Raw genomic sequence first — 56,474 nt, forward strand, 5'->3', positions numbered from 1 at the left:
TGACCGGAACGAGGGTGTCGCGCAGCTCGTCGTCGGGGGCGTGCAGGGAGACCGCGAGCCGGCACTTGAAGCCCTCGTCGGCGAAGCGCAGCATCGCGGGCACCAGACCGACCGTGGAGACGGTGATCCCGCGCTGCGAGATGCCCAGGCCGTCCGGCTCGGGGTCGGTGAGCCGCCGGATCGCGCCGACGACGCGCTTGTAGTTGGCGAGAGGCTCGCCCATGCCCATGAAGACGATGTTGGACAGCCGGGCGGGGCCACCGGGGACCTCGCCGTCGCGCAGGGCGCGCATCCCGTCGACGATCTGGTGGACGATCTCCGCGGTGGACAGATTACGGTCCAGGCCTGCCTGTCCGGTCGCGCAGAAGGGACAGTTCATCCCGCAGCCCGCCTGCGACGAGATGCACATGGTGACCCGGTCGGGGTAGCGCATCAGTACGGACTCGACGAGCGTGCCGTCGTGCAGTCGCCAGAGCGTCTTACGGGTCGTGTCGTCGTCGCACGAGATGTGCCGCACCACCGACATCAGGTCGGGCAGCAGCTCCGTCGCGAGTTTCTGCCGTGCGGCGGCCGGGATATCCGTCCACTGCTCGGGGTCGTGCGCGTACCGCGCGAAGTAGTGCTGCGACAGTTGCTTGGCGCGGAACGCCTTCTCCCCGATGGCGGCGACGGCCTCGCGGCGCTCGGCGGGGGTGAGGTCGGCGAGATGCCGCGGGGGCTTCTTGGCTCCGCGGGGCGCGACGAAAGTGAGTTCTCCGGGTGCAGGCATGGTTCATCCAGTGTCGCAGACGGCGCCACGTGGCCAGCGCCCCGCACGCCGCCCGGAGAGACTACTAAGAGAGACCGCTCCGGGAGACCGCGCCGAGAAGAGGCCACGAGGGGGCTACGCGCCGCGCCGTGGGCGGCGCGTAGCCCCCTCAGGACCCGGTCAGGCCCCCACGAAGAGCACCAGGAGCAGCCAGACCACCGGCGCCGTGGGCAGCAGCGAGTCGAGCCGGTCCATGATCCCGCCGTGCCCCGGCAGCAGCGTGCCCATGTCCTTGATCCCGAGGTCACGCTTGATCATGGACTCGCCGAGATCGCCGAGCGTGGCGCTGGCCGCGACGGCCAGACCGATCAGCAGCCCCTGCCACCAGGCGCCGCCGTCGATCAGGAACTCCATCAGGAGCGCGCCGGCCACCATCGCGAAGGTGACGGCGCCGCCGAGCCCCTCCCAGGTCTTGCCGGGGCTGATACGGGGCGCGAGCTTGTGCGTACCGATGCGCCAGCCGACCGCGTACGCGCCGGTGTCACTGACGACGGTGAGCACAAGGAACATCAGCACACGCTGCGAACCGTCCCCCGCTGTGAGCATCATCGCGACAAAGGTCGCCAGGAAGGGCACGTAGAACGCGGCGAAGACCCCCGCGGTGACGTCCTTGAGGTAGCCCTCAGGCGGCTCCGTCATCCGCCAGATCAGCACGGCGAGAGCGGTGAGGGCCATCGCGACCCAGGCACCCTCTGCACCGCGCGCGTACCCGGCGACGACCATCGCGGCGCCGCCCACGGCCAGCGGTACGAGCGGTGCCTTGATGCCCTTCTTCTCGTCTAGCCGTGAGGTCAGCTCCCACAGCCCCACGACCACGGCGATCGCTATGACACCGATGAACACGGCCTTGACGATGAAGAGCGACGCCGCGACCACGGCGCCGAGCCCGACACCGACTCCTATGGCCGCGCGAAGATCACGACCGGCCCGCTTCTTCGGCGGGGACGGCGGGGGGTCGGCCATGGGCTCCTGCGAAGTCTCGTCGCGGAACAGGGGGCCACCCGGCCGAGCAGCCCCCCGGTCGTCGTTCTGGGCCCCGTCGTTCGCGGGTTCGTCGGGCACGATGGGCATGGGCCGAGTCTGCTGTGCGGAATGCTCATCGTATGCGGGACCCGCCGGGGCAGCCCCCTGGTCGGTCGGTCCCCAGTAACCGGCTGTCGGCAAGGCCCCCCGGGAAGAGTCGTTCATCAGACTTCGAGCAGCTCGGCTTCCTTGTGCTTGAGCAGCTCGTCCACTTGTGCGACGTACTTCGCGGTGGTGTCGTCGAGCTCCTTCTCGGCGCGACGTCCCTCGTCCTCGCCGACCTCGCCGTCCTTGACCAGCTTGTCGATGGTCTCCTTGGCCTTGCGGCGTACGGCGCGGATCGAGATCTTCGAGTCCTCGGCCTTGGTCTTGGCGACCTTGATGAACTCCTTACGGCGGTCCTGGGTTAGCTCCGGGAACACCACCCGGATGATGTTGCCGTCGTTGCTCGGATTGACGCCGAGGTCGGAGTCCCGGATGGCCTGCTCGATGTTGCGCAGCGCGCTCTTGTCGAACGGGGTCACCACGGCCATCCGCGCCTCGGGTACGGCGAACGAGGCGAGCTGGTTGATCGGGGTGAGCGCACCGTAGTAGTCCGCCACGATCTTGTTGAACATCGCCGGATGCGCACGCCCGGTGCGGATCGCGGCGAAGTCGTCTTTGGCGACCAGGACGGCCTTCTCCATCTTCTCCTCGGCCTCGAGGAGGGTCTCTTCGATCACCACTTGCTCCTGCGTGTCTTGAGTGGGCCCGGCATGCTTGCCGGCCGGCGGAACCTGCGTCGCGTCCTGTCCTGCACGGTGTCCGACCGGCAGGGCTTTGTCCATCCCCGTACGGGGCAGCCCGGGATCAGTTCCGGGTGCCCTGGTCGCTCACGAGCGTGCCGATCTTCTCACCCTTGACCGCACGCGCGATATTGCCTTCCTTCAGCAATTCGAAGACAAGGATCGGCAGCCGGTTGTCCTGGCACAGCGTGATCGCGGTCATGTCGGCGACGCGCAGATCGCCGGCGATGACCTCGCTGTATTCGAGCGCGTCGAACTTGACCGCGTCGGGGTTGGTCTTGGGATCGGAGTCGTACACCCCGTCCACGCCGTTCTTCCCCATCAGCAGCGCCTGGGCGTCGATCTCCAGGGCGCGCTGGGCGGCGGTGGTGTCGGTGGAGAAGTACGGCATGCCCATACCGGCGCCGAAGATGACGACGCGGCCCTTCTCCAGGTGGCGTACGGCGCGCAGCGGGATGTACGGCTCCGCGACCTGGCCCATGGTGATGGCCGTCTGGACGCGGGAGTCGATGCCTTCCTTCTCCAGGAAGTCCTGAAGGGCCAGGCAGTTCATGACCGTACCGAGCATGCCCATGTAGTCGGAGCGGGCCCGGTCCATGCCGCGCTGCTGGAGTTCGGCGCCGCGGAAGAAGTTCCCGCCGCCGAGAACGACCGCGATCTGGGCGCCGTCGCGGACGACGGCGGCGATCTCGCGGGCGATGGCGTGGACGACGTCGGGATCGACTCCGAGCGCCCCTCCGCCGGCGAACGCCTCACCGGACAGCTTCAGCATGAAGCGGCGCTTCGCACCGTCGGCGCTCTTCTCGACGCTCTTGTCGGCCTGTTCCATGGAGATCTCCTCGTGCACATACGAAGAAGGCCATTGCCGGGGTCCTTGCGGTTCCCTGTGCGGCAATGGCCTCCTCGTCAGATCTGCGGTCGCCCGGCCGCCTGCGAAGTAATGCCGTCAGGCACGCGCGAGCGACTGCCTCCGACCCTATCGGGGTCTTTGGTTGATCGCGTACGGACTCAGACGCCGACCTTGATGCGCGAGAAGCGCTTCAGGGCGACACCGGCCTCGTCCAGGATCTTCTGAACGGACTTCTTGTTGTCCTTCGCGAAGGCCTGCTCCAGAACGACGTTCTCCTTGAAGAAGCCGTTGACACGACCCTCGATGATCTTCGGAAGGGCGGCCTCGGGCTTGCCCTCCTCGCGCGAGGTGGCCTCGGCGACGCGGCGCTCCTTCTCGACCGTCTCGGCCGGGACCTCGTCGCGGTTGAGGAACTTCGGCGCGAAGGCGGCGATGTGCTGCGCGATGTCCTTGGCGACCTGCGCGTCTTCCTTGTCCAGCTCGACCAGCACGCCGACCTGCGGCGGGAGGTCGGGCATGGTGCGGTGCATGTACGCCGCCACGTAGCCGCCGGTGAACTGCGCGAAGCGGTCCAGGACGATCTTCTCGCCCAGGTTCGCGTTCGCCTCGTCCACGTACGCCTGGACGGTCTTGCCGGCCTCGATCTCGGAGGCGAGCAGCGTGGCCAGGTCGGCCGGGGACGTCGCGGCGACGTGCGCGGCGAGCGTGTTGGCCACGGCCTGGAACTTGTCACCCTTGGCGACGAAGTCCGTCTCGCACTTCAGCTCAATGAGGACCCCGGAGGTCTTGTCCTCGGAGATGAGGGAGACGACGGCGCCGTTCTCGGCCGAACGCCCCTCGCGCTTGGCGACGCCCTTCTGACCCTTGACGCGGAGCGTCTCGACGGCCTTGTCGACACTGCCGTCGGCCTCTTCCAGGGCCTTCTTGCAGTCCATCATGCCGGCGCCGGTGAGCTCGCGGAGCTTCTTGACGTCAGCGGCGGTGAAGTTCGCCATGATCTGTAATTCTCTTTCGAAGGTCTGAAAGATCTACGGGTGAACGGCGGGGGCCGATGGGCCCCCGCCGTCAACTGCCGAACCTGATGAAGGTCAGGCCTGCTCGGTGTCCGCGGCCGGGGCCTCGGTGGCGGGCGCCTCGGCCGACTTCTCGGCCTCGGCGGCCGAGGCCTCGGTGGCGGCCTCGGCCGGCTTCTCGGCGTCGTCCTTCTTCTCGCCCTCGAGCAGGTCGCGCTCCCACTCGGCGAGGGGCTCGCCGGCGGCCTTCTCGCCCGGCTTCGAGTCACCGGTGGCGACGCCGGAACGGGCGATGAGGCCCTCGGCGACGGCGTCGGCGATCACGCGGGTGAGCAGGGTGACGGAGCGGATAGCGTCGTCGTTGCCCGGGATCTTGTAGTCGACCTCGTCGGGGTCGCAGTTGGTGTCGAGGATCGCGACGACCGGGATGTGGAGCTTGCGCGCCTCACCGACGGCGATGTGCTCCTTCTTGGTGTCGACGATCCAGACGGCGCTGGGCACCTTCTGCATCTCGCGGATACCACCGAGGGTCTTCTCAAGCTTGGCCTTCTCGCGGGAGAGAACCAGCAGCTCCTTCTTGGTGAGGCCGGAGGCGGCCACATCCTCGAAGTCGATCTGCTCAAGCTCCTTCAGACGCTGAAGGCGCTTGTAGACGGTGGAGAAGTTGGTGAGCATGCCGCCCAGCCAGCGCTGGTTGACGTAGGGCATGCCCACGCGCGTCGCCTGCTCGGCGATGGCTTCCTGCGCCTGCTTCTTCGTACCGACGAACATGATGGAACCGCCGTGGGCGACGGTCTCCTTGACGAACTCGTAGGCGCGGTCGATGTACGACAGCGACTGGAGCAGGTCGATGATGTAGATGCCGTTGCGCTCCGTGAAGATGAAACGCTTCATCTTCGGGTTCCAGCGACGGGTCTGGTGACCGAAGTGGACGCCGCTTTCCAGCAGCTCCCGCATCGTGACGACGGCCATGGCCGTACTCCTTGAGGTACTCGGTTGTCGCGTCCGCCGGACGGCAGTCGCGCCTGACGCCTCGATTACGCTGTGCCACGGGAGAGCCCGAGACCGAGAAGCGCTGGCACCGGCGCGAAGAGGCCGATGACGAGGCGTGCGAAGTCGACCCGGTGACCCGGATCGCCACAAGAAGTGTACGGGACCTTCGCACCCTCGGGTGACGGCGTTATCCACAACCGGTCAGTTGTCCACAGATCTGGTTCATGATCAGCGCGGTCGCGCCTCTCGGGTCCACGGTGTATCGCATGATCACCCAGCGCATCACCCGCCGTTCACCGTTCCCGCGCCTGCTCGCCCGTGCAGGGGCGCGGATCCGCAAGCCGTCCTTCGCTCCTGCCCTCACGCTGGCGCTCGCGCTCGCCGTGGGGCTGCTCTGGGCGCCTCACGCCTCCGCCGCACCACCGTCGGCTCCGGCCGGAACGCCCACCCCCTCCGGTCCCCCTCCCGGCCTTCCGCCCGCCGCTCCGCCCGATGCCCCGGACGGCCGCCGGTCCTGGCCGGTGGGCTCGCGGCCCACGGTGCTGCGCGGCTGGCAGCCACCGGCGACGGGGTACGGGCCCGGCCACCGCGGGGTGGACCTCGGAGCGCCCACGGGTGCGCCGGTACGGGCCGCCGCGTCGGGGCGGGTCTCCTTCGCGGGCCCCGTCGCGGGGCGCGGAGTGGTCTCGATCACCCTGCCCGGCACGGGCGACCCATCGCTGCGCACCACATACGAACCGGTGGAACCGCTCGTCAGGAAGGGAGACCAGGTCGTGGCGGGCCAGGTGGTCGGGGTGCTGGCGGCCGGGCCTTCCCACTGCCCGACGACCTGCCTCCACTGGGGGCTGCTGAGGGGTGACACATATCTGGACCCGCTGTCACTGCTGCCTCCGGGCCTGCTCCGGCGGGGCCCTGCCCGGCTGCTTCCGGTGCTCGGAGTGCCGGAGCCGGCGGCATCGTCGGCCCCGGCCGCGGCCGGGGCGCCAGAACGGACGCGGCCCGTCGCACCGGCCCCGGGATCGGTCCAGGCGAGCGGGTACGGCACCTCGTACGGGGCGTACGGACTCTACGCACTGGCACTGTTGGCGGTGACGGTTCTGGCCCGTCGCCCGGAGTGCCGACGAGGTGCCGGTGATCACGGCGCGCGCGTACGGCGGCGCGCACGCCGCGCAGACTCGGCGCCGTGGACCCGCCGTACGGTACGGAGGCGCCGGGAGCGCGTCGGGGTCAGCCCCGCACCCCGCGCAGTGCCATGGAGACGGCCGCCTCGGCGATCTCCGGCGGAGCCTCGGCCGCACCGAGTTCGATACGGCGGACCGCCGCGTCCACCACGCCCTGGAGCAGCATCGCCGCCAGACGGGGCTGCTCGTGGCCCAGATCGGCCAGGGCTTCAACGATCATGGCGATCAGGCCGCCGTGCGCGGCGCGGATCTTCTCCCGGGCCCCGGCGTCCAGCTCGCTCGCGGAGATGGCGACCACCGCGCGGTGACGCCGGTCACCGACCAGGGCGAGCTGCTGCCGTACGTACGCCTCGATCTTGGCCTCAGGGGTGTCCGCGCCGGCCATGGCCGCCTCGACCTCCGCCGCCCAGACCGGGAAATCGACGGCGCACAGCTCTTCGACGACGGCGGCGCGCGAGCGGAAGTATTCGTAGACCGAGGACCTGGCAAGGCCCGTGCGCTCGGCGAGTGCGGGGAAGGTGAGCGCCTCCGTACCGCCTTCGGACAGCAGTGAGCGCGCGGCGTCCAGCAGAGCGCCGCGTTGCATGGTCCGGTGCTCGGCCACGGAGGCCGCTCGAATCCTTGGCACACCTCCACTTTACGGATGCGACCACGGCAGCACAGCCTCAGCGTCCGACGTCGGCCAGCTTCGCCCGTAGTTGGAGCACTGATTTTGTGTGGATCTGGCTTACCCTGCTCTCGGTCACGCCGAGCACATTGCCGATCTCCGCGAGGGTCAGGCCCTCGTAGTAGTAGAGCGTGACCACCGTTTTCTCTCGGTCGGGGAGGGTGTTGATGGCGCGTGCCAGCAGCCGTCTCAGCTCTCGGTCCTCGGCGACCTCCACCGGATTGTCGGCGGCGGTGTCCTCCAGGGTGTCCATCAGACTGAGCCGCTCGCCGCCCTCGCCGCCGACGTGGAGTAGTTCCTCCAGCGCCACAACGTTCGCCAGGGACAACTGGCTGAAAACCGCGTGCAGTTCCTCCAGCGCGATACCCATCTCCGCGGCCACTTCCCCTTCGGTGGGGGTCCGTCTGAGCTGGGCTTCCAGGGTGGCGTAGGCGCGCTCGACGGCCCGGGCCTTCTGCCGTACGGAGCGCGGGATCCAGTCCAGCGCCCGGAGTTCGTCGATCATGGCCCCGCGGATCCGGGTGATCGCGTACGTCTCGAACTTGATCGACCGCTCGATGTCGAACTTCTCGATCGCGTCGATCAGACCGAAGACCCCCGAGGAGACGAAGTCCGCCTGCTCCACATTGGCGGGGAGACCGACACTCACCCGGCCCGCGACATACTTCACCAGCGGCGAGTAGTGAAGGATGAGCTGCTCGCGCAGTCGGCCGTCGCCCGTGCTCTTGTACGACCGCCACAGCTCGTTGAGCGACGAGGGCGCGGGGGAACGCACAGCGCTCCGGGCAGCCGGGGGCGCTGCCGCGCGGTCAGACCCGGAGGTGTGCTGGGGCATGCGTCGCCTTGAGCCGTTCTGCCGTGAAGTGCGGGGGGACATCTCGCTGGACCGGAGTCCAGGTGAGCGTAGCGTGACTGAGGCGTCGCGCTGCGCGAGAAATGGACGGCAGGACCCGCCCCGGTGGATGCCGTCGGCAATGCATTCGATCGGGTGCCGACCCCGCCAGGTCCTGTCCGGGCACCGGTCTGACCGGAGTCGCCGATAGCGGTTCGAGGATCATCGCTCTCACCTTTTCACCCGAATGCTCCAGATCAAGCACCGCCTCGCCGCGCGAGGGTCTCCGGTGTGGTCCGGGAGGCCAACTGCCACCGGTCGCCGCGCCGTTCGACGAACCCCAGCGAGTGGAGTTCGTACAGCCTGCCGAGCGCCTCGTCCGCTGTCGTGCCCGCGTCCCGCGCGATCTCCCGCCCGTCGGCGGCCCCCCGGGCCGGCAGCGCCTCGAGGACCCGTGCGCTGACCGGATCGAGGAGGTCCCTGGGAAGCACCGGGCCCCGGCGGGCGGGAGCCAGGTCTCCGATGTCTCCGACGAGTTCGACCACTTCGGCGGCATCCGTGACCAGCACACCTTCGCCGCGCAGCAATTCGTGCACCCCCGCGGAGAGCCCGCTGGTGGCGGGCCCCGGGACGCCCATGGTGAACCGGCCGAGCCGCAGTGCGCAGCGCGCTGTGACGAGGGAGCCGCTGCGGTACTCCGCCTCCACCACGACGGTCCCCCGGGTGAGCGCTGCGATGACACGGTTACGCAGCACGAACCTGCTGCGGGTCGGATGGTCCCCCGGGGGCAATTCGCCGATGACCAGGCCCTGTTCCGCGATCCGGCCGACCAACTCGGCGTGCCCCGGCGGGTAGACCACGTCGACACCGCAGGCGAGCACGGCCACGGTCGCCCCGTCGGCGGCCAGGGCGCCGCGATGGGCCGCACCGTCGACACCGAACGCCGCCCCCGAGGTCACCACCCAGCCGCGCTCGGCAAGACCGGAGCCCAGAGCCGCCGCCATATGTGCCCCGTACGGAGTACACGCCCGGGCCCCGACCACCGCGACGGAGCGCAGGGACCAGATCCGCAGATCCGGTCGCCCGCGGATCCACAGGCCGATGGGCCGGGCCGGGCCGAGGTCGTCGAGCTGGCTGGGCCACTCCGCGTCGCCGGGGCAGACGAACCGGCCGCCGACCGCGGTGATCGCCGACAGATCACGTTCGGGCACGGCCCGCGCCGCCCGGGCGCGGTAACCGTCGAGCCGCCGCTCGGTGGCTCCGGCGAGCTGCCCGCGTACGGTGCCCCGGGCGCCGGCCGGCGAGCCGAGCAGGTCCAGCAGGCGCTCGGCGCCGAAGGTGCGCAGCCATTGGCCGCCCTGTTCGTCGCCCGGTTCGAGGATCCGGGTGAGCGCGGCGCGGGCCAGACGCTCCTGGGGGCCCACGGGCGTCATGAGGCGTCTCCCGCCGTGACCCTGGTGCCCCGGGCGATGCCCGTGCGCAGCTCCAGGGCGAGGTCCACATGGTGGGCCTCCGGCCGGTCGCACCCCGCGAGGTCCGCGACCGTCCAGGCCACTCTCAGGACCCGGTCGAGACCGCGTGCGGTGAGCAGCCCGCGCTCCAGATCCCGTTCCGCGGCTCCGAGCGCCCCGGGGGCGACAGGCCAGCGGGTGCGCAGCTCATGGCCGGGCACCTCGCTGTTGACCGACCAGGGAGTGCCGTCGAGTCGCGCCGCCGATCGCGCCCTGGCCTCCCGCACCCGCGCGGCGACCGCCGCCGTCGATTCTCCCCGGCCGCCCTGTCCTAGGAGATCCGCCCTCTTGACGGGCTGGACATTCACCCGCAGGTCGACACGGTCGAGGAGCGGACCGGAGAGCCGTGACTGGTAGCGGCGGATCACCGAGGGCGGGCACTCGCATCCCGCGCCGTTCAAGGTGTGCCGTCCGCAGGGACAGGGGTTGGCCGCGAGCACCATCAGGAAGCGTGCCGGCAGCCGCACCACCCCCGCACTGCGCGCCACGACCACATGGCCCGATTCCAAGGGCTGGCGCAGGGCGTCCAGCGCCCGTCCGGAGAATTCCGGCGCTTCGTCCAGAAAAAGCACCCCTCGATGTGCCAGGGAGACCGCGCCGGGCCGTGGCAGCCCGTTCCCGCCGCCGACGAGTGACTGCATGGTCGCCGAGTGGTGCGGCGCGCAGTACGGCGGGGTGTGCACGAGCGGTTCGCCCGGCGGGAGAATGCCCGCGACCGAGTGGACCGCGGTGACCTCCAGGGATTCCTGTGCGGTCAGCGGCGGCAGAACGGCGGGCAGACGTTCGGCGAGCATGGTCTTGCCCGCACCCGGAGGTCCCTGGAGCAGCAGATGGTGTCCACCCGCCGCGGCCACCTCGAGCGCGGTGCGGGCGGCGGCCTGGCCCGCCACGTCCGCGAGGTCCGGCCGGTGTCCGCCACCCGCCCCACCCGTGGCGAGACCGGTGCCCACTCCGGCTCCGGGCACCATCAGCCCCGCCAGCATGGCGTCAGGACGGCCCTGGCCGGGCTCCCGCGGCTCGTCCGGGACAGCCTCGCCGGTGAGTACGGCGATGAGCTGACGCAGGCTCCGTACCCCGAGGACGGAGACTCCCGGCACCAGCGACGCCTCTCCCGCGGTCTGCTCGGGGACGACGACCTGGCGGTATCCTGCCTCGGCGGCCGCGAGCACTGCGGGCAGCACCCCGCGCACCGGGCGCACCCGCCCGTCCAGGCCCAGTTCCCCGATGAGCACCAGATCGGCGATCACCTTCGGGTCGATACGCTCGGCCGCGCCGAGGACGGAGCAGGCCACGGCGAGGTCGAAGCCGCTGCCGCTCTTGGGTACGGAGGCGGGGCTGAGCCCCACCGTGAGCTTCTTCTGCGGCCACTCCCCGCCGGAGTTCACGACTGCTGCCCTGACCCGGTCACGACTCTCCACCAGGCTCTTGTCGGGGAGCCCGACCAGGGTGAAGGCGGCCACACCGGGCTCCAGATCGGCCTGGACCTCGACAACCACACCCTCGACGCCCACCAGGGCGACCGAACACGCGCGCGCGAATCCCATCAGGCCACCCCCTGCGCGTGCTCGACCTCGGGGGCGCCCCGCCGGGGCAGCACCACCCCGACCAGATCGATCCGTACGCCGCCGGGCGGCGGGCCGCCGTGCCGGTCCAGCCAGCAGGCGGCGAGCCGCCTCAGCCGGTCGGCCTTCTCCGGCGTGACCGCGGCCATCGGATGTTCGAACGAACCCGCTCTGCGGGTCTTCACCTCACAGACGACCAGCGTCTCCCGGCCCTGTGTATCGCTGTCCTTGGCGACGATGTCGATCTCGCCCGTCCTGCCGCACCGCCAGTTGCGGGCCAGCACGATCATCCCCGCCGCGGCCAGCCGCCGCGCCGCCAGATTCTCGCCGTACCTTCCCAGTGCCCCCGTCGCGTTCATCTCGGCACCACCTCCGGCACCGACTCTGACGCGATCTCCCGAAACGAGTGGATCTTGGTGGATAACTCATCGAGTGTGGATAACTCCCTCACCCGTCCGAGTGATCTCCGAGCGGTCGGCACCGAGGGCCGGACCCACGCTCCTAGGGTCCGGTCTCACCCGATTCAGCCGCCGGGCAGTTCGAGATCGCTCTTGTTCAGCTCCTCGATATTCACGTCCTTGAACGTGAGGACCCGCACCTGTTTGACGAACCTGGCCGGCCTGTACATGTCCCAGACCCAGGCATCTGCCATCGTGACCTCGAAGAACACCTCACCCTGCACCGAGTGCACCTGCATCTCGTAGTCGTTCGTGAGATAGAAACGACGCTCGGTCTCGATCACGTATTTGAACAGACCGACGACATCGCGGTACTCCCGGTAGAGCTTCAGCTCCATCTCGGTCTCGTACTTTTCGAGGTCCTCGGCGCTCATGGCATGTTCCCCTTCAGCCGTACGTGCCCCTATTGTGCTCCGGCCCCCGCGCCGCTAGACGTGCTCGGGCGCAAGGTCCACCGGCGTGCCCGGGGGACCCTCGTCGAGCAGCATGCGCAGCAGCTCGGCGAGCCTGGTCGGATACACCGTCTCACGCGCCGCCGACAGTTCGGCGGAGGTCCACCACCTCAGCCCCGCGACGCTGCGTCGTTCCAGGTCGGTGAGGTCACCGAGGGATGCCTCGGTCCGCTTCGTACGTGCCAGGAAGTACCACTCGTCCTGGTCCCAGCGGCGGCCGTCGAACGGGAAGGAGCAGAGACGGCGCCACAGGACGGGCCCCAGCTCCACCTCTGTGATCCCCGTCTCCTCGGCCAGTTCGCGCAGCGCGGCCTCCTCGCGGCTTTCGTCGCCCTCCAGGCCACCGCCCGGCGTGAACCACCATTGGTGAGCGGGATCGCTCGGCTCGTATCCGTGCATCAGCAGAATGCGGTCCTCGGGGTCGAGCAGCACCACCCGCGCCACCCTCCTGACCGGGCCGGCGCCCGGGTCGGCCCCCGCGCCGGTACCGGTACCGGCCTCCGCCGCGGACCGGTCGTCAGGCGACATCTGCGGACACCCCCTGGCCACGGGGCTCGCTCCGACGCCTCTTCGAGACCAGCCGCACGACCGGTGCGTACGCCGCACCTCCGAAGATCAGGAGCGCGCCGCCTACCACGGCCGCGACGAGCGGTTTCAGCGGTCCCGGCTCGGACACCCCGCCCGGCAGTGCCGCAAAGGCCGCGGGCCGCCCGATCATGCCGCCCAACGGCCAGGCCACGGCGTCCACCCGCGCGTCCACCGCCGTGCGCGGCACCGAGCCCTGCGTGGGGTCCTGAAGGTGCACGCGGGAGTCCAGCGAGCCGCTGCGCTCATCGCCGAGCAGAAAGAGCTGCCCCTCGGGCACGGTCGCATCGAAGTCGGTCATGGAGGCTCGTCCGTCGAGCATGCCCTGTACGTACGGTTCCTCGACCGGTTTGCCATTGACCGTCAGCCGTCCGGAGGGGTCGCAGCAGGCGATCGTGTCGCCGCCGACGCCGACCACACGCTTGACCATCGGAAGGTCGCCCCACTCGGAGTCACGGAAGACGACCACGTCCCCCCGGCGTACGTCGCCACCGGAGATCCGCTGGGCCAGCACGCGGTCCCCCGCCTTCACGGTCGGATCCATCGAGCTGGTGGGCACGGTGTACGGCCGGTACACGACCGCCGCCCAGACGAACCCTCCGAGGAAGAGCACACAGCCGACAGCCACGGCCAGCCCCGACAGGACACTGCCGAGGCGGCCGTGGCCGCCATCCTTACGTTCTGTTGTGCTCATCCCAGCACTCCCCCCGTTCGGAGAACGATCTGGGACGGCACCCTACCCGGCGGTACTCCGTCGGGTCAGCCTCCTTCTGCGCCACAACACGATCGGCACGGCTCCGGCCAGGGCGAGCGCCCCGGGCGTCGCGGCCGTGGCGACGGCAGCCGCCGTGTTCAGCCCCGACTGGTCGAACGTGCCGGGCACCGGGAGCAGCGACCAGCGGTTGACCGGCCAGGCGACGACGACGGCGCGGCCCACGACGCTTGAGTTCAGGACCGTACCGTTGCCGGGAAGTTCCTGGTGGTAGCGCGAGTCCAGCGAATTCTGCCGGTGGTCGCCCATCACCCAGATGCTGCCCTTGGGTACGTTGATCGGCCCGAACGGCTCGTCGTCACAGGGAGTGTTGCCCGGGTAGATGTAGTCCGTCTCGTCCAGCGCATGGCCGTTGACGTGAACCTTTCCGCCCTTTTTGCATTCCACCGTGTCGCCGCCGACCGCGATGACCCGCTTGATCAGATCCTTCTCGTCAGAGGACGGCATCAGCCCGATGAGGCCGAGGGCCCGCTGCACCACGTTCGGTTCGGGGGTCTCGGCGCCGTCCAGCCAGCCGCCCGGGTCGTTGAAGACCACGACCTCGCCGCGCTGCGGTTCGGAGCCGAACCACGGGGTGAGCTTGTCCACCAGGACCCGGTCGCCACGCTGCAGGGTGTCCTGCATCGAGTCCGAGGGGATCGAGAACGCCTGGACCAGGAAAGCCTTGATCAGGAAGGCGAGAAGAAGCGCGATCCCGATCAGGAGGGGCAGTTCCTTCCAGAAGGAACGCGGCTTCTTCGGCGCCGTCGCGCCGTCTCCGTCCGTCCCGTCCCCGGCGTCGCCCCGCCGTTCCGCCGGCTCGTCCGTCACGTTTTCGGGCGACTCGGCGAGCTGCTCGCGTCCCTCCTCGGGATCGTCGTGTCCGGACCGTGCGCCGACCGCCACATCCCCCACATCCACTCCTTACTCCGCGCGAATACTCTGTGTGATCGCCTGCCCCTGAGAAGGGACAGGCCCACCACTCCCATAACGAGCGGGAGTTCCGCAGGGGTCGGGAGCCGGACCAATCCGTTTCGATCCTGGGAAGACAGACTATTCGACGGTCCGGCCGCCGTGGTCGGCGCGGCACGCGCGTCGGGTACGGAGGCGAAGGTCGACCGCTGCTCCAGTCCGCTCCAGTGGTCGAGCGGCCAGGCGATGACGACAGCGCGGCCCACGACCCCGGCCTCGGAGACCGTACCGCTGTACTCCTCCTGGAGATGGAAGCGGGAATCGGCCGAATTGGACCGGTGGTCGCCCATCACGAAGATGCGCCCGGCGGGGACCTGTACCTCGAAGGGGATCGTGGAGGGTGCGTTGCCGGGGTTCAGGTACTGCTCGGTGAGGGGCATGCCGTTGACGGTCACCTTGCCGTTGACGTCACAGCACTTGACGGTGTCACCGCCGACCGCGACGACGCGCTTGATCAGGTCCTTGTCGTCGGCTGACGGCAGCAGCCCGATGGCGGACAGCCCTTCCTTGAGCTGCTTGACGATCACCGGGGAGTTGTCCGGCTGGGGCTGTTCGTCCTGGAGCCAGTTGCCCGGGTCCTTGAAGACCACGACGTCGCCACGCTGCGGCTTGGAGCCGAACCAGGGGGTCAGTTTGTCCACCAGCACCCGGTCGCTGATCCTGATCGTCTGTTCCATGGATCCCGAAGGGATCACGAACGCCTGCACCAGGAACGTCTTGAGGACGACGGCGATCAGCAGCGCCACCGTGATCAGCAGCGGGATCTCCTTGGCCGCGGACCGGCTGCGGCGCCGCTTCACCTTCTTGGCCAGTTTGCGCCGCTCCGCACGGCCGGGCAGCGCCCGTCCGGTGGTGGGTCTGGAGCCGGTCGGCAGTCTGGTGTCGTACCCGTGATTCGCAGGCCGTCCGCGCTTACCCATGGGCACCGCTCCCCGGCCGCGGGACCTCACGGAAGGCTTCGGTGGGCTCCAGGACGGACCAGCGGCCCATGGGCCAGCCGATCCAGTCCGCCCGTCCGATCACTCTCTCCACGGGCACCATCCCGCCTCCCGGCTCTCCGAGATGGTCCCGGGAGTCACGCGAATTACTACGATGATCGCCCATCATCCAGAGGGTTCCCTCGGGTACGACGATGTCGAACGGGACGCGGGAGGGCGCGTCACCGGCGTACACATACCGCTCGTCAACCGCCCGGCCGTTCACTTCGACCCTGCCCCCCTTGTCGCAGCAGACCACACGGTCACCGCCCACACCGACCACGCGCTTGACGAAATCGGTCTCGGCGGGCTCGGCGAGACCAAGGGCCGCGGCCGCCCCGTGCAGCAGCCCGGTGACGGGGTTCTCACGGGCCGGCTCCTGTACGAAGGAGCCGGTGCCGTCGAAGACGATCACGTCACCACGCTCCGGCACGGTACCGAAACGGTACGCCAACTTGTTGACCAGTAGGCGGTCTCCGACGCGGAGGGTGGGTTCCATCGAGCCACTGGGGATCAGAAATGGCTGGAGCACGAACGTGCTGAAGAGCAGCAGGAAGACCGCGCAGAGGAGGCCGAAGAGCCCCGTACGACGCAAGGAGAGCCACGACCTCCCCGCAGTGCCCCGGCCGCTGAAAAGCCCGGCACAACGCGAGATGCGCGACCCTTCTTCCACCCCCGTGGGGGTGTCGGAAGAAGGGTCGCGCATCTCGTGCTGTGCTTCGGTGTCCATCGGGGCCAGATCTTATCCGGCGGCCCTGTGACACCGGGCGTGAGAAGAGTCCCGGCCCTCGGCTTGAGAAGTCTCAGACCGAGGACCGTGGGGGCTCAGCGGTCGCGCTTCTCCTTGATCTTCGCGGCCTTGCCGCGCAGCTCACGGAGGTAATACAGCTTGGCGCGGCGGACGTCACCGCGGCTGACCAGCTCGATCTTCTCGAAGATCGGGCTGTGGATCGGGAAGGTGCGCTCGACGCCGACGGAGAACGAGACCTTGCGGACCGTGAAGGTCTCGCGGACACCCGAACCCTGGCGGCGGATGACGACGCCCTTGAACTGCTGGATACGGGAGCGGTTGCCCTCGATGACGCGTACGTGGACGTTCACGGTGTCACCGGGGCGGAAGGCGGGGAGGTCGCTACGGAGCGACGAGGCATCGACGGACTCGAGCAGGCTGGCCATGAAGGTCTGCTTCCTCGCTGATGCCACAGGTCATCAGCGGATGATCGGGAGAGAATATGAGTGCCGTTCGCGTCGGGCGGGCGTCGGTCCCCCTGTGGCAGGGGCGCACACCGGACGTACGGCAGCGGCCTATTCTTCCACGTCGTCGGGCCTGCGCCAAAATCGGCCACCGGGCTCGGGGGACCACCCCAGGATGGAGAGCGTCTCCTGGTCCTTCTTGTCGAAGGCGGCGGGGTCGCACCGCTCGATCAGATCGGGCCGGTTGAGTGCCGTACGCCGCAACGCCTCGTCGCGGCGCCACCGCGCGATCTTCCCGTGATGGCCGCTGAGAAGGACGTCCGGGATGCCGCGCCCACGCCACTCGGGCGGCTTGGTGTAGACGGGCCCCTCCAGCAGGTCGGCCATCGCACCGGGGGCGAACGAGTCGTCGCGGTGCGACTCCGCGTTGCCGAGGACACCGGGCAGCAGCCGGGCCACGGCCTCGGTGATCACCAGGACCGCGGCCTCGCCGCCGGCCAGGACGTAGTCACCGATGGACACCTCGACGACGGGGATCCGCGTCGCGTATTCGTCGATGACCCGGCTGTCGATGCCTTCGTAGCGGGCGGGAGCGAAGAGCAGCCAGGGGCGCTCCGAGAGCTCCACGGCCAGCTGCTGGGTGAAGGGGCGCCCACTGGGCGTGGGAACGACCAGGACGGGGCCGTACGCGCCCGCCTCGTAGCCGTCCGCAAGGGTCTCGTCGAGGGCGTCGCCCCAAGGGCCGGTCTTCATGACCATGCCGGGGCCACCGCCATACGGAGTGTCGTCGACCGTGTTGTGCCGGTCGTACGTCCACTCCCGCAGGTCGCGCACGTGTACGTCGAGGCGTCCGCGCGCCCGGGCCTTGCCGACGAGCGAGACGTTCAGCGGCTCCAGATACTCGGGAAAGATCGTGAGGACGTCGAGCCTCATCGGTCGTCGGCCTCTCCGCCGCCGCCGGGCACGATCTCCGCCCGGTCGTCGATCAGCCCCGGCGGCGGGTCGATCACGGCCCGCTGCTCGGCCAGATCGATCTCGGTGACGATCTCCTCCACGAAGGGGATCATGACCTCGCTACCGTCGGGCCGTTCCACGATGAACAGGTCCTGCGAGGGCAGATGTGAGATCTCGGTGATCCGGCCGACCTCGGTGCCGTCCGCAAGGACGACGTCCAGGTCCATCAACTGATGGTCGTAGAACTCCTCCGGATCTTCGGGAAGCTCCTCCGGGTCGACCTCGGCGATCAGCAGCACGTTGCGCAGCGCCTCGGCGCCCGTACGGTCGCGTACGCCGGCGAAACGCAGCAGCAGCCTGCCGCTGTGCACCCGGCCCGTCTCGATCGTCAGCGGCCCGGCCGAGGCCGGTTCCGTGGCGAGGACGGCGCCGGGACCGAGCCGTACCTCAGGCTCGTCCGTACGGACCTCGACGGTGACCTCGCCCTTGATGCCGTGGGCGCGGCCGATCCGCCCGACTACCAACTGCACTGCCAAGCCCGCCCTCTGTGCGGCGGAACCGTCGCCTCCTGTCGCGGAGGTGGCCGCTCGCCGTCGTGGTTGCTCAATCGATGATGGTGGTACCAGCACGCAAGCACGGGCCGGGAAGGTGGGTGCCCTTCCCGGCCCGTGCCGGTGTTCTGGTGTGTCAGCGGACCTGGTCCACGTCGACGAGGTCGACGCGGATGCCACGGCCACCGAGGGCGCCCACGACCGTCCGCAGCGCACGCGCGGTGCGGCCGTTGCGACCGATCACCTTGCCGAGGTCGTCCGGGTGTACCCGGACTTCCAGCACCCGGCCGCGGCGCAGGTTGCGCGAGGCGACCTGCACTTCGTCCGGGTTGTCGACAATGCCCTTCACGAGGTGCTCGAGAGCCTCCTCGAGCATGCTCAGGCCCCGGTCGACTCGGCGGCGGCCGAGGACTCGGTCCCGGCTTCGTCGGCCTTCTTGTCGGACTTCTTGGCCTTCTGCGTGATGGCCTCGCCCTTGGGCTCGTCGCCGGCGTCCTTCGCGGCGGCCTCGAAGAGGGCGCGCTTGTCGGCCTTCGGCTCCGGCTGGAGCAGCGGCGCGGGGGCCGGGAGGCCCTTGTGCGCCTGCCAGTCACCGGTGAGCTTGAGGATCGCGAGAACCGGCTCGGTCGGCTGGGCGCCGACGGACAGCCAGTAGCGCGCGCGGTCCGAGTCGACCTCGATGCGCGAGGGGTTCTGCACCGGGTGGTACAGACCGATCTCCTCGATGGCCCGGCCGTCACGGCGGGTACGGGAGTCGGCGACGATGATGCGGTAGTGAGGCGAACGGATCTTGCCCAGACGCTTCAGCTTGATCTTGACTGCCACTGGAGTGGTGTCTCCTGGTCTTGACGTGGTTGGGCACAGCGGGACGCCGCGTGGGGTTGCGGTACCCGATCTGCCCGATGGACGCGTCAGCCGGAGGAGAGAGGGGTCCTGTGCGACTGTCGAGTACGGCTGGCCATTCTGCCACACCCCGGCGCCGGGGTGTGCCCGGCCGGGGTGGGGCGCACGACGCACGGCTCCGGCCCCGTGGTTGACGGGGCCGTGCCGCGGATACGGGTCGCCGCCCGGCGACGGCGCGAGGCCGCCGGAGGGGGCCACCCGCGGAGTGCCGAGGCGGCGCGCCGGCGCCGCGACCGGCAGTGTCTGCGACGGGGCAAAGCTTGCCGGGAGGGGCACTAACTCGCGGCCGCGACCACTTCCGGGATACGGAACGGTTTGCCGCAGCCACCGCAGACGATCGGCGCCTGGGCGAGGACCGAGGGGACGACGCGCACATTCCGGCCGCAGTCGCAGACCGCCTTTACCCGCACCCCACCGCCGGACGAGCCATGCCGGGCGGCCGGGCCGCGGAAACTGCGCTTGGTGTCGGCGGCCGTCGCGACTGTGTGCGCCTTGAGGGCACGCTGGAGCCGCTCCATGGTGGGGCGGTACCGACGCTTCGCCTCGGGGCTGAGCGAGACCAGGGAGAAACCGCTGCTGGGATGCGGCTCCTCCGGATGGTCGAGACCCATCTCCTCGGCGATCGCAAGGAATCGGCGGTTGTGGTAGCGGCCCGCGCGCGAGGTGTCGCGGACACCTCTGGCCGCGGCGATGCCATGGACCGCTTCATGAAGCAGTCGTTCGAAAGAGAGCTCGGCGCCGCAGGCGGACGACGACTCTCCGATCAGGGACTCTGGCGCGGCAAGATCCGGCAGCTCGGGGTGGGACCGCTGAATGTCGGCCCACGCCTGTGCCAGCTCTGCGGCGAGAACAGGTGGTGTCGTGCTCACGTCGTGAATAACGAGCCGGATCCCTCCCGGGTTCCATTACGGGGCATCACAAATAATTTGCACGTACCCGTCAGTTGCCATTGATGCGTCCTGACGAGGGCGGGTGCGTCGATCTGCGGAGAAGGCTCACAGCTCGTATCAAGGTGGTACGTAGCGTTGGATACGCATCGACGCGTAGACGATCTACGTCTGCCGCCCACGACGGTGACAGTACCGGGACGGGCGGCCGGCTTCCCTCGACGCCCCTGCGCCGAGCCGTTGCCCTGAATGGCTCAATAGGGGCCGGTCGGGCACCGCTCGGTCTCTGGGCCGTTCGACCGTCCTGCTCAGATCCTGGTACCCGTTCCGCAGCCGGGAAAAGGATTCAGCCATGCACGCGGGGGCGTACGCCCGGGGCACGCACGCTTTGCCCGTCACCCACTGGACGCGGGGAGGGATGGGGAGTTCTCTGACATACGGGGGGTGTGTGCTCACACGTACACGGGGGCTGTCACACAGGGCACGAACGACCTCTCGGTGGATTGGGGCGCTATCCATGACACGTACGCTCGTCCAGCACCATCAGCTCCCTTCGGGCACGGCCACGGACCCGGCGCTCCCCGTACCGCCGGAAGCCGTGAGGCGCGCCCGCGACTGGGCCGAGATCCAGGAACGGATGCTGGTGCCGCTCTACGAAGCGGTGTACGAGCGCCTGGAGGTCCGCACCGGGACCCGGGTGCTCGGCCTCGGCTGCGGATCCGGACTCGCCCTGCTGCTGGCCACCGCACGGGGCGCCCGCGTGACCGGTGTCGAAGCGGACGGGGAACGGCTGGCACTGGCCCGTGAGCGGCTGCTGGCGGGGGACGGACGGGACGGGGCCGGGCACCGGCCGACCGACACCGGGTGCGAGAAGCTGCTGCCCGCCGACCGTATGGCCGACGCGGCCGGGGGACCCCGCCGACCCGGGTACGACCTGATCACCGCCTTTCAGCCGATCGGCTCCGTGGCGGGCGACGCGAAAGGGCTCGATCCCGCCCTCAGGACAGCGATACCGCTGGCCGGCCGGGGCGCCCCGGTGGTGCTGGCCGGCTGGGGGCCGCCGGAGCGCTGCGCCACGGACGCGGTACTGCGCGTCGCCGGCCGACTGGCGGACCGGCTGCGCAAGGGCGCCAGGCGCCCCGCGTACCGGGACGATCTGGAGGATGTCGCGGCACGAGCCGGGCTGAAACCGGACGGTTCGGGACGGGTGGCCTGCCCCTTCGGGTACGCGGACCAGGAGAGCGCGGTGCGCGGGCTGCTGTCGACCGGGGTGTTCGACGGCGCGATCCGGGCGACCGACCGGCGGCAGGTGGAGAAGGAGATCGGCGAGGCACTCCATCCGCATCTGCGACAGGACGGCACGGTCTGGATGCCGAACGTCTTCCGGTATCTGATCGCCCGTACGCCCTGACGGCGACGAGCGCGCGGCCGCCGGGCCCAGGCGACGAAATGGCGTGTGGACGCCAAGATGCCGAGAGAGCATTGCCAGTATCCAGAATCCTGTTTACTGTCATTTGCGTGACAGACTTCGACGAGCGTTTCCTGACCCGTAACGGCCTCGCGGCCCGGCAGCTCGCGGTGCTCCTGCTGAACCACGAGCCGGACACCCGGCTGCCGCGCGTCCGCGACTTCGCCATGGAACTGGGTGTCGGAAACGGCACGGTGCAGGCCGCGCTCCACCTCCTGGAGAGCGCCGGCGCCATCGAGACGACGGCGCGGGGCCATCTCGGCACATTCCTGGTCCGCGCCGACCGCTCGATACTCTGGCGGCTCTCCGGGCTTGGCACCCTGCTGGCCGCCATGCCGCTCCCCTACTCCCGTCGCCACGAGGGGCTGGCCACCGGGCTGCGCTCCGCTTTCGAGGAGGCCGGGGCCCCCTTCGCGATCACATTCATGCACGGCGCGGACGCCCGCACCGCGACACTGCTGGAAGGCAAGGTCGACCTCGTGGTGCTCTCTCGCTCCGCGGCCGACCGGCTGATCGAGGAGTATCCGGTCGAACTCGTCGCGGATCTCGGCCCGATCACCTATGTCGGGGCCCACGGCATACTGCTGCGCCACGGCTCGGGCCCGGAGAGCCCGGGGCTGCGCGTCGCCGTCGACCACACCTCCGAGGACCAGCGCGTACTCGCGGAGCGCACGTTCGCCGGGCGGGACGACATCGAGTGGGTCGAGACCTCGCACACGCAGCTGCGCGAGTTGTTCGAGCACGACCGGGCCGATGCCACCGTCTGGAACCTCGACGAGGCACAGAACCTGCTCGGTACGGACGTGGATGTCCTGCCACTCTGCGACGAGGCCACCCGCGACCTCTCGCGGCGCAACTCCAGCGCGGCGATCATCGGCAGAACCGAGGGGGCGAAGGCGCTCGGCGCCGTCCGCGAATCCCTCGACCTGTCCGTCGTCACCGCGCTCCAGGCGGAAGTGCTGCGCGGCGAGCGCACACCCTCGTACTGACCCCTTCGCCCCACACCCCACCCCGCGCGCCGGCCCACCACCGAGACCTCGATCCCCCACCAGCGGAGAAACGGCGTAAGCGAAATATACAAAATCCTGGTTACTGCTTTCTCTTGTCCATCCGTTCGCGTGATCCGTAGGAAGGAGCTTCATGGACGACCAACTCGCCCTCCGCATCCAGCTTTTCCGCGAGACCCGACAGGCCCGTCCCGAGGTCGCCGCGTTTGTCGCGGCTGAGCTGGACGCCCTGACCGCCGAGGGCCTCACCGTCACCGAGGACACAGCAGGTCTGCTCGCCAGCCATCTGATGGCGGCGCTCACCCGGCTGCTGAACGGTGAGCCGGTCGAGACGTTCCCTACGGACGGCCAGGTCACGGCCGAGCTCGCAGGACACCCTGAGGCGGTCGCCCGGGCACGTGCCATGGCGTTACGGGCCCAGGAGGCGCTCGGGGCCCCGTTGCCCGGCTCCGAAGTCAACTTTCTGAGCCTGCACCTCGCCGTGCTGGCCCAGAACTCCCCTGCCCCGCACCACGCCTCAGAGCGAAGGAGTCAATCATGACGAAGATCCTCACCGGCGGCGTCGGCAAGACCGAGGTCGCGGACACCGTCTCGCGGCTCGACCTCGGCGGCCTGGAGATCTCGGTCTCCAACGACATGGACGCCGCAATGCAACTTCGGAACGGCCAAGCCGACTACTACCTGGGCACCTGTCACACCGGTGCCGGAGCCTCGCTCGGCATCCTCGTCGGGTTGCTCGGCAGCCCCCTTTGCCACACCTTCGGCCGCTCCGTACCGACGGAGGAGCAGGTGGCCACGCTGGTGGCGGACGGGAAGAAGGTCTTCGGCTTCGCGATCGACCAGATCGACGTGCTCGCCCCGCTCATGGCCCGTGCCCTCGCGGCGCGCGGCTGACCCCGACAACCTGCCGGACCGCAGAGGAGACCGCCCTGTGCAGACCGTCCTCGCAGCCAGTACCCGTCTGGACCTCTCGCTGACGCAGAAGCTGTTCGTCGTAGCCCTCTGCGCGCTGACCGCCTTCGTCTCGCACTTGGCGCTGGCCGTCTTCAACGACGGAGTACGCCCCTTCATTCTCGACTTCATCCAGGGACGCGCCAAGCGCTCCGGCACCACCGCGGTTTCCTTCGGGCTCTCGGCGGGCTTCATCTTCGGGCTGGGTGCGCCCATGGCCCTCACCAGCGGCGTCCTCAACCCCTGGCTGCTCTTTCTCCCCACCGACATCCTGGGCATCCTTTCTCCCAGGAAGTGGATCGCGCCACTGCTGGGCGGCGCCTGGGGCGCGGTGGTTGTCTTCGGCCTCGGCGCCGCCAATGATCTGGCGCACGATCTGCCCGTCGACTTCCTGACCGCGCTGCAGCAGATGTCGACGCCGATTCTCTTCCTCTTCACGCTCTTCCCGGTGCTCGCCATCACCCGACAGTTCGGACGGCTGCGCGGCGCTCTCGCGGCCGTACTCGAACTGGCCCTGGTCGTCATGACGATGAAGCTCTGGCCGAAAGTCTTCGCCGGTTCGCTCGCGATGGCAGCGGGGGTACTCCTGCTCATCGGATTCGCCGTGCGGAAGGACCTGCTGCGACGGAAGCAGGAACGGGCCCAGGAGCAGCAGAGCCAAGGGCTGGGACAGGAACAGGAGCAGAAGCAGGAGGGTGTCGTGGACGACCCGATGGTCTCGCTGTTCAGCGGCAGCGCCCTGCGGCTGCGCCGTCATCTACCGCTCTTCATGGCGCTGGGCGCCGGGGTCTGTGTCCTGGCGCAGATGCACATATTCGGCGGCGGGGAGGCGACCAGCTTCCTGATCGCCCAGGGGCAGTACAGCGAGGCCGCCCAGGTCGACTTCTACCGGGTGTTCGGCTTCGTCCCCCTGATCGCGACGACCGCGCTCGCCTCCGGTGCGTACGGCATCGCCGGGTTCACGCTCGTCTACCCCCTCGGCTACCTGCTGCCGCACCCGTTCCTCGCGGCGGCCGCCGGTGCCGTGGTTCTCGCCGTCGAAGTGCTGGCGCTCTCTTCCCTCGGGAGGGCCCTCGGCACACTCCCGAGCGTGCGTGACTCCTCCGAGCATCTGCGCGCCGCGATCACGGAGACGCTGGGGCTGGCGATCCTCTTCGGCTCCCTGCTCGCGGCGCATGTGATGGGTGGCGGCCTGGCGATCCTCGTCGTCGGTGGGCTCTGTCTCCTCAACGAGGCGATGGGCAGACCGGTGGTGCGGATGGCGGCGGCGCCGGCCGCGGTCGTCGCTGGTGGCGTCCTACTCAACTTCCTCCACTGGCTCGGCCTGTTCACCCCGCTGACGAGCTGACACACCCGGCAACCGGCGTCCCGGCGCGGACGGACCCGTCAGGAAGGCATTCGTACCCATGCACTCCCCGCTCGTCTCTTCGTCCTCCAACACACCGTGCCTCACCACGGTCGCCGGTCCACTGCCCGTCTCCGCCGTGCGCGGCCCGGTGCTCGCCCATGAGCATCTGGTGCTCGATCTCGACCGTACGGGTGAACGCGCCGCAGTCCTGGGAACCGGACGCCACCGGTCCGACATCGTCGGCGAACTGACCGCGCTGTCAGCCGAGTTCGGGCTCGCCCTGGTCATCGAACTGACCTGCCGGGGCATGGGCCGCGATCCGTGCGCCCTGGCGCGTATCGCCGAGGAGTCCGGCGTCGCGGTGGTCGCCGCCACCGGCTGGTACTACGAGCCGTTCCACCCACAGGAGACCGAAGGGGCGAGTGTCGCGCAGCTCACGGAGATCCTGGTGCGGGAGATCGAGGACGGCATCGGCGCGAGCGGTGTCCGACCTGGTGTGCTCGGTGAGATCGGCAGCCATGGCGAGCGGCCGAGCGTGCGCGAGAGCCGCGCGCTGCTCGCCTCGGCGCATGCCGCCCGTGCCACAGGTCTGTCGCTCGCCACCCATGCCCAGTTCGGCCGCGGCGGGCTCGCTCAACTGGAGCTGCTCACCGGCACGGGGCTGCCACCGCACCGGATCTCGATCGGCCATCAGGACCTGCTGGACGATCCGGAGGTCCATCGAGAACTCGCGGCGAGCGGCGCGTACGTCGCGTTCGACACCGTCGGCAAGGGGCGCTACCAGAGCGACGGCACCCGCCTGCGGCTGCTGCTGGCCCTGCTGGACGCCGGGCACGCCGACCGGGCCCTGCTGAGCTGCGACATCTCCCGCCACAGCTATCTGACGGCAGAGGGCGGCCACGGGTACGGGCATCTCTTCCGCTCCTTCCTGCCGGCGGCGCGCGCGGCGGGCGTGCACGACGGCCTGGTCGACCTGATGACCCGCCGCAACCCGCTGCGCTTCCTGACCGGTGCCGACATCGACGCGGACGCGGACAGACGTAGCGACACCAGGACCGACACCGACACCGCCCGCGCCGCGGGCACCGACGCCGAGGAGATCTGAGATGCCTCCACCGCTCCCCCGGACATTCCCGCTGCCCACGATCGCGCTGGAGGACGCCGTCCAGCTCCAGTTCAGTCTGCTGGAGCACACCGCCGCGCACTTCGAGGGTCCCCAGCTCTTCGAGGCGGACGCCGGTGTGGTCTCCGGACTGGGCCGCCCCCGTACGACGGCACGCGTCGAGGCCGTGCTCGCCGAGTGGTTCGGCGCCGAGGACGCCGCGCTGGTGCAAGGTGCCGGTACGGGCGCGATCCGGGCCGCGCTCCAAGCGGCCCTCTCCCCCGGCGACCCGCTGCTGATCCACCGGGCTCCGGTCTACCGGACGACCGCCGTCACCCTGCGCGGGCTCGGCGTCCGTACCACCGAGGCCGACTTCAACGACCGCATGGCGCTCCGCGAGGCCCTGGCGTCGACCGATCTCGCCTGGGCGTACGTCCAGCACAGCAGGCAGCGGCTCGGGGACTCCTACGATCCGGGCGAGGTGCTGGCGGTCTGCCGCGCCGCGGGGGTGCGTACGGTCGTCGACGACAACTACACGGTGCTGCGCGTGCCCGCCTGTGGCGTGCAGCTCGGCGCCGACGTCTCCTGCTTCTCCCTCTTCAAGCTGCACGGCCCGGAGGGTGTGGGCGCGGTCGTCGGCACCCGTGACCTGGTCGGGCGTGTCCGCACCGACAACTACTCGGGCGGCGGCCAGGTCCAGGGCGCCCAGGCACTGGAGGCGCTGCGCGCCCTCACCCATGTGCCCGTCCTCTGGGCGCTCCAGTCCCGGGTGTCCGCCGAGGTCGCCGGGCGCCTGACCGCGGGCGAGGTACCGGGCGTCGCGGAGGTGCGGATCGCCAACGCGCAGGACCGCTGTCTGCTGGTGCGACTCGACCGGCCCGTCGCCCGCCACCTGCCCGCCGTCGCGGCGCGGTACGGCGCCGCGCCGTACCCCGTGGGTTCCAACTCCCGCTACGAGATCGCCCCGCTCATCCACCGGATGTCCGCGTCCTCACTCGACGACGCTCCTCGGCTCGCCGACTGGACCGTACGGATCAACCCCATGCGGGCTGGCGCGGACCTGGTGATCGACATCCTCCGCCGTTCGCTGCGCGACCTGAAGGGCTGATCGTGTTCCTGGACACCGTGCTCGCCCGCAACCCCGCGCTCGTCGAGACGGCGACCGCGCTGCATGTCTCGGGCGTCGTTCCGCCGGACACCTTTGTCGTGGACGCGGACGCCGTGGAGGCCAATGCGGCGCTGCTCGCGGCCGAGGCGGAGCGGCTGGGCCTCTCGCTCTGGTTCGTGGTCAAACAGTTGGGCCGCAACCCCGCGCTGATCCGGGCGGTCGCCCGGCACATCCCCCGGTTCGCCGCGATCGACCTGTCCGAGGCCCGGGCGCTGCACGCCTCCGGGGCTCTGGCGGGCAACCTCGGTCATCTTGTGCAGATCCCGCACCGTGCCCTGCCCGAGTTGCTGGCCCGGCGCCCCGAGGCGGTCACGGTCTTCGATCTCGCCAACGCGCGGGCCGTCTCGGACGCGGCCGGCCGTCTCGGCCTCGTCCAGGACGTGTTCGTACGGATCGAGGCCGCGGCGGGCTCCGGCCATCCGGGCCAGGAGGGCGGCGTACCGCTGGACGTCCTGGGCGGTTTCGCCGCCGAGGTCGAGCGGCTGGCGTCGGTCCGGATCGCAGGGGTGACGGCGTTCCCTTGTGTGGTGTGCGCCCCGGACACGGGCCGGCCGGCTCCGACGGCCAACTTCGAACGGGTCATCGAGGCGCGGGAGCTGCTGACCGCGCGCGGCCATCAGGGCCCTGCCCTCAGTGCCCCGGGCGCGACATCCGTGGCCGCGTTGCCGCTGCTGGCCCGGCTGGGCGCCACGCATGGCGAGCCTGGGCACTCCCTCACCGGCACCACGCCGCTGCACGCGGTGGATCCGCACCAGCCGGAACGGCCCGCCTATGTGTATGTCACCGAGGTCGCCCACACGCTCGCGGACGGCCGGCCCGCGCTCTTCGGTGGCGGGTTCTACGCCCGGTCCGGGGTCCGCACCGCCCTGCTGCCCCGCACGGGGACGCGTCTTCGGGTGTGCGACGCCCCCGCGGAGAACATCGACTACTACCGGCTGCTGGAGCCGCCCGGTACGGGATCGGGCGGGGTCGCAGCCGGGGACACCGCCGTCCTGGCGTTCCGTACGCAGATCTTCGTCACCCGCTCGACCGTCGCGGTCGTCGCCGGTCTCGCCGCCGGAAAGCCCCGGCTGGCGGGGCTGTACGACGCGCGGGGCCGGGCTTTCGAAGGAGCGGCCTCATGAGCAGGACCGCCATCGACGGCTCGGGCGGTGGTGCGCGGACCGCTGTCGTGGCCCCACCGCCCTCCGTACGGGTGCGATCAGCCCATGAACTTCTTGAACTCGTCGGGCAGTTCGAAGTCCTTGTCCTGGCCCCCGGCAGGCAGGCCGAACGCGTTGCCCGACTGCGCCGCCTCCTCGCGCCGCGCCAGTGCCGCCTGCTCCTCGGCCTTGCGCTTCATCGGGTTGCCGGAGCGCTGCTTGCCCTTGGCCTGCTTGGTCTTCTTCTTCGTACGGCCGGGGCCGCCGCCCATCCCCGGGACGCCCGGCATGCCCGGCATCCCGCCGCCCTGCGCCATCTTCGACATCATCTTGCGCGCGTCGAAGAACCGCTCGACGAGGTTCTTCACGGCGCTGACCTCGACACCGGAGCCCCGGGCGATACGGGCGCGGCGCGATCCGTTGATGATGACGGGGTCCTGGCGCTCGGCCGGGGTCATCGACTTGATGATCGCGGCGGTGCGGTCCACGTCCTTCTCGTCGATGTTGTTGATCTGGTCCTTGATCTGTCCCATGCCGGGCAGCATGCCGAGCAGCTTGGAGATGGAGCCCATCTTCCTGACCTGCTCCATCTGAGCCAGGAAGTCGTCGAGCGTGAAGTCCTTCCCGCCCTTGCTGCTCGCCAGCTTGGAGGCCATCTTCTCGGCCTCGGCCTGACTGAACGTCTTCTCCGCCTGCTCGATGAGGGTGAGCAGGTCACCCATGTCGAGGATGCGGGACGCCATGCGGTCGGGGTGGAACGCGTCGAACTCGTCCAGTTTCTCGCCGTTGGAGGCGAACATGATCTGCTTGCCGGTGACATGCGCGATGGAGAGGGCCGCGCCACCCCGGGCGTCACCGTCGAGCTTGGAGAGCACCACGCCGTCGAAGCCGACGCCGTCGCGGAAGGCCTCCGCGGTGTTGACGGCGTCCTGGCCGATCATCGCGTCCACGACGAAGAGGACCTCGTCGGGGCTGACGGCGTCGCGGATGTCCGCGGCCTGCTTCATCAGCTCCTCGTCGATACCGAGGCGACCCGCGGTGTCGACGATCACGACGTCGTGCTGCTTGGTCTTCGCGTACTCGATCGAGTCCTTGGCGACCTTGACCGGGTCACCGACCCCGTTGCCCGGCTCCGGCGCGTAGACCGCGACGCCCGCGCGGTCGGCGACGACGGAGAGCTGGGTAACGGCGTTGGGTCGCTGGAGGTCACAGGCGACGAGCAGCGGCGTGTGGCCCTGGCCCTTGAGCCAGAGACCGAGCTTGCCGGCCAGGGTGGTCTTACCGGCGCCCTGGAGGCCCGCCAGCATGATCACGGTCGGCGGCTGCTTCGCGAAGCGCAGGACGCGGGTCTCACCACCGAGGATGCCGACCAGTTCCTCGTTGACGATCTTGACGACCTGCTGGGCGGGGTTCAACGCCTGGGAGACCTCCGCGCCGGCCGCGCGCTCCTTGACCTTGGCGATGAAGGCGCGGACGACGGGCAGCGCCACGTCGGCTTCGAGCAGGGCGATACGGATCTCGCGGGCCGTGGCGTCGATGTCCTCCGGGCTGAGGCGCCCTTTGCCCCGGAGGCTCTTGAATGTGGCTGCGAGGCGGTCGGAGAGAGTATCGAACACGGTGGTCGCGGATCCTCAGGTCGGGAGCGGATGAGGGGGCTGTCCCATTCAGCTGCGCGCTGTGAAGGACAGACCGTCCCCCAGGGTATCCGGCCGCGCGCGGTGGGGTCTGCCCCGTGGGTGGCTGGGCCGTACGGGAGGCGTACGAGCCTTGTCGGCCGGACGCCACCCGGCGGCCGTCATCGTCACCGCCGGGAGGCCCCGGCGTCCCCGCGAGGCGCGCCGCGTGGCTCAGCGCAGTGCGGTCTCCACCGCGCGTGCCAGTTCTGTGGCGGCCTCCGCCGTCAACGGGCGTCCACGGTCGGAGGTGACGTAGAAGGCGTCGACGGCGTTGGCTCCCAGGGTCGACACATGGGCGCTGCGCACCATCACTCGCGCATCCTCCAGAGCGCGGCCGATGCGGTGCAGCAGGCCTGGGGCGTCCTGCGCGCGTACCTCGATGACCGTCGCGTGCCGGGAGGCGGTCGGCGCGACCGTCACACGCGGCGGCGGGGCCGTGACGCCACGGCGGCGCGGGTAGGCGGCCTCACGCTCGGCGAGCCTGGCCGGGATGTCCAGGGAGCCGTCCAGGGCCCGTACGAGGTCGGTGCGGAGCCGGGCCGCCTGCGGCAGCGAGCCGTACGCGGCGGCGACGCGCCAGCTCAGCAGCAGGACATCGGTGGTCCTGCCCGGCGCGACCCCCGCCCCCGGCCCGCCGCCCGATACGCCGGGCTGGGCGCCCAGTCCGCCCGGCAGCTCGACGGCACGCAGGTCGGCGGCGCGCACGGTGAGCCGGTGCAGGGCGAGCACCCCGGCCGCCGCGGGCAGCACGCCGGGCTGGTCCGGCAGGGCGATGAGCAGTTCGACGCCGACCGGTTCCGGCGCGGCGTCCTCCTGCCCGTCCTGCGCGCCCCCCGGCCGCGGGGCCTCGGTCTGCGCGCGCAGGGCCAGTACGGGGCCGCCGGTGCGCAGCGCCTCGACGGCGAGGCGTTCCTGCTCGGCGCTGGGCGCGGCGGGCTCGGGCTCCGCCGGTTCGTCGCCGGAGAGCACGGCGGCGACGCGTGTGACCAGGTCGGTGACGAGGGAGGAGCGCCAGGACGACCAGGCCGCGGGGCCGGTGGCGAGCGCGTCGGCCTCCGTGAGGGCGTGCAGGAGTTCCAGGGTGGTGAGCGAGCCGACGCGGGTGGCGACGGAGCTGACGGTCGCCGGGTCGTCCAGGTCGCGCCGGGTGGCGGTGTCGACGAGCAGCAGGTGGTGGCGTACGACGGCGGCGATGACGGCGACGTCCTCGCGGTCGAAGCCGATCCGGGCTGCGACGTCGCGGGCGATGACCTCACCGGCCACGGAGTGGTCACCGGGCCAGCCCTTGCCGATGTCGTGCAGCAGGGCGCAGACGAGCAGCAGGTCGGGGCGGCCGACGCGGCGGGTGAGCGAGGACGCCTGGACGGCGGCCTCGACGAGATGGCGGTCGACGGTCCAGGTGTGGACGGGGTTGCGCTGGGGCCGGCACCGTACCCGCTCCCAGTCGGGCACGAGCTGGGTGATCAGCCCTTCGGCTTCGAGGGCTTCCCAGACCGGAATGGTCGACTCGCCGGCGCCGAGCAGGGTGACCAACTCCTCGCGGGCCTCGGCGGGCCACGGCACCGGCAGGGGTTTGACGGCCTGGGCGAGGCGGCGTACGGCGTGCAGGGAGATCGGCAGTCCGGCCTGTGCGGCGGCGGCGGCGGCCCGCAGGGGCAGCACGGGGTCGCGTTCGGGCCGGGCGGTGCGGGCGAGGACGACCTCGCCGTCCTGCTCGACGACGCCCTCGGCGAGCGGGGTGCGGTCCGGGGCGGGCCTGCCGCCCAGCATGGCGCGCAGCCGGGGGCGCACGGAGCGGCCGCGCAGGACGCGGTTGACCTCGCGCCAGGTGACGTCGGAGGCGTACGAGACGGTGCGCGCGGCCTCGTACACCTGGCGCAGCAGGGCGTCGGCGTCGAGCAGGCCGAGTTCGGCGGCGACGGCGTCCTGTTCCTGGAGGGCGAGCCGGTCGGTGGCGCGTCCGGTGGTCAGGTGCAGGGCGTCGCGGGCGTCGAGCAGCTTGCGGCGGGCGTCGCCGAGGCCCTCGCGGGGTGCGTCGGCGAGCCAGGAGGCGGCGACGGCACGCAGCGCGGTGGCGTCGCGCAGTCCGCCCCTGGCCTCCTTGAGGTCGGGTTCCAGGAGGAACTGAAGCTCGCCCTGGCGCTCGGCCCGTTCCCGGCACAGTTCGTCCAGTTCGGGCAGGCGTTTGGGGGCGGTGTTGCGCCAGTCGGCGAGGATCGCGGTGCGCACGCCGGTGACCAGGCCCAGGTCTCCGGCGACCTGCCGGGCGTCGAGGAGGCCGAGCTGCGCCTTGAGGTCCTCGGCCGCGGTTCTGCGCGCCTCCGCGGGGGTGCGTACGGAGTGGTCGAGGGCGAGGCCGAGGTCCCAGACGGGGTACCAGACCCGGTCGGCGAGGGCGGCGATCGCCTTCGCGGGTGTCTTGCCGTCGTGCAGGAGCACCAGGTCGAGATCGCTGCGCGGGGAGAGTTCGCCCCGTCCGTAGCCGCCGACGGCGACAAGGGCCGCGCCGCGTACGCCGGTCTCCTGGGCGGCCGTGGTGAACAGCGCGTTCAGCCAGTCGTCGGTGAGACGGGCCAGCGCGGTACGGCGCGGCGGCCCTGGCCGCGCCTTCTCCTGGAGGAGGCGCAGCCGGGCCGCCGCATAACCGCTGGGTCCCGAGTCTGCCTTTTCGGTTGTCTCTTCGACGCTCGTCACCCAGTCGTTCCCGTCTCTAGAGGGCGTCCGGGCCGCGCTCGCCGGTCCGTACGCGGACCGCCGTGTCGACCGGGACGCTCCATACCTTCCCGTCACCGATCTTGCCGGTGCGGGCGGCCTTCACCACCACATCGATGAGCTGTTCGGCGTCGTCGTCCTCGACCAGTACCTCGATACGGATCTTCGGTACGAGGTCGACGGTGTACTCCGCACCCCGGTAGACCTCGGTGTGGCCGCGCTGCCGGCCGTACCCGCTGGCCTCCGTGACCGTGAGGCCCTGGACGCCGAAACCCTGGAGGGCTTCCTTGATCTCGTCCAGCCTGTGTGGCTTCACGACTGCGGTGATGAGCTTCATGCGTCCACCTTCTTGGTCTTCGCCGCGGCGGCGTGGGTCTCGTCGTGGTGCGGGGCGGTGACGCTGCTACGGCCGGACGGGGAGCCGCCGACCGCGCTGTAGTCGTAGGCCGACTCCGCGTGGTACGCCATGTCGACACCGCTGGTCTCGTCGTCCTCGGAGGCGCGGAAACCGATGGTGACGTCGACGATCTTGGCGAGGATCCAGGAAACCACGAAGGAGTACGCCATCACCGAGAAGGCCCCGGTGGCCTGCTTGCCGAGCTGCGTGAGACCGCCGACACCGTCGACCGCGAGGACACCGACGAGCAGGGTGCCGATGACACCGCCGACCAGGTGGACGCCGACCACGTCGAGGGAGTCGTCGTAACCCAGCTTGAACTTGAGGCTGACGGCCCAGGAGCAGACCAGACCGGCCACGAGACCGATGAGGATGGCACCGAAGGGGCTGACGTTGGCACCGGACGGGGTGATCGCGACGAGGCCCGCGACGGCGCCGGAGGCGGCGCCCAGCGTGGTGAACGCGCCGTGCCGGATGCGCTCGTAGATCAGCCAGCCGAGCATGGCGGCGCCGGTGGCGATCTGTGTGTTGAAGGCCATGATCGCGGAGGTGCCGTTGGCGGCGAGCGCGGAGCCGGCGTTGAAGCCGAACCAGCCGAACCACAGCAGGGCCATGCCGAGGACGACGAGCGGCAGGCTGTGCGGCCGCATCGGGTCTTTCTTGAAGCCGATCCGCTTGCCGACGACCAGGACCGCGGCGAGCGCGCCGACACCGGCGTTGATGTGGACCGCCGTACCACCCGCGAAGTCGATCACGCCCAGCTTGAAGAGCCAGCCGTCGGACTGCCAGACCCAGTGCGCGATCGGGAAGTACACCACGGTGACCCAGAGCGTGATGAAGAGCGCCCAGGCGCTGAACTTCACGCGGTCGGCGAGCGCGCCGCTCATCAGCGCGGGGGTCAGGACGGCGAACATGAGCTGGAAAAGGGCGAAGGCGAAGACAGGGATGCCTTCCTTGCCGCCGGTCAGCGTGTCGACCGTAATGCCCTTCAGCCCGATGTGGTCGAAGTTGCCCAGGAGACCGCCGCCGATGTCGTCACCGAAAGCCAGTGAGTATCCGTAGAGGACCCACAGCACGCTGACGATTCCGAGCGAGATCAGGGACATCATGAGCATGTTGAGGGCGCTCTTCACCCGCACCATGCCGCCGTAGAAGAATGCCAGGCCGGGCGTCATCAGCATGACGAGTGCGGCACTGATCAGTACGAATGCGGTATCTGCGCCATTCAAGGCCAGCGTCTCCTCGTGGGTCGGATACGGCCCGTGCGGATGCTCAAGCAGGTAGGGGGCCGACTGTGCTCAGGAGATTGGCGCAGTGCGGTTTCAGCCAGTGCCGCTCGATGTTTCACGGCGGTGACGAAGGTGTCCCTTGTGTTACGCCCCGATGAACCCGCCGGTCGCGTCCGGGGAACGCGGCTATCCTCCGCGGACGCCCGGCGGGCCTACCGCGGGCAGCGGAGACCGGCCGCGGCAGTCACCCTGCTGTCCTGGCGGCGGGGGAGCCGTGTCGGGCTGTACGGGGTGGTTGCCGCGGCCGGAGCTGGTGCGTGCCGTGTACGGCGGGGGCGGGCTGTGTACGACCGGGGGCGGGCCCGCGGCTCAGACGGCCTCCGCGGACTCGGGCAGCTTCTGGGCGAGCACTTCGGTCAGATCGACCACTTCGGCGACGTCGCCGAAGTCCCTGGCGGCGGTGTCGAGCGTCTTGCGCAGCCGGGTGTTGACCCGCTCGGAGCGCACGCAGCGGGCGACGTCCAGGGCCTTCTCCGCCAGCGCCGTGGCCTGCTCGGGCTCGCGGTTGAGGAGGTGGACGGTGGCCATGCCGATCAGGTTGAGCGCGTACGAGCGCTGGTGGTCGTCGTCCTTGGCGAAGAGTTCGACGGCCCGCTGCATGACGGGCTCCGCGAGGGAGGCGTAGGTGGGGCTGCGGCCGGCGACATAGGCCAGATCGCGGTACGAGTGGGCGTTCTCCCCGTTGAGTTCGGCCTCGGAGAAGAAGCGGATCCAGTCGGGCTCCGGCTCACCGTCGAGCCCGACGTCGGAGAAGGTGTCCTCGGCCATTCTGACGGCCCGCTTGGTCTTGCTCGGCTGGCCCATGTTGGCGTACGCCCTGGCCTCCATCGCATACAGCATCGCCTGGGTCCTGGGGGTGGCGCCGTCCCTGCCGCCGTACTGCGCGAGATGGATGAGTTCGAGGGCGTCGTCGGGCCGGCCCAGGTGGATCATCTGGCGGCTCATGGAGGAGAGGATGTACGAGCCGAGCGGCTTGTCCCCGGCTTCCTTGGCGGCGTGCAGGGCCAGCACGAAGTACTTCTGGGCGTTGGGCTGGAGGCCCACGTCGTAGCTCATCCAGCCGGCCAGCTCCGCCAGCTCGGCCGCGCACCGGAAGAGCCGCCTGGAGGTCGCCTCCTGCTGCGGCTCCTGGAGGAGTTCGGTGACCTCGTGGAGTTGGCCGACGACCGCCTTGCGGCGCAGGCCGCCGCCGCATTGGGCGTCCCACAGCCGGAAGCAGGCCGTGGTGGACTCCAGCAGGTCCAGTTCGGGGCCGGAGAGGCGGGTGGGGCGGGTCGGGGCGACGGGGTCCGGCGCCGGCTCGCCCGGGTCGGCCGCGGGGGTGGGCACCAGCCAGCGCTGCATCGGCTCGACGAGGGCGGGCCCGGCGGCCAGCCCCAGGGACGTACCGAGGAAGCCGCGCCGCGCCAGCATCAGGTCGCTGCGGGAGAACTCGCTGATCAGGGCGACGGTCTGGGGGCCGGCCCAGGGCAGGTCGACGCCGGACACCGACGGGGAGCGGTGGGCGGAGCGCAGTCCCAGCTCCTCGACGGCCACCACGGCGCCGAAGCGCTCGGAGAACAGCTCGGAGAGGATGCGCGGGATCGGCTCGCGCGGCTGCTCGCCGTCGAGCCAGCGGCGTACGCGCGAGGTGTCCGTGCTGATGTGGTGCGCGCCCATCTGGCGCGCGCGGCGGTTGACCTGGCGCGCCAGTTCACCCTTCGACCAGCCGCTGCGCAGGAACCACGAGTTGAGCTGCCCGTTCGGACGCTTGCCGGTATCCGTACCGCCTGCGCCGCTGCCCACTGGAAAGCCCCCATCCGACCGAATGCCCTTGTCTCGCGAACCGCTATCAGAATGCCGTGAGTGACGGCCCCGTGTCCGGAGGTTGCGCCCCTTCGAACAGGAAACCGAGTTGCCCTTGGCATACCCGCGAGACTGTCTTACCCCGAGGTTCGTGCACCGAAAGTAATCCTACGATCACCCGTCCGGCGAGGGTGATTCCACAAACGCCACCATTCGCCACCCCTTCGAATGAACTCGCCCGCCACAGGGCGCGATTGACTTGACGAACGACGTTCGGGGGTGGCGGAACGATGCACACCGGGGCGCGTGAATCGGATCGCGCTACCCCCAATGCGACTTCGCGCCACTCGAATGGCCCAAGCGGCAACGGAGCGTCACAGGCAGACTGCGAGTCGTAACCACCGGCGAGTTCGACCCGTTGGAGGGGGCATGGGCTTCACGATCGGCGGCATCCGCGAGATGCGGTCCGGCTCACGCCGCCGCGGTCGCACCACAGAGTGCACCGCGGTGGCGGAGTACACCGGACTCTGGGGCTGGGACGTCATGCCCGGCGCGCGGGCCTCGGGCGGACACTGCTCCTGCGGCGATCCGGGGTGTACGGCGCCGGGCGCCCACCCGCTCGACTTCGGCCCCGAGGTCCCGGCGGGCGCCACGCTGGACGACGCGGCGAAGGCGTGGTCGGAGGTGCCGGGCGCGGCGGTGCTGCTCCCGGTGGGCCGGAGATTCGACATCATCGACGTCGCGGAGCCGGCCGGCAGCCGCGCGCTGGTCCGGCTCGAACGGATGGGCCTCCCGCTGGGCCCGGTGCTGGCGACGCCGACGGGCCGCGCCCGCTTCTTCGTCGCCCCGGGCGCGGCGGCCGGGCTGCCGGAGCTGCTCTACCGGATGGGCTGGGACGACGCGGACCTGGATCTGCACGGTCTGGGCACCGGCGCGTATGTCACGGCGCCCCCGTCGGACCTGGCGGGGCTCGGCCCGGTCCGCTGGCTGCGCCCGCCGTCCCTGGACACGGCCGCGACGCCCCCGCAGGCCCGGCTGCTGCTCGGCATCCTGGCCTATATCTGCCACCGCTCGACGCCACCGCCGTAACCCGGTGGGGGCGGCGGCAGGACGATCACAGGAGTAGTACGAAGGCACGGAGCTCACGGGACCCGAGGTCGCGCGACCGGAGCCACGGGACCCGGGGGCCACGGGGTACGAAGTCCCCGGGATCCGGGGCACGGGGGCCGCGCCCGCCCCGTACCCCCGTACCCCCGTACCCCCGCTCCGGACCGGGGTCAGTCCCCGATCAGCGCGTCGACGAACGCGGCGGGCTCGAACGGCGCGAGATCGTCCGGGCCCTCGCCCAGACCCACCAGCTTCACCGGTACGCCCAGCTCCCGCTGGACCGCGATCACGATGCCGCCCTTTGCCGTACCGTCCAGCTTGGTCAGCACGATCCCCGTGATCTCGACGACCTCCGCGAAGACCCGCGCCTGGACGAGGCCGTTCTGCCCGGTCGTCGCGTCCAGGACGAGCAGCACCTCGTCGAGCGGGCCGTGCTTCTCCACGACCCGTTTGACCTTGCCCAGCTCGTCCATCAGGCCGGTCTTGGTGTGCAGCCGCCCCGCCGTGTCGATGAGGACGACGTCCGCGCCCTCCGCGATGCCCTCCTTGACCGCGTCGAAGGCGATCGACGCCGGGTCGCCGCCCTCCGGGCCCCGTACGGTGCGCGCGCCGACGCGCTCGCCCCAGGTCTGGAGCTGGTCGGCGGCGGCGGCGCGGAAGGTGTCCGCCGCGCCGAGGACTACGGACCGGCCGTCCGCGACGAGCACCCGTGCCAGCTTGCCGGTGGTCGTGGTCTTGCCGGTGCCGTTGACGCCGACGACCATGACGACGCCGGGCGTGTCCAGCCCGCTCTCCGTCTTGACCGCCCGCTCGACATCGGGGTCGAGGAGGACCAGCAGCTCCTCCCTGAGGAGCGTGCGCAGCTCCGCCGGGGTGCGGGTGCCCAGCACCCGGACGCGTTCGCGCAGCCGCTCGACCAGCTCCTGGGTCGGAGCGACGCCGACATCGGCGGTGAGCAGGGTCTCCTCGATCTCCTCCCAGGTCTCCTCGTCCAGATGCTCGCGGGAGAGCAGGGTGAGCAGGCCCTTGCCGAGGGAGTTCTGCGAGCGGGCGAGCCGCGCGCGCAGTCGGACCAGCCGGCCCGCGGACGGCTCGGGCACCTCGATGGCGGGCGCCTCGGCGGCCTCGGCAGCCTCGACGGGCTCCTCGACGACGACCGGCGCACCGGCGGTGGTGTCGGGGAGCCCGACCTCCTCGATCGTGCGGCGCGGTTCGTCGCGCGGTGTCTCCGCCTCGTCACCGACGTGCGGTTCGGCGGGTGGGGCTGTGATGGTCGGCGTGCTCGACGGTGACGAGGGCGGCAGCTTCTTCTTACGGCTGCTGACCACGAGCCCGCTGATCGCGCCGACCGCGACCAGGGCGATGACTACAACAAGGATGACGATTTCCATAACGCTCCCAGTATCAGCCACGGCCGGGCGCGGCTCCCGGCCATGCCGGGGCGCGTCCCGGCGGGGTCCGGCCCGACGACGACTTCAGAGGTTCACACGAAGATCACGAAGATCCTCGTGACGATTTGGACGTTTTACCCCGAACGTACGATGGTGGAGGTTCCGGGTTCGCCCGGAGGTCCACTCCCCCGCGGGAGCCCCCACCTCTGTTCGGAGCCTGTTCATGCCCCACGCCTCCGCATCCGAAGGCGCGATGGAGACTCGTGGCCTGGAGCCCGTCCCCGATGACGAGCGCGCCGGCCATGTGCGGGGACTCTTCCCCACCTGGGTCGCCGCCAACATCAGCGTGCTGCTGCTCACGATGGGGGCCGGCCTGATCGTCCTCAACGGTCTCAACTTCTGGCAGGCGCTGATCGTGGGGGTCACGGCGCCCGTCGTCTCGTACGGCACGGTCGGGCTGATCTCCATCGCGGGCAAGCGCGGCGGGTCGCCCGGGATGGCGCTCTCCCGGGCGGTCTTCGGCCAGCGCGGGAATCTCTTCCCGGGGTCGCTGATCTGGATCGCGCGCTGGGGCTGGGAGACGATCAACGCGGTGACCGGCGCGTACGCCGTGCTGACGGTGCTCGATCTGCTCTTCGGGATCAAGCGCAGCACCCCGCTGGTCGTGATCACGCTGCTGCTCTTCGTGGCCGGGACCTTCCTGGTCTCGGGTCTGGGCATCAAGGCGCTACGGATCTGCAGCACCTGGTCGGCGTATCTCTTCGGCGCGTTCAGCGTGCTGGTGCTCTGCTATCTCATCGCCGGAACCGACTGGTCGGCGGTCTTCGGCAAGCCGGCCGGTTCGACGGCGATGATGATCGCGGGTATCGGCACGATCGCGGCGGGCGGCCTCAGTTGGGTCCCCTCGGGCCCCGACTTCACCCGCTACCTGCCCCGGTCCGCCTCGGGCCGTGCCATGGTCGGCACCACGGTGGGCGGCGCGGGGATCGTGGTGCTCCCCCTGGTGCTGATGGGCGCGGTGATGGCGGTGGGGACGCCGGATCTGGCCACGGCGCAGGACCCGGTCTCCTTCATCGGCGCGCTGCTGCCCACCTGGATCGCCGTGCCGTATCTGCTGATCGCGCTGGTGGGGATGGTGCTGATCAACTCGATGTCGATGTACTCGGCGGGGTTCACGGCGCAGACGCTGGGCATCAGGGTGCCCCGCGCCTGGGCGGTCAGCGTGAACGCGGTGATCAGCCTGGTCCTCGGCTTCCTGCTGATGGTGGTCGCCACGAGCTTCATCGGTTCGTTCGTCTCGTTCCTCACGCTGCTCGCGGTGGCGTTCTCCGCGTGGATCGGCGTCTTCGGCCTGGACATGCTCCGGCGGCGTACGTACGACGGCGCGGCGCTGATGGACACGACCCGCACCAGCGGCTACTGGTACCGCGGCGGCTTCGCCCCGTCGGCCATGGCCGCCTGGGGTACGGCCCTGGTGGTGGGGGTGCTCTTCACCTCGGTGCAGTGGTTCTCGGGCCCCCTCGCCGGGACCTGGGTCGGGGAGAACGGCCTGGGCTGGGTCGTCACCACCCTGGTGGCGGCCGGGTTGTACGGGGTGCTGCCGCGCGAGCGCGCGAAGGCCCCGGAGCCCGCGGAAGCGGACGCCGGGGCCGGAACCGGAGCCAGGACAAGGGCAGGGACGGGGACGGGCTAACCCATCTCCTCCAGCGTCTTCCCCTTCGTCTCCTTCACGAAGAAGAGCACGAACGGAATGGAGAGCGTGGCGAAGCAGGCGTAGATGACGTACGTACCCGAGAGGTTCCAGTCGGCCAGGCTCGGGAAGCTCGCCGTGATGGCCCAGTTGGCGATCCACTGCGCCGAGGCGGCGACACCGAGGGCGGCGGCGCGGATCCGGTTCGGGAACATCTCGCCGAGGAAGACCCAGACGATGACGCCCCATGAGAGCGCGAAGAAGAGCACGAACACATGCGCGGCGATCAGGGCGACAGTCCCCTCGGTGCTGGGGAGCTTGCCGTCGACCAGGTGGGCGGAGAACGCCCATGCCTCGCAGGCGAGCGCGACGGCCATACCGGCGGAGCCGACGAGGGCGAGCGGCCTGCGGCCGACCCGGTCCACCAGGACCATCGCGATCACGGTGCCGATGATGTTGACGATCGATGTCGTGAACGAATAGAGGAACGAACTGGACGGGTCGATCCCGACGGACTGCCAGAGCGTCGCCGAGTAGTAGAAGGCGACGTTGATGCCGACGAGCTGCTGGAAGACCGAGAGCCCGATCCCCACCCAGACGATGGGCAGGAAGAAGAAGCCGCCACCGCCCAGCAGATCCTTGAAGGTCGACTTGTGCTCACGGTGCATCGCGTGCTTGATCTCTTCGACCCGCGCGTCCAGGTCGACGTCCTTGCTCTCGACCTCGGCGAGCACCTGCTTGGCGCGGTCCACCCGGCCGACCGAGATCAGGAAACGCGGGGACTCGGGGATCGCGAAGGAGAGCAGACCGTAGAGCACTGCCGGTACGACCATCACACCGAGCATCCACTGCCACGCTTCGAAGCCCAGCAGCTTGCCGCGCTGGTCGCCGTTGGCGAGCTGGAGGATGCCGTAGTTGACGAGCTGCGAGATGGCGATGCCGATGACGATCGCGGCCTGCTGGAAGGAGCCGAGCCGGCCGCGGTAGGCGGCCGGCGAGACCTCGGCGATGTACGCGGGGCCGATCACCGACGCCATGCCGATCGCGAAGCCGCCGATGATCCGCCAGAACGCGAGATCGTAGATGTTGAACGGCAGGGCCGAGCCGACCGCGCTGACCGTGAAGAGGACGGCGGAGATCTGCATGCAGCGGATCCGGCCGATCCGGTCGGCGATCCGGCCCGCCGTGGCGGCCCCGATCGCGCAGCCGATCAGTGCGATGGCGATGACCTGGGCGAGGGCCGCGGAGCCGATGTCGTACCGGTCCCGGATGGCCTCGACGGCCCCGTTGATCACCGAGCTGTCGTAGCCGAAGAGGAAGCCGCCCATCGCGGCGGCCGCCGTGATGAAGACGACATGGCCGAGGTGTTCGGGATGGGCCGCTCGACCTCCTGGCGGCGGAACCTGCGCTGTGCTGGTCACGTGTACTCCTGAGGCCGCCCGGCTGCGTCGCCGGGCGTGGGGTGGGCGAGCCTTTCAAGTGAGGCATAACGTCTCGCCAGCCACCACTTGAAGACAAAAGCAACGCGCAAGAGACTATGCCTTCATGTTTTGAAGGGATGCTGCGGGGCTGCTCGCGGCACGGTACGACAAATCCCGCGCCATCCCCGCACCGAACCTTCAAGATCCGAAGACGACATGACCCTCGGCGAAGCCATGAACCTCAGTGGAGCCGCTGGCTGATGACCTTGGATACCCCGTCGCCCTGCATCGACACCCCGTAGAGCGCGTCGGCCACCTCCATCGTCCGTTTCTGATGGGTGATCACGATGAGCTGGGAGCTCTCCTGGAGCTCCTGCATGATGCGGATCAGCCGCTGGAGATTGGTGTCGTCGAGCGCCGCCTCTACCTCGTCCATCACGTAGAACGGGCTCGGCCTGGCCTTGAAGATCGACACCAGCAGCGCCACCGCGGTCAGGGACCGTTCGCCGCCGGAGAGCAGCGAGAGCCGCTTGACCTTCTTGCCCGGTGGCCTGGCCTCCACGTCCACGCCCGTGGTCAGCATGTTCTCCGGATCCGTGAGGATCAGCCGCCCCTCCCCGCCCGGGAAGAGCCGCGAGAAGACGCCCTCGAACTGGACGGCGGTGTCCCGGAACGCCTCGGTGAAGACCTGCTCCACCCGCTCGTCGACCTCCTTCACCACCCCCAGCAGATCGGCCCGGGCCTTCTTCAGGTCTTCGAGCTGCGCGGAGAGGAACTGGTGGCGCTCCTCCAGCGCCGCGAACTCCTCCAGGGCCAGCGGATTCACCTTCCCGAGCTGCTGATACGCCCGTTCGGCGGCCTTGAGCCGCTTCTCCTGCTCGGCCCGCGCGTACGGCCTGGGCCGGTTCCGCGGGTCCCCCGGGTCCTCCGGCAGCTCCTCCCCCTCGGCCGCCGGCGAGGGCGGCACGGGCTGGTCGGGGCCGTACTCGGCGATCAGCCCGGCCGGCTCCACGCCCAGCTCCTCCAGCGCCTTCGCCTCAAGCTGCTCGATCCGCAACCGCTTCTCGGCGCCGAGCACCTCGCCGCGGTGCACCGAGTCGGTGAGCTTGTCCAGCTCGCTCTTGAGGTCACGGCCGGTGTTCCGCTCGGCGGTCAGCTCCTGGTCGCGTACGGCCCTGGCCTCCTCGGCGGCGGCCCGCTCCGCCTCGGCCCGTACGACCGATACCTCCACGTGCGCGAGCAGTTGCCGGGCGCCGGCCGCGACCGCCGCGGCGACGCGTGCCTCGTGACGCAGCCGGGCGCGCCGCCGCTCCGCGCGCGCCCGCGCCTCGCGCTCGGCGCGCGCCGCCCGGTCGAGGCCGTCGGCGCGGCCCGCGAGCCCCTTCACCCGCTCCTCGTGGGTACGGACCTGGAGCCGCGCCTCCATCTCGGTCTGCCGGGCGTTCGCGCCGTCGGCGGCCAGCCGGTCCCGTACGGAGGTGTCCGGTTCCTCCTGGCCCTGCCCGAAGGGGGACTCCTCCTCCGCGACGAGCAGCCGCTCCGTCAGCTCCTCCGCCTCCTCCGTGGCCCGCTCCAGCGCCTCCTGCGCCTCGGCGGCTGCTCCGGCGGCACGTTCGGCCTCCGCGGCGGCGGCGCGGGCCTGTCCGGAGAGCCGCCCGAGCCTCCCGGACACGGCGGACTTCTCGCGGTCGGCGGCGCGGCGCCGCTCCCCCAGCTCCTCCACGAGCGCGGCGTGTCCGGTGCGGCGCGCGGCGGCGGTGCGGCGCGCCGCGTCCAGCTCCTCGCACCGTACGGCGAGCCGCTCCAACTCGGCGGCGGCCTCGTCGACGGATGCCCGCACCTCCAGCAGGCTGGGCGCCCCGGCGGAGCCGCCGTGCGCGAAGTGCGCCCCGAGGACATCCCCTTCGGCGGTCACGGCGATGAGCGTGGGCCGTGCGGTGACAAGTGCCTCGGCGTCGTCGAGGGTGGCGACGACCACCATGTCCCGTACGAGCCGCCGTACGGCGCCCATCAGCTCGGCGGGTCCCTGGACGAGGTCGGCGACGTACGGCGCGGCGACGGCGGTCCGTACGGAACCGGCCGTGGCGGAGGCCGCCCCCGCCGCCCCCGCCGCGCCTCCCGCCCCCGCCTGATCCGCCCCGGGGCCGCCGCTCTGCGCGGGCACCCCGCCCGGTGCGGGCCTGGCGGGCGGAGGCGACGGAACAGGGGAAGCGGGGGAAGTGGAAGGAGCGGACGGAGCGGGCGACGACGCCTTCGACGGTGCGTCCGGTGCCGGGGCGCCCAGCAGCAGCGCCGCCCGGCCCGCGTCCCGTTCGCGCAGCAGCCGCAGGGCCTCCACCGCCGCGGCGGGACCGCTGACCGCGATCGCGTCGGCCGCGGCGCCCAGCGCCGCGGCGACCGGGATCTCCCGGCCCGGGGTGACGCTGAGCACTTCCGCCGCGGGACCCAGCAGACCGGTGAGCCGGTCGCGGGCGCCCAGCAGCGCCCCGGTGCCGTCCTTGCGGCGCAGCCCCAGGGCGAGGGCGTCGTGGCGGGCGGAGAGCGCGGCGTGTTCGCGCTCCGCCGTGGTCGCGGCGTCGCGCGCCGCGCTCTGCGCCCGCTCCGCGCCGGCGAGCGCGCGGCGGGCCTCCTCGTACCGGGCCGCGAGCGCGTCGTCCTCCGCGTCGAGCCCGTCGACCTCGGCCTTGAGCAGTTCGTACTCCTCCCCCGCCCTGGCCGCGCGTTCGTGCGCCTCGTCCCTGGCCGCGGCGAGGCGGCCGATCTCCGCCTGGGCCGAGGCCGCCCGGCCACGCGCCGCGGTGACCTGGCCGTGCAGCCGGGCCAGGCCCTCGCGGCGGTCGGCGAGCGCGCGGGCGGCGTCCCTGAGGCGGCGTTCCTCCTCGGCGAGCGCCCGCTCCAGCTCGGCGCGGTGGGCGACGGTGTCCTCGCGTGCGTGCTCGGCCGCCTCCAGCGCGGCGGCCAGCTCCGCCTCCTGCTCCCGGATCCGGGCGGCCTCGCGCTCCATGTCCTCGGGGTCGCGGCCGCGCCGCTCCTCCTCGGGGGCGTTGGTGGCGCTGGTGACCCGCGCGTCGGCCAGCGAGATGGTGCCGCGTACCCGTTCGGCGAGCTGCGACAGCTCGTACCAGGTCTGCTGTGCCTTCCGCAGGCGCGGCGCGAGCCGCCGTACCTCCTCCTCCAGTTCGGCCTCGCGGGTCAGCGCGGCCTTCAGCCTGTTCTCGGCCTCCTCCTTGCGGCCCTTCAGCTCGGCCTCGTCCGCGATCTCCGTACGCAGCGCCTCGCGCAGCCGCACCAGATCGTCGGCGAGCAGCCGCAGCCGGGCGTCGCGCAGATCGGCCTGGATGACGGCGGCGCGGCGCGCGACCGCCGCCTGCCGGCCGAGAGGTTTGAGCTGGCGGCGCAGTTCGTCCGTGAGGTCCTGGACACGGGCGAGATTCGCCTTCATCGCCTCCAGCTTCCGCAGCGCCTTCTCTTTCCGCTTACGGTGCTTCAGCACCCCGGCGGCTTCCTCGATGAATGCCCGGCGACCCATCGGATCGGCGTGGAGTACGGAGTCGAGCTGGCCCTGGCCGACGATCACATGCATCTCGCGGCCGATACCGGAGTCGGAGAGCAGCTCCTGGATATCGAGCAGCCGGCAGGTGTCGCCATTGACCTGGTATTCGCTGCCGCCGTTGCGGAACATGATCCGCGTAATGGTGACCTCGGCGTAGTCGATCGGCAGCGCCCCGTCGGAGTTGTCGATCGTGAGAGAGACCTCCGCGCGGCCGAGCGCGGGGCGCCCGGTCGTGCCGGCGAAGATCACGTCTTCCATTTTCCCGCCGCGCAGCGACTTCGCGCCCTGCTCTCCCATGACCCAGGAGAGCGCGTCCACCACATTGGATTTCCCGGAGCCGTTCGGGCCCACGACGCAGGTGATACCCGGCTCGAAGCGCAGCGTCGTGGCGGAGGCGAAGGATTTGAACCCGCGCAGGGTCATGGCCTTGAGGTGCACGCCGCCGGACTCTACCGGGCCCGGATCGTCCGCCGGCGGTTTCACCGTGGAACGCGCAGGGCACATCAGACGTTAAGAAAGGCGTGGCAGCGCCAACAAAGCTTCGTACAGGGGAAGATGGAAAGAAAGAAGGGACGCCGGAGCGTCCCTTGCATATCTTGCGAGAGTGTTTCTCACCCGGCCCCGACGGGGGCTGTCTTCAGGTGAGCGCGGGCTCCGCCTGGGGTACGTCAATGTCGATGCCGTTGAGCAGCGACTCTCCGGGGTGCTGTGCGACAGCCGCGTTCAGCACGTCGTTCTCGGACTGGATCCGTACGAGCTCGGATTCGAGGTCCTGGACGCGCTGCTGAAGCCGTCGCATCTCGGCGAGGAGTCGCGGGTCGGAACCGCCGACATAACCGAGAAGCGCCTTTGCCATGATGAATGGTCCTCCACACTGAGTGACCGACCGAATGCGGTGTGGGTCGTGAGGGAAATCGCACCCGCGGTGCCTGGCAGTGCTTGTTCATCACTGCGGTTCCTACTGCGGTTCTTACTGCCAAACAGCTAAGGTGCGCGGGGATTCCAGAGTCTCACCAAAAAGTTTGACGGTCAACACGATCACAGCCCGCGGCGCCGGGCGGCCCGGTGGCGCGGGGCCGCGGCCTGCGGCTGCGCGCGCTCTCCCCGGGTCCCGGGGGCGCGGGGATCTTCGCTGACCGGGGAGCTTGGCACGGCCGGCCATTCTTGGCAACCACCAGGTCATCGCTGGTCATCGCGGAGAGTCGGGTATTCCGGCGGCATTTCCCGGTCGCCGCCGGGCACGAGGGCGGCCGCGCTTCTCAGCGGATGGCGAAGCTCTCGTATCCGCCGCGTGGGGTGTCCCAGATCTCAGTGACTCCGTCGACTCGCCCGGGTGTGTCGGCGGAGCGGAGCCAGTCCAGCAGTTGGTGGCAATGGTCACGCGGCCCCTCCGCGACGATCTGCACCCTGCCGTCGTCGAGATTGAGGGCGAATCCGGTGAGACCGCCGATCTCCAGAGCGTTCGCCCTGGTGAACCAGCGGAAGCCGACTCCTTGCACTCTGCCGCGGACCCAAGCCGTGAGACGTACATCTTCTTTCATAGGCGCAAAGCTAATCGGCCAATTGCTCTCCAGGCCCGGCACCCCCACGTGCCATGCCGTACAGTCCGGTCGCAATGAGCCTCACTCATACGGGTGAGTAACGTTGCCGTCGAGACTGAGGAAGGCACCACAGATGGGACGCCACCGACGCTCCGCCGCCCCCGGCGCACCTGTCGTATCCCCTGAGGACTCCGCCAATGGCCCCGCAGGCGCGCCGCGCCGCAAGGGCCGGGTCACCAAGCCCGTCCGTACGGGACTTCTCGGCGCCTCCGCGGCGATGGCGGTCGGCGCCGTCGCGGTCGCCTCCGGTCTGCTCCCCGGCGGGGGCCAGTTCTCCGTGAGCGGCGGCGGCACCACCGGTGAGCAGATCCGCAGCGAGGGCGCCCCCGAGTTGCAGCAGCAGGGCAGTACCTCCGCGGACCCGACGCGGGCGACGACGCTGGAGCCGAGCCGCAGCGCGGAGCGTACGACGGGCCCGAAGAAGTCGGCCTCGCCCTCCGCCTCCCCGACGCGGACGAAGCCCGCCCCGGCGCCGCCGAAGGCGAAGACACAGACCCCGTCCAAGGACACGGGCACCCGCTCCGGCTCCGGCTCCGCGGGCTCCTCCGCCGGCTCGCCCACCAAGGAGGACGAGGCCCCGGCGCCCGCGCAGACCACCGAGCGCGCCGGCGAGCAGTCCCAGGCGGCCCCCTCGTCCACCGCGTCGGCTGTGCTCTCGCTGGTCAACCAGGAGCGGGCCAAGGTCGGCTGCGCCGCGCTGAAGGCCGACGCGAGCCTGAACGCACTGGCACAGGGCTTCAGCGACGACATGGCCGCGCGCGGCTTCTTCGACCACACGGACCCCGACGGCGACACGCCCTGGGATCGCGCGGACCAGGCCGGTGTGAAGAACCTCGGAGGCGAGAACATAGCCCGGGGGCAGGCCACCGCCGAGGCGGTGATGGACTCCTGGATGAACAGCGAGGGCCATCGCGCGAACATCTTGAACTGCGACTACACCCGGCTCGGCGTCGGGGTGAACACCAGCTCCGGCGGCCCGTGGTGGACGCAGAACTTCGGCTTCTGACCCGGCCCGGTACGGGGCCGGTGAGCCAGCCTGTGAGCCGCCCCGTCGACCGCCTCGTACGGCGCGCGGTACGCCCGCCCGTATGCTCACTGTAAGAAAGCGCCGCCCATCGGGTGGCGCTTTCCGCTAGTAGGGTGGGGATATGGACACTCTCTCCGCTGACGCCGGGCTCGACGGGTTCGCCTTCGACGTGTTCTCCCGGCAGTGCCCCTCGCGCGGCACGCTGGAGCATGTGACGGGCCGCTGGGGCGGTCTCACCCTGTGCGCGCTCCACGAGAGCGGCTTCCGCTTCAACGAGTTGCGGCGGCGCGTCGACGGGGTGAGCGAGAAGATGCTCTCCCAGACCCTGCACGCACTGGAGCGGGACGGCCTCGTACGCCGCGACGCCCAGCCGGTCAACCCGCCGCGCGTGGACTACGAGCTGACGCCGCTGGGACGCGAGGTCGCCGGGCGGCTGCTCGGCCTCGTCCACCTGCTGGAGGGCCGGATGCCCGAGGTGCTGGAGGCGCGGGAGCGTTACGACGCGGCGCGCGGCGGGCGCTGACAGCGCGGGCAGAAGTAGCTGGAGCGGTTCATCCAGGGGCGCCGGCGGATCGGGGTCCCGCAGCGGCCGCACGGCTCGCCCTCGCGTCCGTACGCGTCGAGCGACCGGTCGAAGTAACCGGACTCGCCGTTCACATTGACGTACAGGCTGTCGAAGCTGGTGCCGCCGACGGAGAGCGCCGCGTTCATCACGTCGCGCGCGTGGCCGAGCAGTTCGGCGGCGCGTGGCCGGGGCAGTGTCGCGGTGGGGCGTTCGTAGTGGAGCCGGGCGCGCCACAGCGCCTCGTCCGCGTAGATGTTGCCGACGCCGCTGATCAGCGACTGGTCGAGCAGTGCGCGCTTGACCGTCGTACGGCGCAGTTTCAGCGCGGTGAGGAAGGCGTCCTCGTCGAAGGCGGGGTCCAGGGGGTCACGGGCGATGTGCGCGATGACGTCCGGCACCCCGTCGGGGGTGTTGTCGTGGAGCGAGAGGCCACCGAAGGTGCGCTGGTCGACGAAGCGCAGCTCGGTTCCGAGCGCGTCGTCGAAGCGGACGCGAATTCGCAGATGCTTCTCGGCGGGGGCGGTCTCGGGCTGTACGAGGAGCTGACCGCTCATCCCGAGGTGGCCGAGGATCGAGGCGTCGGTGTCGGTGAGCGGCAGCCACAGATACTTGCCGCGGCGCCGTGCGACGCCGATGGTGTGCCCCTTGAGGCGCGCCGCGAAGTCCGTGCCGCCCCCGAGGTGGCGCCGTACCGCACGCGGGTGGAGCACCTCGGTCCCTGCGACGGTCCGGCCGCTGATCCAGCGTTCGAGTCCGCGCCGGACGACTTCGACCTCGGGCAGCTCGGGCACGGGAGGCTCCTCGGATACGGAACGAAGCGGAACGGGGCGGAACGGGGCGGAAACAGGACCGGACAGCACCGGACGGGGCGACGGCGGTCAGCGGGTACGGAGCCCGGCGGACGGGGCCGCACGGGAGACGCCCCTCGCGCCGCGGACGACGCGAGGGGCGTACCAGGAAGGAGCGTGCGGACGGACGGTCAGCCCGTCGCCGTGTCCGCCGGAGCCTGCCCGGCCGGAGCGGCGTCGGCGGCCCCTCCGGCATCGACGGCGACCGGTTCACCGGAGTCGGCCGGGGCCGGTTCGGCGGCGCCGGTCCCGGCCGCCGCTTCCCGTTCGTCGGCCGAGGCCCGGATGGACCGCCAGGCGGACTCCGCCGCCTGCTGCTCCGCTTCCTTCTTGCTGCGGCCGGTGCCGGTGCCGTACGAGACACCACCGACGCGGGCGGCAGCAGTGAAGGTCTTCTCGTGGTCGGGTCCTGTCTCCGTGACGAGGTACTCGGGCACGCCGAGGGCCTCCGCCGCGGTCAGCTCCTGGAGACTGGTCTTCCAGTCCAGGCCCGCCCCGAGGTTCGAGGACTTCTCGATCAGCGGGTCGAAGAGCCGGTGCACCAGCTCGGACGCCGCTCCGAGACCCTGATCGAGATAGACGGCGCCGATCACCGCTTCAAGGGTGTCGGCGAGGATGGACGCCTTGTCCCGGCCTCCTGTGCCCTCTTCGCCCCGGCCGAGCCGGATGAAGGAGCCGAGTTCGAGGCCGCGGCCCACTTCCGCCAGCGCACGCGAGTTGACCACCGCGGCCCGCAGCTTGGCCAGTTGGCCTTCCGGCAGGTCGGGGTGGATGCGGTACAGCGTGTCCGTGACCACCAGGCCGAGCACCGAGTCCCCGAGGAATTCGAGCCGCTCGTTGGTGGGCAGACCGCCGTTCTCGTACGCGAACGAACGGTGGGTCAGCGCACGCACCAGAAGGGCGGTCTCGAGCTGATACCCGAGCCGCCCTTCCAGAAGCGTGTGGGACGAGGCCGTACTGACAGTGTCTGTCTGCTTCTTAGCAGGGGACAGTTCAGACATCGAGCCTCTCACCAGCCGCTCAGACCTCGAGGACCTGGCGCTTGTTATAGGTGCCGCAGCTCGGGCACGCGATGTGCTGGAGCTTCGGCTCCTGGCAACGCTCGCACGAAACCAGGTTGGGGACCGCAGCCTTCCACTGCGACCGGCGGTGGCGCGTGTTGCTGCGCGACATCTTCCGCTTCGGAACAGCCACGGCTACTTCTCCTGCTTCTCGTCGACGCCGGCTTCGGCGCCGCCCATGTTGTCCTTCTCGCCGTCCTTGACGGTCTCGGCGAGTCCCTGCAATGCCGCCCAACGGATGTCGACGGCGTCGTGGTGGTGGTCCGGGTTCTCGTCCAGCCTGATCCCACATGTGGAACACAGACCGGAGCAGGTCTCCCGGCACACCGGCTGCATCGGCAGTGCGAGCACCACCGCATCACGCAGCACGGGTTCGAGGTCGAACAGACCGTCCTCGATGAAGAGCGTGTCCTCGTCGTCCTCGGCATCGTCGGCCGGCTCCGCACGGCTGCGGCCCCGGTCGTCGGTGTCGTGGTACGAGAACATCTCCTGGAAGTCCGCCGCCACTTCCTGGCTGAGCGGCTCCAGACACCTTACGCACTCCCCCTCGGCCGAGACACGGGCGGTGCCCGTGACGAGCACCCCTTCCATGACCGACTCAAGACGGAGGTCCAGCTCCACCGGGGCGCCCTCGGGCGCTCCGATGACCCCGTCGATGCCGAAGTCCTTGGGGGCGGGCACCGAGCGGGTCAGCTTCCGGAGCGCACCAGGACGCCGCCCCAGCTCGTGTGTGTCGAACACGAGGGGGTTGTGGTGGTCGAGGCGCGCGTTCAGGGCTTTTCCCGCTTTCGAAAATCTATGGAGAGAAGGGCCGCCACCGTCGCTGGAGCGAAGCGGGCAGCCTGAGCCGCGGACATGCACACGGCCGAAGAACCAGGGTACTGGACCGGCCGCCGTAGACCCAATCCGGTCCCTGACCGGACCGGACCCGGTCAGGGACACGTCCGGGCCGGGCCCGTGTCCGGGCCCGTGTCCGCTCCGGGCCCGGCCCGGTCAGCGGCCCTGTTCGTAGCGGCGGAGCTGCTCCAGGTCGATCATGCTCGTGTCGAAGAAGCTGGTCTCGTCGAGCGCGCCCTGCTGCTGGTCGGCGCGGGCGGCGGGCAGAGCCGGCAGAGCGGGGCGCCCGTCCGTCTGCTGCTGCTGCCAGCCGTAGTTCTGGTCGTACCCCTGGGCCTGCTGCTGCGCGCCCTGGCCCTGGTCCTGACCGTACCCCTGCTGCTGGTACGTGTACGGGTCCTGCTGGTAGCCGTACGCGTCCTGCTGCTGGTAGCCCGCGCCGTAGCCGGGGTCGGCCGCGGCGTACGCCGGGTCCTGGTAGCCGGCGGCTACGTCGTAGCCGCCGTCCTGGTAGCCCGGGCCGGCGGGCTGCTGCGCCGTCTGCGCGTAGGCGGGGTCCGTGTACGGCTGCTGGGCGGGCGCGGGGGGCAGGGCGGGCTCCGGAGGAGCCGGGGGCTGCTGCGGGGCCGCCACGGGCGCCTGGAGGGCTTCCCTCGGGGTACCGGCGAGGTCTGCCAGGTAGTCGGCGTCGCTGGTGCGCGCCTGCGGGCCCGCCGCGTCCTGGGCGGCCATGTGCGCCCCCAGCTCGTCGGACTCCGTACGGCCGTGGAGCTTCTGCCGGCCCCGGCCGACCGCTTCGAGCGTCTTGGTCAGCACGGCCTCGAAGGCGCCGATCTTGGCGTCGACGTACTCGTCGGCGCGCCGGATCAGAGTGCTGGGGTCCGCGCTGTACTCCGGGGCGTCGTCGTCATCGGCGCCCGCGTACCCCGGTTCGCCGGAGCCCGGGGAGCGGCCGAGCAGCTTCTCGCGGCCCCGGTCGACGGAGCCGATGGTCTTGGTCAGGACGACCTCGAAGTTGGCGAGCTTGGAGTCGACGTAGTCGTCGGCCTCCGCCCGGATCTCCTCGGCCTCCCTGCGGGCCTCGGCGAGGATACGGTCGGCCTCCTCCTGGGAGCGGCGGGCGACCGCCGTGTCGGAGATCAGCGTGGAGCGCTGGGCGTGCGCCCCCTCGATGATGCGCTCCGCCTCCTGGCGGGCCTGCTCGGCGAGCTGTTCCTGCCCGCCGATCAGCTCCTGCGCCTGGGCCAGCGAGTCGGGCAGCGCCTCCCGTACCTCTTCGAGCAGCGCGAGCAGCTCGGCCCGGTTGACCACACAGGACGCCGACATGGGCATCGAGCGGGCGTTGCCCACCGTGTCGACGATCTCGTCGAGCTTCTTCTGCACGTCCACCGTGTGCTCGCCACTCTTTCGGCCGGTTTGGAGACGGACGCAACGACTGTAAGGCCAGTCCGCTTCCGTCCGACACCGGGTGACGGACGGTCAGCGCGTCACTTCCTGCCGAGGCGCTCTATGACCGCGGTGTGGACGGCGGGCGGCAGCAGGTGGGAGACGTCCCCGCCCCAGGTGGCCACTTCCTTCACCAGGGATGAGGAAAGGAAGCTGTAGGTGGGGTTGGTGGGGACGAACAGGGTCTCGACGCCCGAGAGTCCGTTGTTCATCTGGGCCATCTGCAGCTCGTAGTCGAAGTCGCTGACGGCCCGCAGGCCCTTCACGATGGCCGGGATGTCGCGCTGCTTGCAGAAGTCCACGAGGAGGCCGTGGAAGGACTCCACCTCGACGTTGCCGAACTCGGCGGTGACCTCGCGGATCAGGCCGATCCGCTCCTCGATCGTGAACAGTCCCTGCTTGGACTGGTTGATCATCACCGCGACGTGTACGACGTCGTACAGCTTGGAAGCGCGGGCGATGATGTCGAGATGTCCATTGGTGATGGGGTCGAAGGACCCCGGACAGACGGCGCGGCGCAACTGAATTCCCTCGCTCTCCGGTCCGGTCATGGTGCGTCTTCGTCACAAGAAGCGGCGCGACCGTACCAAAGCGTTCCCTCGCCGTAGCGACGGGACCGCAACGGCACGAAACCTGCCGGCCAGCCGAACTGCCCACCTCTGGTGCTGCGTTCCACGGTGGCGACGGCGTCGCCGCTGAGCCACCCCCCGGTCCGGAGTGTGAGCAGGATCTCCCGAAGATCGTCGTCGGTGACGGCGTACGGCGGATCGAGGAACACCAGGTCGTACGGGTCCTGCGGGGCGGGTCCCGTGACGATCTGCTCCGCCTTGCCGGTACGGACCTCGGCGCCGGGCAGTCCGAGCGCCGCGACGTTCTCGCGGACGGTACGGGCGGCGCGGCCGTCGGCCTCGACGAGCAGGGCGTGCACGGCGCCGCGCGAGAGCGCTTCGAGGCCGACGGCTCCGGACCCGGCGTACAGATCGGCGATCCGGACGCCGTCCAGGGTGCCGAGGAGCGACTGCCAGGTGGAGAAAAGGCCCTCACGCGCCCGGTCGGAGGTGGGGCGGGTGCCGGTGCCGGGCGGGACGGCGAGCCGGCGCCCGCCGGCGGCACCGGCGATCACGCGGGTCATGGGTGTCGGGTCCTCGGTTCGTGGGAGGGGCTGGGACGGACAGCGGTGGGGCGGTGGTCGGCGACGACCGCCCGGGCTCCACGATATGGCGTACGGCGGACCCGGGCCCGGCCGGTGCTCGCGAACCGGCCCGCGCCGCCTTCTCGTCAGCCCTTGTCGAGGTACTGCTCGCGCTCCGTGTCCAGCAGCGCGTCCAGCGCCGTGCGCAGCTCGGGGCTGGACTCCAGCTCCGGGTCGGCGGCGACCACCGCCACGGCCTCCTCGCGGGCGGCGGCGATGATCTCCTCGTCCTCGATGACGGCGAGCATCCGCAGCGAGGAACGCACCCCGGACTGGGCCTGGCCCAGTACATCGCCCTCGCGGCGCTGTTCGAGGTCGATCCGGGACAGCTCGAAGCCGTCGAGCGTGGCGGCGACCGCGCCGAGCCGGGCCCTGGCGGGGCTCGCCTCCGGCATGTCGGTGACCAGGAGGCAGAGACCGGGGGCCGCGCCGCGGCCGACCCGGCCGCGCAACTGGTGGAGCTGGGAGACGCCGAACCGGTCCGCGTCCATGATCACCATCGCGGTGGCGTTGGGGACGTTCACCCCGACCTCGATGACCGTCGTCGCGACCAGGACGTCCACCTCGCCCGCGGCGAAGCGGCGCATCACGGCGTCCTTGTCGTCCGGCTGCATCCGTCCGTGCAGGACCTCGACCCGGAGCCCGGCCAGCGGCCCCGCCGAGAGCTGGTCCGCCACGTCGAGGACGGCGAGCGGGGGCCGCTTCTCGGCGTCCTCCGCGGCCTTCTCCTTGGCCTTCTCCTTGGCCTTTTCCTTTGCGTTCTCCTTGGCGGGGGCCTTCTTCGTGCCGCTCTTCGGGCCCTTGCCGCCCTTGGAGCCCTTCTCGTCCTCGTCGTCCCCGATCCGGGGGCAGACCACGTACGCCTGGTGCCCCTTGCCGACCTCCTCCCGCACCCGTTCCCAGGCGCGGGCCAGGAAGTGCGGCTTGTCCTGGGCGGGGACGACATGGCTGGCGATCGGGGAACGCCCGGCCGGGAGCTGGTCCAGTACGGAGGTCTCCAGGTCACCGAAGACGGTCATGGCGACCGTACGGGGGATGGGGGTGGCCGTCATGACCAGCAGGTGCGGCGGCTGCTTGCCCTTGGAGCGCAGCGCGTCGCGCTGCTCCACGCCGAAGCGGTGCTGCTCGTCCACGACGACCAGGCCCAGATCGTGGAAACGCACCTTGTCCTCGATCAGCGCGTGTGTGCCGATCACCATCCCGGCCTCGCCGGTGACCAGGTCGAGCAGGGCCTGACGGCGCGCGGCGGTGCCCATGGAGCCGGTGAGCAGCACCACCTTGGTGGCGTTCTCCGCGCCGCCGAGCGTCCCGCCCTCGGCCAGTCCGCCCATCATCTCGGTGATCGAGCGGTGGTGCTGCTGGGCGAGGACCTCGGTGGGCGCCAGCAGCGCGGCCTGGCCGCCCGCGTCCACGACCGTGAGCATGGCGCGCAGCGCGACGAGGGTCTTGCCGGAGCCGACCTCGCCCTGGAGCAGCCGGTGCATGGGGTGTTCGGTGGCGAGGTCCGCGAAGATCTCGGCGGTGACCTTCCGCTGGCCCTCCGTGAGCGTGAAGGGCAGCTCGGCGTCGAAGGCGTCGAGCAGACCGCCCGCCACCGGCTTCCTGGCGACGGCGGGGAGCTGCGTGTCCGCGTACCGCCGCCGGGCCAGCGCGACCTGGAGGACGAACGCCTCGTCCCACTTGAGGCGCGCGCGGGCGTCCTCGATGTCGGCCTTGGTCTCGGGCCGGTGGACCTTGAGCAGTGCCTCGGGCAGCGGCACGAAGCCGCGCCCGTCGCGCAGCGCGGGCGGCAGCGGGTCGGCGGCCTCCACGGCGCGGGGCAGCACGGCGTCGACGGCTTTGGTGATCTTCCAGGACTCCAGGCCCTTGCAGGCCGGGTAGATCGGGATCAGCTTGCCCGCGAAGGCGTCCACGGCGCTCGCGTCGTCGTCCCCCGGCTCCCCGTCGGGGCGGCCGAGCGGGACGTATGTGGGATGCGCGAGCTGGAGCTTGCGGTTGAAGACGGACACCTTCCCGGCGAACATGCCGCGGCTGCCGGGCGGCAGTTCCTTGTGCGGCTTGTGGAGCCCCCGGCCGAAGAAGACGAGCTGGAGCCGGCCGCTGCCGTCGGTGAGGGTGATCTCCAGGCGCTGGCCGCGGCCGTGGTTGAACGTGAGGATCCGGGAGTCCGCGACCTGGGCGACCACCGTCACGTCCTCGTCCAGCGGGAGTTCGGCCAGGGTGGTGAGCTGGCCGCGCTCCTCGTACCGCCGTGGGTAGTGGTGGAGCAGGTCGCCGACCGTGTGCAGGCCGAGGTGTTCGGCCATCACCTTCGCGGTGGCGGGGCCGAGCGACTTCTTGAGTGGTTCATCCAGCGCGGACACGCGATCCATTGCACACCACTCCACTGACAGCCGTCGCGCACCCCCAGGTTTCCGCAGGTCACGGCCGTGCCGTCGCGGCCGGTCGCAGTGCCGGACCCGGTCCGGGACCTGGTGCGGGGCCCGGTCCGGGCGCCGGTCTCACTCCACGCCGACGAGCAGGAGCGCGGACTGCCGGCCGCCCCGGTAGACGACGGTGTCGACGGCGAGATGGCCCTCGCGTACGTAGCTCTCCAGACGGGCGGCGAGCGTGTCGGGGACGTCCTCCCGGAGGACGAGCGTCACGAGTTCGCCGCCCGCGGAGAGCATCCGGGAGAGCACCGTCTCCGCCGTGGCGGAGAGTTCGGAGCCGATGACGGCGACGTCCCCGTCGATCAGCCCCAGGACGTCCCCGGCCTGGCAGATGCCCGCCATGGTCCAG

Annotated in this window: 53 protein-coding genes and 2 pseudogenes (2 of these 55 cut by a window edge); 13 read left to right on the forward strand and 42 right to left on the reverse strand. The window is 70.6% G+C overall.

The annotated features are described in order from the left end of the window. The 6 genes from rlmN to rpsB form a co-directional block, all read right to left on the reverse strand. Positions 1-769 carry the 5' portion of a 23S rRNA (adenine(2503)-C(2))-methyltransferase RlmN gene (gene rlmN / locus ACIQ7D_RS25920; RefSeq protein ID WP_384924717.1) on the reverse strand. It extends 338 nt beyond the left edge of the window, so the window shows 769 of its 1,107 coding nt (coding positions 1-769); its start codon is at positions 767-769; its stop codon lies beyond the left edge, outside the window. Positions 770-928: 159 nt separating this feature from the next. Continuing rightward, a complete protein-coding gene (locus tag ACIQ7D_RS25925; RefSeq protein ID WP_403941330.1) occupies positions 929-1,996 on the reverse strand; it encodes a phosphatidate cytidylyltransferase in 1,068 nt (355 codons plus the stop codon). Continuing rightward, on the reverse strand, positions 1,996-2,553 hold the full coding sequence (gene frr, locus ACIQ7D_RS25930) for a ribosome recycling factor (protein WP_046499668.1): 558 nt from the start codon (positions 2,551-2,553) through the stop codon (positions 1,996-1,998). The genes ACIQ7D_RS25925 and frr overlap by 1 nt, the downstream gene beginning before the upstream one ends. Before the next feature lie 127 nt (positions 2,554-2,680). After that, entirely contained in the window at positions 2,681-3,445 is a 765-nt protein-coding gene (gene pyrH, locus ACIQ7D_RS25935; protein ID WP_403941332.1) for a UMP kinase, read from the reverse strand. A gap of 179 nt (positions 3,446-3,624) precedes the next feature. Then, on the reverse strand, positions 3,625-4,461 hold the full coding sequence (tsf, locus tag ACIQ7D_RS25940) for a translation elongation factor Ts (RefSeq protein ID WP_403941334.1): 837 nt from the start codon (positions 4,459-4,461) through the stop codon (positions 3,625-3,627). A 93-nt stretch (positions 4,462-4,554) separates the two neighbouring features. After that, positions 4,555-5,451: a 30S ribosomal protein S2 gene (gene rpsB / locus ACIQ7D_RS25945; RefSeq protein WP_403941336.1), complete on the reverse strand. Its 897-nt coding sequence runs from the start codon at positions 5,449-5,451 to the stop codon at positions 4,555-4,557. A 287-nt stretch (positions 5,452-5,738) separates the two neighbouring features. Between rpsB and ACIQ7D_RS25950 the strand changes: the two are divergent. Next, positions 5,739-6,425: pseudogene (locus ACIQ7D_RS25950) on the forward strand (peptidoglycan DD-metalloendopeptidase family protein); the annotation flags it as partial. A gap of 274 nt (positions 6,426-6,699) precedes the next feature. Here the strand turns inward: ACIQ7D_RS25950 and ACIQ7D_RS25955 are convergent. The 17 genes and pseudogenes from ACIQ7D_RS25955 to ACIQ7D_RS26035 all read right to left on the reverse strand — a co-directional run bounded on the left by ACIQ7D_RS25955 (position 6,700) and on the right by ACIQ7D_RS26035 (position 19,891). Then, entirely contained in the window at positions 6,700-7,257 is a 558-nt protein-coding gene (locus ACIQ7D_RS25955; protein WP_403941440.1) for a TetR/AcrR family transcriptional regulator, read from the reverse strand. Positions 7,258-7,318: 61 nt separating this feature from the next. Continuing rightward, positions 7,319-8,155 (reverse strand): RNA polymerase sigma factor WhiG, encoded by an 837-nt coding sequence (gene whiG, locus ACIQ7D_RS25960; protein WP_385001712.1) that lies wholly within the window; start codon positions 8,153-8,155, stop codon positions 7,319-7,321. 254 nt (positions 8,156-8,409) lie between these two features. Further along, complete coding sequence (gene dprA, locus ACIQ7D_RS25965) at positions 8,410-9,585, reverse strand: DNA-processing protein DprA (RefSeq protein WP_403941338.1); 1,176 nt, start codon at positions 9,583-9,585, stop codon at positions 8,410-8,412. Beyond that, on the reverse strand, positions 9,582-11,207 hold the full coding sequence (locus ACIQ7D_RS25970; RefSeq protein WP_403941340.1) for a YifB family Mg chelatase-like AAA ATPase: 1,626 nt from the start codon (positions 11,205-11,207) through the stop codon (positions 9,582-9,584). The genes dprA and ACIQ7D_RS25970 overlap by 4 nt, the downstream gene beginning before the upstream one ends. Continuing rightward, the gene (locus ACIQ7D_RS25975) at positions 11,207-11,584 is read right to left on the reverse strand and encodes a YraN family protein (RefSeq protein WP_403941342.1); all 378 of its coding nucleotides are present in this window, start codon (positions 11,582-11,584) and stop codon (positions 11,207-11,209) included. The genes ACIQ7D_RS25970 and ACIQ7D_RS25975 overlap by 1 nt, the downstream gene beginning before the upstream one ends. 164 nt (positions 11,585-11,748) lie before the next feature. Further along, positions 11,749-12,057 carry a DUF2469 domain-containing protein gene (locus ACIQ7D_RS25980; protein ID WP_014675276.1) on the reverse strand — a complete coding sequence of 103 codons (309 nt, stop codon included), beginning with the start codon at positions 12,055-12,057 and terminating at the stop codon, positions 11,749-11,751. A gap of 54 nt (positions 12,058-12,111) precedes the next feature. Then, positions 12,112-12,663: an NUDIX hydrolase gene (locus tag ACIQ7D_RS25985; protein ID WP_403941344.1), complete on the reverse strand. Its 552-nt coding sequence runs from the start codon at positions 12,661-12,663 to the stop codon at positions 12,112-12,114. After that, a complete protein-coding gene (gene lepB / locus ACIQ7D_RS25990) occupies positions 12,653-13,414 on the reverse strand; it encodes a signal peptidase I (protein ID WP_403941346.1) in 762 nt (253 codons plus the stop codon). Before lepB (ACIQ7D_RS25990) ends, ACIQ7D_RS25985 begins: the two co-directional genes overlap by 11 nt. Positions 13,415-13,456: 42 nt before the next feature. After that, positions 13,457-14,377: a signal peptidase I gene (lepB, locus tag ACIQ7D_RS25995; protein WP_403941441.1), complete on the reverse strand. Its 921-nt coding sequence runs from the start codon at positions 14,375-14,377 to the stop codon at positions 13,457-13,459. After that, a pseudogene (lepB, locus tag ACIQ7D_RS26000) lies at positions 14,274-15,363 on the reverse strand (signal peptidase I); the annotation flags it as partial. The pseudogene lepB (ACIQ7D_RS26000) and the gene lepB (ACIQ7D_RS25995), both read right to left, overlap by 104 nt. Further along, positions 15,356-16,150, reverse strand: a complete 795-nt coding sequence (gene lepB / locus ACIQ7D_RS26005; protein WP_403941348.1) for a signal peptidase I — start codon at positions 16,148-16,150, stop codon at positions 15,356-15,358. The gene lepB (ACIQ7D_RS26005) and the pseudogene lepB (ACIQ7D_RS26000), both read right to left, overlap by 8 nt. A 95-nt stretch (positions 16,151-16,245) precedes the next feature. Then, a complete protein-coding gene (rplS, locus tag ACIQ7D_RS26010; protein ID WP_403941350.1) occupies positions 16,246-16,596 on the reverse strand; it encodes a 50S ribosomal protein L19 in 351 nt (116 codons plus the stop codon). Positions 16,597-16,725: 129 nt separating this feature from the next. Further along, positions 16,726-17,547 (reverse strand): tRNA (guanosine(37)-N1)-methyltransferase TrmD, encoded by an 822-nt coding sequence (trmD, locus tag ACIQ7D_RS26015; protein WP_403941352.1) that lies wholly within the window; start codon positions 17,545-17,547, stop codon positions 16,726-16,728. Continuing rightward, entirely contained in the window at positions 17,544-18,098 is a 555-nt protein-coding gene (gene rimM, locus ACIQ7D_RS26020) for a ribosome maturation factor RimM (RefSeq protein ID WP_403941353.1), read from the reverse strand. Before rimM ends, trmD begins: the two co-directional genes overlap by 4 nt. 157 nt (positions 18,099-18,255) lie before the next feature. Continuing rightward, positions 18,256-18,495 (reverse strand): RNA-binding protein, encoded by a 240-nt coding sequence (locus ACIQ7D_RS26025; protein WP_329823028.1) that lies wholly within the window; start codon positions 18,493-18,495, stop codon positions 18,256-18,258. Between the two features lie 2 nt (positions 18,496-18,497). After that, on the reverse strand, positions 18,498-18,944 hold the full coding sequence (rpsP, locus tag ACIQ7D_RS26030) for a 30S ribosomal protein S16 (RefSeq protein ID WP_329823029.1): 447 nt from the start codon (positions 18,942-18,944) through the stop codon (positions 18,498-18,500). Between the two features lie 353 nt (positions 18,945-19,297). Further along, on the reverse strand, positions 19,298-19,891 hold the full coding sequence (locus ACIQ7D_RS26035) for a hypothetical protein (RefSeq protein ID WP_161308529.1): 594 nt from the start codon (positions 19,889-19,891) through the stop codon (positions 19,298-19,300). A gap of 535 nt (positions 19,892-20,426) precedes the next feature. Between ACIQ7D_RS26035 and ACIQ7D_RS26040 the strand changes: the two genes are divergently transcribed. The 8 genes from ACIQ7D_RS26040 to ACIQ7D_RS26075 all read left to right on the forward strand — a co-directional run bounded on the left by ACIQ7D_RS26040 (position 20,427) and on the right by ACIQ7D_RS26075 (position 28,077). Then, positions 20,427-21,320: a class I SAM-dependent methyltransferase gene (locus ACIQ7D_RS26040; protein WP_403941355.1), complete on the forward strand. Its 894-nt coding sequence runs from the start codon at positions 20,427-20,429 to the stop codon at positions 21,318-21,320. Positions 21,321-21,427: 107 nt separating this feature from the next. Further along, positions 21,428-22,366, forward strand: coding sequence for a GntR family transcriptional regulator YhfZ (gene yhfZ / locus ACIQ7D_RS26045; RefSeq protein ID WP_403941357.1), 939 nt, complete (start codon positions 21,428-21,430; stop codon positions 22,364-22,366). 151 nt (positions 22,367-22,517) lie between these two features. Next, complete coding sequence (locus ACIQ7D_RS26050) at positions 22,518-22,925, forward strand: transcriptional antiterminator (protein ID WP_403941359.1); 408 nt, start codon at positions 22,518-22,520, stop codon at positions 22,923-22,925. Then, positions 22,922-23,278: a DUF2620 domain-containing protein gene (locus tag ACIQ7D_RS26055; protein WP_403941360.1), complete on the forward strand. Its 357-nt coding sequence runs from the start codon at positions 22,922-22,924 to the stop codon at positions 23,276-23,278. Before ACIQ7D_RS26050 ends, ACIQ7D_RS26055 begins: the two co-directional genes overlap by 4 nt. 37 nt (positions 23,279-23,315) lie before the next feature. Beyond that, positions 23,316-24,683, forward strand: a complete 1,368-nt coding sequence (locus ACIQ7D_RS26060; RefSeq protein ID WP_403941362.1) for a YhfT family protein — start codon at positions 23,316-23,318, stop codon at positions 24,681-24,683. A gap of 58 nt (positions 24,684-24,741) precedes the next feature. Beyond that, positions 24,742-25,788: a phosphotriesterase gene (locus tag ACIQ7D_RS26065; protein ID WP_403941364.1), complete on the forward strand. Its 1,047-nt coding sequence runs from the start codon at positions 24,742-24,744 to the stop codon at positions 25,786-25,788. Position 25,789: 1 nt separating this feature from the next. Then, positions 25,790-26,893, forward strand: a complete 1,104-nt coding sequence (locus ACIQ7D_RS26070) for an aminotransferase class V-fold PLP-dependent enzyme (protein WP_403941365.1) — start codon at positions 25,790-25,792, stop codon at positions 26,891-26,893. Between the two features lie 2 nt (positions 26,894-26,895). After that, positions 26,896-28,077, forward strand: coding sequence for an alanine racemase (locus ACIQ7D_RS26075; protein WP_403941367.1), 1,182 nt, complete (start codon positions 26,896-26,898; stop codon positions 28,075-28,077). Positions 28,078-28,154: 77 nt separating this feature from the next. Here ACIQ7D_RS26075 and ffh read toward each other — a convergent pair whose 3' ends face one another. The 5 genes from ffh to ACIQ7D_RS26100 form a co-directional block, all read right to left on the reverse strand. Further along, a complete protein-coding gene (ffh, locus tag ACIQ7D_RS26080) occupies positions 28,155-29,711 on the reverse strand; it encodes a signal recognition particle protein (RefSeq protein ID WP_403941369.1) in 1,557 nt (518 codons plus the stop codon). A gap of 231 nt (positions 29,712-29,942) precedes the next feature. Next, positions 29,943-32,465 (reverse strand): [protein-PII] uridylyltransferase, encoded by a 2,523-nt coding sequence (locus ACIQ7D_RS26085; RefSeq protein ID WP_403941371.1) that lies wholly within the window; start codon positions 32,463-32,465, stop codon positions 29,943-29,945. A gap of 16 nt (positions 32,466-32,481) precedes the next feature. Then, the gene (locus ACIQ7D_RS26090) at positions 32,482-32,820 is read right to left on the reverse strand and encodes a P-II family nitrogen regulator (protein WP_365814097.1); all 339 of its coding nucleotides are present in this window, start codon (positions 32,818-32,820) and stop codon (positions 32,482-32,484) included. Continuing rightward, the gene (locus ACIQ7D_RS26095) at positions 32,817-34,109 is read right to left on the reverse strand and encodes an ammonium transporter (protein WP_403941373.1); all 1,293 of its coding nucleotides are present in this window, start codon (positions 34,107-34,109) and stop codon (positions 32,817-32,819) included. Before ACIQ7D_RS26095 ends, ACIQ7D_RS26090 begins: the two co-directional genes overlap by 4 nt. A gap of 369 nt (positions 34,110-34,478) precedes the next feature. Beyond that, positions 34,479-35,828, reverse strand: a complete 1,350-nt coding sequence (locus ACIQ7D_RS26100) for a hypothetical protein (RefSeq protein WP_403941443.1) — start codon at positions 35,826-35,828, stop codon at positions 34,479-34,481. Positions 35,829-36,383: 555 nt separating this feature from the next. On the opposite strand from ACIQ7D_RS26100, the gene ACIQ7D_RS26105 reads away from it, so the two are divergent. Continuing rightward, a complete protein-coding gene (locus ACIQ7D_RS26105) occupies positions 36,384-37,043 on the forward strand; it encodes a bifunctional DNA primase/polymerase (RefSeq protein WP_403941375.1) in 660 nt (219 codons plus the stop codon). A 188-nt stretch (positions 37,044-37,231) separates the two neighbouring features. Here ACIQ7D_RS26105 and ftsY read toward each other — a convergent pair whose 3' ends face one another. Beyond that, complete coding sequence (ftsY, locus tag ACIQ7D_RS26110; RefSeq protein WP_403941377.1) at positions 37,232-38,452, reverse strand: signal recognition particle-docking protein FtsY; 1,221 nt, start codon at positions 38,450-38,452, stop codon at positions 37,232-37,234. 223 nt (positions 38,453-38,675) lie between these two features. Between ftsY and ACIQ7D_RS26115 the strand changes: the two genes are divergently transcribed. After that, positions 38,676-40,145, forward strand: a complete 1,470-nt coding sequence (locus tag ACIQ7D_RS26115) for a purine-cytosine permease family protein (RefSeq protein WP_403941379.1) — start codon at positions 38,676-38,678, stop codon at positions 40,143-40,145. Here ACIQ7D_RS26115 and ACIQ7D_RS26120 read toward each other — a convergent pair. From ACIQ7D_RS26120 to ACIQ7D_RS26135, 4 genes are all read right to left on the reverse strand, one after another. Further along, positions 40,142-41,563: a sugar porter family MFS transporter gene (locus ACIQ7D_RS26120; protein ID WP_403941381.1), complete on the reverse strand. Its 1,422-nt coding sequence runs from the start codon at positions 41,561-41,563 to the stop codon at positions 40,142-40,144. The two genes, ACIQ7D_RS26115 and ACIQ7D_RS26120, sit on opposite strands and share 4 nt — an antisense overlap. Before the next feature lie 241 nt (positions 41,564-41,804). Next, positions 41,805-45,554 carry an AAA family ATPase gene (locus ACIQ7D_RS26125; protein WP_403941382.1) on the reverse strand — a complete coding sequence of 1,250 codons (3,750 nt, stop codon included), beginning with the start codon at positions 45,552-45,554 and terminating at the stop codon, positions 41,805-41,807. Between the two features lie 199 nt (positions 45,555-45,753). Next, entirely contained in the window at positions 45,754-45,972 is a 219-nt protein-coding gene (locus ACIQ7D_RS26130; RefSeq protein ID WP_030351764.1) for a hypothetical protein, read from the reverse strand. Positions 45,973-46,375: 403 nt separating this feature from the next. Beyond that, a complete protein-coding gene (locus ACIQ7D_RS26135; RefSeq protein WP_403941384.1) occupies positions 46,376-46,657 on the reverse strand; it encodes an acylphosphatase in 282 nt (93 codons plus the stop codon). A 133-nt stretch (positions 46,658-46,790) separates the two neighbouring features. On the opposite strand from ACIQ7D_RS26135, the gene ACIQ7D_RS26140 reads away from it, so the two are divergent. Further along, positions 46,791-47,723 (forward strand): CAP domain-containing protein, encoded by a 933-nt coding sequence (locus ACIQ7D_RS26140; protein ID WP_403941386.1) that lies wholly within the window; start codon positions 46,791-46,793, stop codon positions 47,721-47,723. A gap of 142 nt (positions 47,724-47,865) precedes the next feature. Then, positions 47,866-48,267: a winged helix-turn-helix transcriptional regulator gene (locus ACIQ7D_RS26145; RefSeq protein WP_403941388.1), complete on the forward strand. Its 402-nt coding sequence runs from the start codon at positions 47,866-47,868 to the stop codon at positions 48,265-48,267. Here ACIQ7D_RS26145 and mutM read toward each other — a convergent pair. The 9 genes from mutM to ACIQ7D_RS26190 all read right to left on the reverse strand — a co-directional run. Continuing rightward, a complete protein-coding gene (gene mutM / locus ACIQ7D_RS26150) occupies positions 48,240-49,100 on the reverse strand; it encodes a bifunctional DNA-formamidopyrimidine glycosylase/DNA-(apurinic or apyrimidinic site) lyase (RefSeq protein ID WP_403941390.1) in 861 nt (286 codons plus the stop codon). The genes ACIQ7D_RS26145 and mutM overlap by 28 nt on opposite strands. A gap of 188 nt (positions 49,101-49,288) precedes the next feature. Further along, positions 49,289-50,158, reverse strand: a complete 870-nt coding sequence (gene rnc, locus ACIQ7D_RS26155; RefSeq protein ID WP_403941392.1) for a ribonuclease III — start codon at positions 50,156-50,158, stop codon at positions 49,289-49,291. 19 nt (positions 50,159-50,177) lie between these two features. Next, the gene (gene rpmF / locus ACIQ7D_RS26160; protein WP_053675094.1) at positions 50,178-50,351 is read right to left on the reverse strand and encodes a 50S ribosomal protein L32; all 174 of its coding nucleotides are present in this window, start codon (positions 50,349-50,351) and stop codon (positions 50,178-50,180) included. 2 nt (positions 50,352-50,353) lie between these two features. Continuing rightward, the gene (locus tag ACIQ7D_RS26165) at positions 50,354-50,992 is read right to left on the reverse strand and encodes a YceD family protein (RefSeq protein ID WP_403941445.1); all 639 of its coding nucleotides are present in this window, start codon (positions 50,990-50,992) and stop codon (positions 50,354-50,356) included. A gap of 219 nt (positions 50,993-51,211) precedes the next feature. Beyond that, on the reverse strand, positions 51,212-52,444 hold the full coding sequence (locus tag ACIQ7D_RS26170) for an ATP synthase F0 subunit B (protein WP_403941393.1): 1,233 nt from the start codon (positions 52,442-52,444) through the stop codon (positions 51,212-51,214). A gap of 98 nt (positions 52,445-52,542) precedes the next feature. Further along, entirely contained in the window at positions 52,543-53,022 is a 480-nt protein-coding gene (gene coaD / locus ACIQ7D_RS26175) for a pantetheine-phosphate adenylyltransferase (RefSeq protein ID WP_403941447.1), read from the reverse strand. 26 nt (positions 53,023-53,048) lie between these two features. Then, complete coding sequence (gene rsmD, locus ACIQ7D_RS26180; protein WP_403941395.1) at positions 53,049-53,633, reverse strand: 16S rRNA (guanine(966)-N(2))-methyltransferase RsmD; 585 nt, start codon at positions 53,631-53,633, stop codon at positions 53,049-53,051. Positions 53,634-53,779: 146 nt separating this feature from the next. Continuing rightward, the gene (gene recG, locus ACIQ7D_RS26185) at positions 53,780-56,065 is read right to left on the reverse strand and encodes an ATP-dependent DNA helicase RecG (RefSeq protein ID WP_403941397.1); all 2,286 of its coding nucleotides are present in this window, start codon (positions 56,063-56,065) and stop codon (positions 53,780-53,782) included. Between the two features lie 129 nt (positions 56,066-56,194). Then, a protein-coding gene (locus ACIQ7D_RS26190) for a DAK2 domain-containing protein (protein ID WP_403941399.1) crosses the window boundary here: on the reverse strand, positions 56,195-56,474 show its end. It continues 1,502 nt past the right edge of the window; 280 of the gene's 1,782 nt are visible here — the last part of the coding sequence; its start codon lies off the right edge, out of view; it ends in the stop codon at positions 56,195-56,197.

The organism is Streptomyces sp. NPDC096310 (assembly GCF_044763125.1).
Taxonomy (GTDB): Bacteria; Actinomycetota; Actinomycetes; order Streptomycetales; family Streptomycetaceae; genus Streptomyces.

Bases quoted from the DNA above. Each gene is read 5' to 3' on its own strand.
- ACIQ7D_RS25925 (WP_403941330.1), bottom strand. From the start codon at position 1,996: ATGAACGACTCTTCCCGGGGGGCCTTGCCGACAGCCGGTTACTGGGGA.
- pyrH (WP_403941332.1), bottom strand. From the start codon at position 3,445: ATGGAACAGGCCGACAAGAGCGTCGAGAAGAGCGCCGACGGTGCGAAG.
- tsf (WP_403941334.1), bottom strand. From the start codon at position 4,461: ATGGCGAACTTCACCGCCGCTGACGTCAAGAAGCTCCGCGAGCTCACC.
- rpsB (WP_403941336.1), bottom strand. From the start codon at position 5,451: ATGGCCGTCGTCACGATGCGGGAGCTGCTGGAAAGCGGCGTCCACTTC.
- whiG (WP_385001712.1), bottom strand. From the start codon at position 8,155: ATGCCCCAGCACACCTCCGGGTCTGACCGCGCGGCAGCGCCCCCGGCT.
- dprA (WP_403941338.1), bottom strand. From the start codon at position 9,585: ATGACGCCCGTGGGCCCCCAGGAGCGTCTGGCCCGCGCCGCGCTCACC.
- ACIQ7D_RS25970 (WP_403941340.1), bottom strand. From the start codon at position 11,207: ATGGGATTCGCGCGCGCGTGTTCGGTCGCCCTGGTGGGCGTCGAGGGT.
- ACIQ7D_RS25975 (WP_403941342.1), bottom strand. From the start codon at position 11,584: ATGAACGCGACGGGGGCACTGGGAAGGTACGGCGAGAATCTGGCGGCG.
- ACIQ7D_RS25980 (WP_014675276.1), bottom strand. From the start codon at position 12,057: ATGAGCGCCGAGGACCTCGAAAAGTACGAGACCGAGATGGAGCTGAAG.
- ACIQ7D_RS25985 (WP_403941344.1), bottom strand. From the start codon at position 12,663: ATGTCGCCTGACGACCGGTCCGCGGCGGAGGCCGGTACCGGTACCGGC.
- lepB (WP_403941346.1), bottom strand. From the start codon at position 13,414: ATGAGCACAACAGAACGTAAGGATGGCGGCCACGGCCGCCTCGGCAGT.
- lepB (WP_403941348.1), bottom strand. From the start codon at position 16,150: ATGGACACCGAAGCACAGCACGAGATGCGCGACCCTTCTTCCGACACC.
- rplS (WP_403941350.1), bottom strand. From the start codon at position 16,596: ATGGCCAGCCTGCTCGAGTCCGTCGATGCCTCGTCGCTCCGTAGCGAC.
- trmD (WP_403941352.1), bottom strand. From the start codon at position 17,547: ATGAGGCTCGACGTCCTCACGATCTTTCCCGAGTATCTGGAGCCGCTG.
- ACIQ7D_RS26025 (WP_329823028.1), bottom strand. From the start codon at position 18,495: ATGCTCGAGGAGGCTCTCGAGCACCTCGTGAAGGGCATTGTCGACAAC.
- ACIQ7D_RS26040 (WP_403941355.1), top strand. From the start codon at position 20,427: ATGACACGTACGCTCGTCCAGCACCATCAGCTCCCTTCGGGCACGGCC.
- ACIQ7D_RS26050 (WP_403941359.1), top strand. From the start codon at position 22,518: ATGGACGACCAACTCGCCCTCCGCATCCAGCTTTTCCGCGAGACCCGA.
- ACIQ7D_RS26055 (WP_403941360.1), top strand. From the start codon at position 22,922: ATGACGAAGATCCTCACCGGCGGCGTCGGCAAGACCGAGGTCGCGGAC.
- ACIQ7D_RS26065 (WP_403941364.1), top strand. From the start codon at position 24,742: ATGCACTCCCCGCTCGTCTCTTCGTCCTCCAACACACCGTGCCTCACC.
- ACIQ7D_RS26070 (WP_403941365.1), top strand. From the start codon at position 25,790: ATGCCTCCACCGCTCCCCCGGACATTCCCGCTGCCCACGATCGCGCTG.
- ACIQ7D_RS26090 (WP_365814097.1), bottom strand. From the start codon at position 32,820: ATGAAGCTCATCACCGCAGTCGTGAAGCCACACAGGCTGGACGAGATC.
- ACIQ7D_RS26100 (WP_403941443.1), bottom strand. From the start codon at position 35,828: ATGGGCGCGCACCACATCAGCACGGACACCTCGCGCGTACGCCGCTGG.
- ACIQ7D_RS26105 (WP_403941375.1), top strand. From the start codon at position 36,384: ATGGGCTTCACGATCGGCGGCATCCGCGAGATGCGGTCCGGCTCACGC.
- ftsY (WP_403941377.1), bottom strand. From the start codon at position 38,452: ATGGAAATCGTCATCCTTGTTGTAGTCATCGCCCTGGTCGCGGTCGGC.
- ACIQ7D_RS26115 (WP_403941379.1), top strand. From the start codon at position 38,676: ATGCCCCACGCCTCCGCATCCGAAGGCGCGATGGAGACTCGTGGCCTG.
- ACIQ7D_RS26130 (WP_030351764.1), bottom strand. From the start codon at position 45,972: ATGGCAAAGGCGCTTCTCGGTTATGTCGGCGGTTCCGACCCGCGACTC.
- ACIQ7D_RS26135 (WP_403941384.1), bottom strand. From the start codon at position 46,657: ATGAAAGAAGATGTACGTCTCACGGCTTGGGTCCGCGGCAGAGTGCAA.
- ACIQ7D_RS26140 (WP_403941386.1), top strand. From the start codon at position 46,791: ATGGGACGCCACCGACGCTCCGCCGCCCCCGGCGCACCTGTCGTATCC.
- ACIQ7D_RS26145 (WP_403941388.1), top strand. From the start codon at position 47,866: ATGGACACTCTCTCCGCTGACGCCGGGCTCGACGGGTTCGCCTTCGAC.
- rnc (WP_403941392.1), bottom strand. From the start codon at position 50,158: ATGTCTGAACTGTCCCCTGCTAAGAAGCAGACAGACACTGTCAGTACG.
- rsmD (WP_403941395.1), bottom strand. From the start codon at position 53,633: ATGACCCGCGTGATCGCCGGTGCCGCCGGCGGGCGCCGGCTCGCCGTC.
- recG (WP_403941397.1), bottom strand. From the start codon at position 56,065: ATGGATCGCGTGTCCGCGCTGGATGAACCACTCAAGAAGTCGCTCGGC.